At 59.6% G+C, this 57,671-nt stretch carries 45 protein-coding genes and 3 pseudogenes (1 of these 48 running past the window's edge); 25 read left to right on the forward strand and 23 right to left on the reverse strand.

Features of this window, described 5'->3' with window-relative positions; translation table 11 throughout:
• The first annotated feature begins 193 nt into the window (after window positions 1–193).
• Window positions 194–1,237, forward strand: a complete 1,044-nt coding sequence (gene recA / locus JKL45_RS16435) for a recombinase RecA (RefSeq protein ID WP_201862668.1) — start codon at window positions 194–196, stop codon at window positions 1,235–1,237.
• 40 nt (window positions 1,238–1,277) lie between these two features.
• Here the strand turns inward: recA and JKL45_RS16440 are convergent, their stop codons facing one another.
• The 4 genes from JKL45_RS16440 to JKL45_RS16455 all read right to left on the reverse strand — a co-directional run bounded on the left by JKL45_RS16440 (window position 1,278) and on the right by JKL45_RS16455 (window position 5,306).
• Window positions 1,278–2,510 (reverse strand): GGDEF domain-containing protein, encoded by a 1,233-nt coding sequence (locus JKL45_RS16440; protein ID WP_201862669.1) that lies wholly within the window; start codon window positions 2,508–2,510, stop codon window positions 1,278–1,280.
• Window positions 2,507–3,898 carry a putative bifunctional diguanylate cyclase/phosphodiesterase gene (locus JKL45_RS16445; protein ID WP_246498584.1) on the reverse strand — a complete coding sequence of 464 codons (1,392 nt, stop codon included), beginning with the start codon at window positions 3,896–3,898 and terminating at the stop codon, window positions 2,507–2,509. The genes JKL45_RS16440 and JKL45_RS16445 overlap by 4 nt, the downstream gene beginning before the upstream one ends.
• A gap of 602 nt (window positions 3,899–4,500) precedes the next feature.
• On the reverse strand, window positions 4,501–4,764 hold the full coding sequence (locus tag JKL45_RS16450; protein ID WP_201862671.1) for a hypothetical protein: 264 nt from the start codon (window positions 4,762–4,764) through the stop codon (window positions 4,501–4,503).
• Window positions 4,765–4,937: 173 nt separating this feature from the next.
• Window positions 4,938–5,306 carry a metallophosphoesterase family protein gene (locus JKL45_RS16455; protein ID WP_201862672.1) on the reverse strand — a complete coding sequence of 123 codons (369 nt, stop codon included), beginning with the start codon at window positions 5,304–5,306 and terminating at the stop codon, window positions 4,938–4,940.
• Between the two features lie 899 nt (window positions 5,307–6,205).
• Here JKL45_RS16455 and JKL45_RS16460 point away from each other — a divergent pair.
• Entirely contained in the window at window positions 6,206–6,517 is a 312-nt protein-coding gene (locus JKL45_RS16460; protein ID WP_201862673.1) for a hypothetical protein, read from the forward strand.
• An 87-nt stretch (window positions 6,518–6,604) separates the two neighbouring features.
• Window positions 6,605–7,569, forward strand: a pseudogene (locus tag JKL45_RS16465) (IS5 family transposase).
• Between the two features lie 276 nt (window positions 7,570–7,845).
• On the opposite strand, the gene JKL45_RS16470 reads toward JKL45_RS16465, so the two are convergent.
• Window positions 7,846–10,506 (reverse strand): cadherin-like domain-containing protein, encoded by a 2,661-nt coding sequence (locus JKL45_RS16470; protein ID WP_201862674.1) that lies wholly within the window; start codon window positions 10,504–10,506, stop codon window positions 7,846–7,848.
• Window positions 10,507–11,397: 891 nt separating this feature from the next.
• Between JKL45_RS16470 and JKL45_RS30820 the strand changes: the two are divergent.
• Window positions 11,398–11,520 (forward strand): annotated as a pseudogene (locus tag JKL45_RS30820) (DUF1236 domain-containing protein); the annotation flags it as partial.
• A gap of 237 nt (window positions 11,521–11,757) precedes the next feature.
• Here the strand turns inward: JKL45_RS30820 and JKL45_RS16480 are convergent.
• Window positions 11,758–11,976, reverse strand: coding sequence for a hypothetical protein (locus tag JKL45_RS16480; protein WP_201862676.1), 219 nt, complete (start codon window positions 11,974–11,976; stop codon window positions 11,758–11,760).
• Between the two features lie 314 nt (window positions 11,977–12,290).
• Here JKL45_RS16480 and JKL45_RS16485 point away from each other — a divergent pair, with 314 nt between their 5' ends.
• From JKL45_RS16485 to JKL45_RS16495, 3 genes are all read left to right on the forward strand, one after another.
• A complete protein-coding gene (locus tag JKL45_RS16485; RefSeq protein WP_201862677.1) occupies window positions 12,291–12,815 on the forward strand; it encodes a hypothetical protein in 525 nt (174 codons plus the stop codon).
• A gap of 820 nt (window positions 12,816–13,635) precedes the next feature.
• Entirely contained in the window at window positions 13,636–14,976 is a 1,341-nt protein-coding gene (gene repC / locus JKL45_RS16490) for a plasmid replication protein RepC (protein WP_201862678.1), read from the forward strand.
• Between the two features lie 33 nt (window positions 14,977–15,009).
• Entirely contained in the window at window positions 15,010–16,047 is a 1,038-nt protein-coding gene (locus JKL45_RS16495; RefSeq protein ID WP_201862679.1) for an LLM class flavin-dependent oxidoreductase, read from the forward strand.
• Between the two features lie 88 nt (window positions 16,048–16,135).
• On the opposite strand, the gene htpG (JKL45_RS16500) is transcribed toward JKL45_RS16495, so the two are convergent.
• Complete coding sequence (gene htpG / locus JKL45_RS16500) at window positions 16,136–18,028, reverse strand: molecular chaperone HtpG (RefSeq protein ID WP_201862680.1); 1,893 nt, start codon at window positions 18,026–18,028, stop codon at window positions 16,136–16,138.
• Between the two features lie 557 nt (window positions 18,029–18,585).
• Window positions 18,586–19,554: a LysR substrate-binding domain-containing protein gene (locus JKL45_RS16505; RefSeq protein WP_201862681.1), complete on the reverse strand. Its 969-nt coding sequence runs from the start codon at window positions 19,552–19,554 to the stop codon at window positions 18,586–18,588.
• 228 nt (window positions 19,555–19,782) lie between these two features.
• On the opposite strand from JKL45_RS16505, the gene JKL45_RS30675 reads away from it, so the two are divergent.
• The 9 genes and pseudogenes from JKL45_RS30675 to groEL all read left to right on the forward strand — a co-directional run.
• Window positions 19,783–21,291: a sugar ABC transporter ATP-binding protein gene (locus JKL45_RS30675; protein ID WP_201862682.1), complete on the forward strand. Its 1,509-nt coding sequence runs from the start codon at window positions 19,783–19,785 to the stop codon at window positions 21,289–21,291.
• 29 nt (window positions 21,292–21,320) lie between these two features.
• The gene (locus JKL45_RS16515) at window positions 21,321–22,286 is read left to right on the forward strand and encodes an ABC transporter permease (RefSeq protein WP_201862683.1); all 966 of its coding nucleotides are present in this window, start codon (window positions 21,321–21,323) and stop codon (window positions 22,284–22,286) included.
• Window positions 22,283–23,254 (forward strand): ABC transporter permease, encoded by a 972-nt coding sequence (locus JKL45_RS16520; RefSeq protein ID WP_201862684.1) that lies wholly within the window; start codon window positions 22,283–22,285, stop codon window positions 23,252–23,254. The genes JKL45_RS16515 and JKL45_RS16520 overlap by 4 nt, the downstream gene beginning before the upstream one ends.
• Window positions 23,251–24,219 carry a TMAO reductase system protein TorT gene (locus JKL45_RS16525; protein ID WP_201862685.1) on the forward strand — a complete coding sequence of 323 codons (969 nt, stop codon included), beginning with the start codon at window positions 23,251–23,253 and terminating at the stop codon, window positions 24,217–24,219. Before JKL45_RS16520 ends, JKL45_RS16525 begins: the two co-directional genes overlap by 4 nt.
• Window positions 24,220–24,236: 17 nt before the next feature.
• Window positions 24,237–25,127, forward strand: a complete 891-nt coding sequence (locus JKL45_RS16530) for a polysaccharide deacetylase family protein (protein ID WP_201862686.1) — start codon at window positions 24,237–24,239, stop codon at window positions 25,125–25,127.
• 12 nt (window positions 25,128–25,139) lie between these two features.
• Window positions 25,140–25,973, forward strand: a complete 834-nt coding sequence (locus tag JKL45_RS16535; protein WP_201862687.1) for an aspartate dehydrogenase — start codon at window positions 25,140–25,142, stop codon at window positions 25,971–25,973.
• Window positions 25,974–26,065: 92 nt separating this feature from the next.
• On the forward strand, window positions 26,066–26,764 hold the full coding sequence (locus tag JKL45_RS16540; protein ID WP_246498588.1) for an RraA family protein: 699 nt from the start codon (window positions 26,066–26,068) through the stop codon (window positions 26,762–26,764).
• A 25-nt stretch (window positions 26,765–26,789) separates the two neighbouring features.
• On the forward strand, window positions 26,790–28,340 hold the full coding sequence (locus tag JKL45_RS16545; RefSeq protein WP_201862688.1) for an amidase: 1,551 nt from the start codon (window positions 26,790–26,792) through the stop codon (window positions 28,338–28,340).
• Window positions 28,341–28,875: 535 nt separating this feature from the next.
• Window positions 28,876–29,043 (forward strand): annotated as a pseudogene (gene groEL, locus JKL45_RS16550) (chaperonin GroEL); the annotation flags it as partial.
• 192 nt (window positions 29,044–29,235) lie between these two features.
• Here the strand turns inward: groEL and hydA are convergent.
• The 6 genes from hydA to JKL45_RS16580 form a co-directional block, all read right to left on the reverse strand.
• Complete coding sequence (hydA, locus tag JKL45_RS16555; RefSeq protein WP_201862689.1) at window positions 29,236–30,717, reverse strand: dihydropyrimidinase; 1,482 nt, start codon at window positions 30,715–30,717, stop codon at window positions 29,236–29,238.
• A gap of 28 nt (window positions 30,718–30,745) precedes the next feature.
• Entirely contained in the window at window positions 30,746–31,420 is a 675-nt protein-coding gene (locus JKL45_RS16560) for an amino acid ABC transporter permease (protein ID WP_201862690.1), read from the reverse strand.
• Entirely contained in the window at window positions 31,420–32,094 is a 675-nt protein-coding gene (locus JKL45_RS16565) for an amino acid ABC transporter permease (protein WP_201862691.1), read from the reverse strand. The genes JKL45_RS16560 and JKL45_RS16565 overlap by 1 nt, the downstream gene beginning before the upstream one ends.
• Before the next feature lie 9 nt (window positions 32,095–32,103).
• A complete protein-coding gene (locus tag JKL45_RS16570) occupies window positions 32,104–32,871 on the reverse strand; it encodes an amino acid ABC transporter ATP-binding protein (RefSeq protein ID WP_210345803.1) in 768 nt (255 codons plus the stop codon).
• A complete protein-coding gene (locus JKL45_RS16575) occupies window positions 32,871–33,731 on the reverse strand; it encodes a substrate-binding periplasmic protein (RefSeq protein WP_246498592.1) in 861 nt (286 codons plus the stop codon). The genes JKL45_RS16570 and JKL45_RS16575 overlap by 1 nt, the downstream gene beginning before the upstream one ends.
• Window positions 33,732–33,857: 126 nt before the next feature.
• Window positions 33,858–34,784: a LysR family transcriptional regulator gene (locus tag JKL45_RS16580; protein WP_201862692.1), complete on the reverse strand. Its 927-nt coding sequence runs from the start codon at window positions 34,782–34,784 to the stop codon at window positions 33,858–33,860.
• Window positions 34,785–34,902: 118 nt separating this feature from the next.
• Between JKL45_RS16580 and ertC the strand changes: the two genes are divergently transcribed.
• The 8 genes from ertC to JKL45_RS16620 all read left to right on the forward strand — a co-directional run bounded on the left by ertC (window position 34,903) and on the right by JKL45_RS16620 (window position 43,238).
• The gene (gene ertC / locus JKL45_RS16585; RefSeq protein ID WP_201862693.1) at window positions 34,903–36,024 is read left to right on the forward strand and encodes a thiohydantoin desulfurase; all 1,122 of its coding nucleotides are present in this window, start codon (window positions 34,903–34,905) and stop codon (window positions 36,022–36,024) included.
• Window positions 36,025–36,136: 112 nt separating this feature from the next.
• Entirely contained in the window at window positions 36,137–37,486 is a 1,350-nt protein-coding gene (gene ertD, locus JKL45_RS16590) for a hydantoin-5-propionate amidohydrolase (RefSeq protein ID WP_201862694.1), read from the forward strand.
• Window positions 37,487–37,491: 5 nt separating this feature from the next.
• Window positions 37,492–38,730 (forward strand): N-carbamyl-l-glutamate amidohydrolase ErtE, encoded by a 1,239-nt coding sequence (gene ertE, locus JKL45_RS16595; RefSeq protein WP_201862695.1) that lies wholly within the window; start codon window positions 37,492–37,494, stop codon window positions 38,728–38,730.
• A 4-nt stretch (window positions 38,731–38,734) separates the two neighbouring features.
• Window positions 38,735–39,406, forward strand: a complete 672-nt coding sequence (locus JKL45_RS16600) for a flavin reductase family protein (protein WP_201862696.1) — start codon at window positions 38,735–38,737, stop codon at window positions 39,404–39,406.
• The gene (locus tag JKL45_RS16605; RefSeq protein ID WP_201862697.1) at window positions 39,403–40,092 is read left to right on the forward strand and encodes an aspartate/glutamate racemase family protein; all 690 of its coding nucleotides are present in this window, start codon (window positions 39,403–39,405) and stop codon (window positions 40,090–40,092) included. Before JKL45_RS16600 ends, JKL45_RS16605 begins: the two co-directional genes overlap by 4 nt.
• Window positions 40,089–41,513, forward strand: coding sequence for an FAD-binding oxidoreductase (locus tag JKL45_RS16610; RefSeq protein WP_201862698.1), 1,425 nt, complete (start codon window positions 40,089–40,091; stop codon window positions 41,511–41,513). Before JKL45_RS16605 ends, JKL45_RS16610 begins: the two co-directional genes overlap by 4 nt.
• 13 nt (window positions 41,514–41,526) lie before the next feature.
• The gene (locus tag JKL45_RS16615) at window positions 41,527–42,453 is read left to right on the forward strand and encodes a dihydrodipicolinate synthase family protein (RefSeq protein WP_201862699.1); all 927 of its coding nucleotides are present in this window, start codon (window positions 41,527–41,529) and stop codon (window positions 42,451–42,453) included.
• A complete protein-coding gene (locus JKL45_RS16620) occupies window positions 42,453–43,238 on the forward strand; it encodes an SDR family oxidoreductase (protein ID WP_201862700.1) in 786 nt (261 codons plus the stop codon). The genes JKL45_RS16615 and JKL45_RS16620 overlap by 1 nt, the downstream gene beginning before the upstream one ends.
• A gap of 406 nt (window positions 43,239–43,644) precedes the next feature.
• Here the strand turns inward: JKL45_RS16620 and htpG (JKL45_RS16625) are convergent, their stop codons facing one another.
• Both htpG (JKL45_RS16625) and JKL45_RS16630 read right to left on the reverse strand, forming a co-directional pair.
• Complete coding sequence (htpG, locus tag JKL45_RS16625; protein WP_201862701.1) at window positions 43,645–45,543, reverse strand: molecular chaperone HtpG; 1,899 nt, start codon at window positions 45,541–45,543, stop codon at window positions 43,645–43,647.
• A 115-nt stretch (window positions 45,544–45,658) separates the two neighbouring features.
• Window positions 45,659–46,660 carry a 3'-5' exonuclease gene (locus JKL45_RS16630; RefSeq protein WP_201862702.1) on the reverse strand — a complete coding sequence of 334 codons (1,002 nt, stop codon included), beginning with the start codon at window positions 46,658–46,660 and terminating at the stop codon, window positions 45,659–45,661.
• A gap of 271 nt (window positions 46,661–46,931) precedes the next feature.
• On the opposite strand from JKL45_RS16630, the gene JKL45_RS16635 reads away from it, so the two are divergent.
• Window positions 46,932–48,410 carry a protein adenylyltransferase SelO gene (locus JKL45_RS16635; RefSeq protein WP_201862703.1) on the forward strand — a complete coding sequence of 493 codons (1,479 nt, stop codon included), beginning with the start codon at window positions 46,932–46,934 and terminating at the stop codon, window positions 48,408–48,410.
• Between the two features lie 186 nt (window positions 48,411–48,596).
• Here the strand turns inward: JKL45_RS16635 and JKL45_RS16640 are convergent, their stop codons facing one another.
• The 7 genes from JKL45_RS16640 to JKL45_RS16675 form a co-directional block, all read right to left on the reverse strand.
• A complete protein-coding gene (locus tag JKL45_RS16640) occupies window positions 48,597–49,289 on the reverse strand; it encodes a glutathione S-transferase family protein (protein WP_201862704.1) in 693 nt (230 codons plus the stop codon).
• 106 nt (window positions 49,290–49,395) lie between these two features.
• The gene (locus JKL45_RS16645; RefSeq protein ID WP_201862705.1) at window positions 49,396–49,704 is read right to left on the reverse strand and encodes a putative quinol monooxygenase; all 309 of its coding nucleotides are present in this window, start codon (window positions 49,702–49,704) and stop codon (window positions 49,396–49,398) included.
• A 1,321-nt stretch (window positions 49,705–51,025) separates the two neighbouring features.
• Entirely contained in the window at window positions 51,026–53,224 is a 2,199-nt protein-coding gene (gene recD2, locus JKL45_RS16650; protein ID WP_201862706.1) for an SF1B family DNA helicase RecD2, read from the reverse strand.
• A 449-nt stretch (window positions 53,225–53,673) separates the two neighbouring features.
• A complete protein-coding gene (locus JKL45_RS16660) occupies window positions 53,674–54,771 on the reverse strand; it encodes a synaptic vesicle VAT-1 family membrane protein (RefSeq protein ID WP_246498594.1) in 1,098 nt (365 codons plus the stop codon).
• 72 nt (window positions 54,772–54,843) lie between these two features.
• A complete protein-coding gene (locus tag JKL45_RS16665) occupies window positions 54,844–55,632 on the reverse strand; it encodes a phosphodiester glycosidase family protein (RefSeq protein ID WP_201862708.1) in 789 nt (262 codons plus the stop codon).
• A 17-nt stretch (window positions 55,633–55,649) separates the two neighbouring features.
• Window positions 55,650–57,143, reverse strand: a complete 1,494-nt coding sequence (locus JKL45_RS16670) for a carboxypeptidase M32 (protein WP_201862709.1) — start codon at window positions 57,141–57,143, stop codon at window positions 55,650–55,652.
• A gap of 129 nt (window positions 57,144–57,272) precedes the next feature.
• Window positions 57,273–57,671, reverse strand: the 3' portion of a protein-coding gene (locus JKL45_RS16675) for a cupin domain-containing protein (protein WP_201862710.1). Its footprint extends 99 nt past the window's final position; the window shows 399 of its 498 coding nt (coding positions 100–498); the start codon falls outside the window, past its right edge; its stop codon occupies window positions 57,273–57,275.

Here is a 57,671-nt window from a genome sequence, read left to right on the forward strand (position 1 = left end):
CGTGAACGCTTCATTGTCCGTCCTTGTGAGGGGCCGGACTCTAACTCAACCTGGAGGAAAATTTCAGTGGCAGGTCACGATGGCTCAGCTTGCCGTCTCAACGCAAAGGCGCGACAACATGTTCGCCATTTGTTCTTTGTTTCGCCACATAAATCCTTAAGATCCGGTTCTTCTGTTAAGCACTGGATTTGGGATGACTACGGATAAGACAAAAGCGATCGAGACTGCCGTCAGTCAGATTGAGCGAGCCTTTGGAAAAGGCGCCATCATGCGCCTTGGTGGCGATCAGGTTGTCGAAGTAGAGACGGTTTCCACGGGGTCACTCGGACTCGACATCGCGCTCGGCGTCGGCGGTTTGCCACGCGGCCGGATCATTGAGGTCTACGGACCGGAATCGTCCGGCAAGACAACGCTTGCGCTCCAGACCATCGCTGAGGCTCAGAAGAAGGGTGGCGTCTGCGGCTTCATCGATGCCGAACATGCCCTGGATCCGGTCTATGCTCGTAAGCTCGGGGTGCATCTGGACGATCTCCTCGTGTCTCAGCCGGACAATGGCGAGCAGGCGCTTGAGATTGCCGACACGCTGGTGCGGTCAGGCTCCGTGGATATTCTCGTCATCGACTCGGTTGCGGCTCTCACGCCAAAGGCCGAGATTGAGGGCGAGATGGGGGAGAGCCGTCCTGGTCTGCAGGCGCGCCTAATGAGTCAAGCGCTGCGCAAGCTTACCGGTTCGATCAGCCGCACCAAGACGATGGTGATCTTCATCAACCAGATCCGCATGAAGATCGGTGTCATGTACGGAAGCCCTGAGACGACGACAGGTGGCAATGCACTGAAGTTCTATGCCTCCGTGCGCCTCGACATCCGCCGGACGTCAACCCTGAAGGATCGCGATGAGCCGATTGGCAATCAGGTACGTGTGAAGGTGGTCAAGAACAAAGTTGCTCCGCCTTTCAAGCAGGTCGAGTTTGACATCATGTTCGGTGAAGGCATCTCTAAGATGGGTGAGCTGATCGACCTTGGTGCGAAGGCTGGCGTAGTCGAAAAGTCTGGCGCCTGGTTCTCCTATGACAGTCAGCGGCTGGGGCAGGGGCGTGAGAATTCCAAGACCTTCTTGAAGGAGAACCCGGAGATCGCTGGCCAGATCGAGGCCAAGATCCGCCAGAACGCAGGCCTGCTCATCAATGACCTGCAGGCGAACGACACTGGCGATCAAGGTGTAGACGACGCGGCGTAAACAGGCGACAAGGCCGGTCATGATGACCGGCCTTTCCCTTTCAGGCGACCTTTTGCTCAGGCTGAGGGACGGTATCGAACAAACGGTAGCGTCCTCTGCCTTCAGACTTCGCCTGATACAGGGCTTTGTCTGCTCCCCGCATGATCTGGTCGCGGGTTAACGTGTGATCCCTGGCCATGAAGATCCCGATACTTGTCCCAATCGTGATCTCCTGACGCTCCAATCCGATCGGGGCACTGACGGCTGCAATGATCCGCTGTGAGATCGTCTCAACAATCTCGACCGAAATAGGGTCTCGGAGCAGAACAGCGAATTCATCACCACCCAGACGGGCAGCGACATCGCCGGATCGGAGTGAATTCTGAAGACGCTTCGCGATGATTCGCAAAAGTTCATCGCCTGCGGCATGTCCAAGCCTGTCATTGACCTGCTTGAAGGCGTCCAGATCGAGATACAAGACCGTCAACGGCTGCCCCTTGGTGCGCAGCGCGTCGAGGTCATTGTCCACGCACTGGCGGAAGAGAATGCGATTAGCTAACCCCGTTAAGGCATCGTGATGGGCAAGGTGGGACAGGTTCGTAGCAAGGTCCTGAACCTCGCCATGGGCGCTCTCCAGAAGATCGTTCTGTCGCTTCATAAAGGCAATCAGGCCGAAGCCGCATGCGATCATTCCGATCATCAAGAGCGTGAAAGTTCGATGCAAGCTTGACAGGGATGCATGATCCTCGGTGATCAAACCGGCAACGTACTGGTTTGCCATGCCGACGAGGGTTGGCAGAATAGATTCAATCGGCTCAAGCAGTGCCGCTGCCTGCTCAGCTGCCCCGGGTTCCTCAAGGCGATCTATAAATGGCTCCACGGCTTTGCGGATCTCAATCAAGCGGTCCGCTGTCGTCTGGATTTCATTTGTACTTCGCGCGAAGATGCCAGAGTCGCCCTCCGTTAGCATTTTGAAGCGGCTGTGAATGATGTCGAATCTTAAAACAACGTCATCAGCCGTTACGCCTCCGATCCCTGTGCGATAGGCAAGAAGGACCTGTTGAAGGCGAAAGAACTCGGACTCCGCCTTGTTTGCCACCCATGCAATATCTAAGCGTGAGACCCGTTCAAGGCGTGCCTGACGTTCAGCAATGAGCCAGGACAAATAGGCAGCCGAGACGATAAAGCAGGCTGCAAGAGGAACGAGAATGATCTTGAACCGACTGAGGGAGCGAGTTCGTCTCGATGCGGTGGGGCTCATCGATTTGGCTGATCTTAGGAGGGTACGGATCATTGAGCGGCCACCTCGCTGAGGACCCGAACGCGCGTGTTTGGCAGCGGGATGACATTGTCATACGCGAAGGCGGCGATCTTACTGACGGGAACGGGAGGTCCTAGAAGATACCCCTGAGCATCGGTGAACCCTTCCTTTATCAGGAAGTTAAGTTCGTCGGCTGTTTCTACACCTTCAGCAATCACCGGCAAGCCGAGGCCATGGCACAGGAGACGGATGGCGCGAACGATTGATGCGGTCTGCTTATTGGCATGAACCGACTTAATGAATGATCGGTCGATTTTGATTTTATCGAGTGGAAACTCCCTCACGTTCGATAATGAGGAATAACCGGTTCCAAAATCGTCCATCGCTATGGTGACGCCGAGGGACTTGAGCTTGTTGAGAGTTTGCAACGCTCGATTCGGATCACTGATGAGCGCCGTCTCAGTCACTTCAATCTCAAGGCGGCTGGGTGGGAGATTACTCTCCGCTAAGACATTCCGAACTAGGTCGGCCAAACCCGTGTCTATTAGCTGCCGGGCGGAAACATTCACGGCGACGGTGAGAGGCCGCTTCCAGGTTGCGGCCTCTTGGCACGCATTGCGTAACACCCATTCACCCAAGGTGAGGATGAAGCTGCTTTCCTCGGCAATTGGGATGAACAGCCCGGGGGAGACATCTCCGCGGGTAGGGTGCGTCCAGCGCAACAAAGCCTCGAAGCCGGTGATCTCGCCTGTGCGGATCTTGGCCTGAGGCTGATAGACGAGATGAAACTGGCCATCATGAATAGCTTTAGCCAGATCCTCTTCGATGGCCCTTCGGTCGCGCAGTTGTTGGCCCATGACGGGGTCGAAAAAGCGGCAGGATCCGCTCTCCTCATCCTTGGCTCGATGAAGAGCCGTGTCGGCGTACGTAAGCAATTCGGCGCGATCAGAAGCGTCGGATGGATACAAGGCGATGCCGACGCTAACGGAATTAGATCCAGGGAGGCCAATCTCGCTGGTGCCGGCTGACACGTTTCTTTGGAGCCTCTCAACCAGGAGCCTGACTTCCGTCGGGCTTTCAATGTTGGGCATCAGGATTGCGAACTCATCTCCTCCGAGCCGTGCGAGAGTCTGCCCGCGGCTGAGCGTTGCAGAGAGCTTCCCAGCAACCTCTCGAAGGGCGTGATCGCCGGTCGTATGCCCATAAAGATCGTTGATGTTCTTGAACCCATCGATGTCGTGGCAGAGGATTGCTAGCTTCTGGCTCCTGGCCTGATGCCCTGTGATCTCACGATCAACCCTGTCGATAAAGTTCGCTCGGTTCTCAAGGCCTGTGACGAGATCCCGCGTTCGGCTCCAGCGATCCCGGATTCCCATACCGGCGCCGATGCCCGTGAGAACGACCCCTGCAACGTAGGTCAACAGGGTCGGATTGATTCCGAAGCCGTCCGGAGGAGGAGGCGAGAGTACCCTGCTCGAGACCCAGTAGGTGGACCAGATGGCGAACAGGCCCGATGAAACGGATATCCCTTTCAGAACGATACGCATGATGCCGCGGGCCTTGCGAGCCTCGGTCCATTGATGGGCGCTCGTGAGACAGGCAATGACGAGAGTTGCAACCCCCACTGCGGTCAGGAGAGCGGATCGCTCTGTGAAAACAAATTCCTGAATGGTCAGCATTTGATGCCCGCATCAACCTCCGAGCGTCAGCGGCCATTTGGTGCTTGAACTCGAAATAGCTTCAACAGTTCCGATATACCGGGTTTGCACCGGTATGGCGGGGCGGCATCATGCCTTTGGATCGGGCTCAAATCAGCGAGCTTCCAATCCGCCATATGAAACGCAAATCATAAAGTTTTGCTTAGCCGACGTCTAATACCGATTGCGCGGCACCACAATCAATCCGTAGCAACTTGAGCGCCATGGTTAATCCTGATCGTAGTGAACGGAATCTCTTGTTCAGAATTGAAGTCTCTTTAGCTCCAGGGTAAAGCAGGCCTGCCATTACAGACCTGCGCATCTGGTTAGCTGACGTACACTAGCTTGCTGGGATCGAGCTCAGTCTCGCCATCCCACTGGTAGGCCGTGAGATGGCCGCCCTTGGCCACAGAGTAGTCGAGAGACAGCCGGCGCCGGTCAGTGACGATAGGCTCACCTTGAATCCAGTAGTGCCCAAAGAGAACCGGGGCGGCGTGGTAGTAGGCGAGAATATCATCTGGGCCGAGTTCGATATCGGGGAGGAGAGCCGTCGTTTCCGGATCGACAAGAGCCGCAGTCTTGTAGGTCATGGCCGCATCATCCCACCAACGAATGCGGGTGTTGGTCCGCTCGTGCCCATCCTTGTCAAAGAAGGAGACACCTTTCGGCAGGGCGATCTCGAGCCCCTTAAGTAGGATCTCGACGGCATTGTGTGCCGGATGGGCTTTCTTAACAAAGTGTAGATCCCGTCCTCTGCCAGGAATCAATGCTCATCGACATAGGGAGGGACGATCGCGATCTCGCGGGGGTACCAGCAGGCGTGAATCACCCGCAGCTTAGGGTTTTCGTACCAGAGGGGCAGTGTCATAAACCAAGAGACGAGCTCATGATGGAGGGGCGAGCCTTCATCGACTGCCGTGAGAAACGCCTCATGCTGTTTGCGCTTCTTGGCGCTGTAGGGCCGCAGAGGCTTTGCGGAATCAGCCGGATCGGTCAGTGACCACCCAATTGCATTGTGTTCATGATTGCCTATTGTCACATGGGCGAAGCCCCCATCGTGCATTCGGCGGAGGATCTCCACGGTCTCTAACTGCTCCGGCTCATGGTCGATGAGATCGCCGACGCTGATCAAAGTGCGCTCCTGGTGCTGCCAAGTGCCATTCTTTCCAGCTCTACCGGTCAAGCAATCTGATAGGGCATTTTCTTCTGCCGCCCGAACCCTCTTCCGTCGTACCCCCGTTCGGCCGATGCTTCCACATGGATAACGGCATAGGTCATAGGGATGCCGATGCTGTTGCGGCCTGGGCTTATCGCTAGGATTGCATCTCATTCACGCCGTCGTGATGGCCCTAATGCGCTTAGCTAATCCGTTCCCGATCGGGGATTGTTCACCACGGCTGAGGAACGCAATCCTAGGCGAGTTTCAAGGGCGCTGCCCAACACTTCAGGAAGTGTTCAGCATTCCTGCCAAACAGTGGCTGAAGGTTCCGGGCGTGGGGCAGACCCTGCTCACGGAGTTGGAGGCTATCATGCAGAACCGATTAGAGCAGACGAAAGGCCAAGTCTCGGCGCAAATGACTGATGCTGAGCTGATCGCTCGGCTGGAGCTATTACTGCATGACCTGAAACGTCTTAGCCATGAGGTTCAGACACGCTTGGACAACGTTTCTAAGAGTCGACCTAGAACCGGCGGATCAAATCACTGAGTGACTACCATGCTTGCTGCTACAGCCAGTGGCTAACACATGGTGAGTTGCAAGCCACTCTGAACCCAATCCAAGGCATCACCTGACGAGCAGAAGCCGGTTGCATGAGATACGAAAACCACGCTGCATAAATAAACTTACCAGTATTGCATAGTTTCCTAATAGAGGAAGAGCAGCCGTAATTATCTACTAAACTGCATCTTTCCTGAAAGACAAGATTGTGCAATTTTCATGGCGGAACTTCTTTTCGCCACAAAGCGTTGGGGAGCCGGTACAACTAACCCGCCAAATCATCTCGAACGAACGAAAGCTTGCAGACGACAACATGAGCGATGATCTCATCCCTGAAGCCTGTCTCGGATTCGCTGGACCTGAGGATCAGGTTGTTTCGCTTAACGTTCCGCTCGCGATGGAGGAGGGGCAGAACTGCTCGTATCACTCTTTCGACATTGAGTACGACTCGGACCAATCCGAGACGCTGACAATTCGTCTGTTGGAGTTGGATCAGTATGGGTTCATCAGGACGGCACTACAAAGTGCCTCGTTTCCTGTTGCCCTGGTGGCTGATCTGGTGAGCAAGCGGAAAGCCACCGACGAGGAAGTCGCTGAATGGAAAAGTATGGCTGATGAGGATTGACGGCGCCATGTTACATGAATGAGCAAATTGGTAACCGGGACTGGGTAACGTAGAGGCTGGTTCTTCTTCTGACCTAATATTTCCACCATGCCCTTCAAGGCCAATGCTGCTCGCCGTCACTACACTCCTAAGCAGCGATACCGGGTGACGAATTGGGCCGGGTACGACGCCAGTCTACGTCAGCGCTGAAGCCTCACGGTCTGGTTCTCACAGGAGGCGATTGCCGCCTAGCGGGCTGAGCCGCGCACCACACCAGGTGGTCAAGCCCACTACTCGGCTTTGGCGATCAGCACGGCATTGACGCTCCAGGCGGTGTTTCAGTTGGCGCTGCGTCAGACGGAGGGCCCGATCGCCTCGATCCTACAACTCCTGAGCCTGGATCTGGCGGTGCCGGATCATTCGACCCTCAGCCGTCGCGCCGAGGCCCTCGAGGTGCCAAGATCAATCTCACGCACCGGGCCGATCCATCTGTTGGTCGGCAGCACAGGGGTGCGGCTGCGTGGGTCCAGCGAGTGGCTGATCGAGAAGCATGGCACCCGCAGACGCCAATCCTGGCGCAAGCTGCACATCGGGCTGGATGCAAGCACTGGGCGGACTCTCGCCTCAGAGCTGACGCCCCATGATGTCGAAGACGGCTCGCAGGTCACGCCCCTGCTCGGGCAGATCTCCGGTCCACTCGCCTCACTCACCGGCGATGGAGCGTACGATCAGGAGAGCATCTACGCTACCGTCGCCCAACGTCATCCTGATGCTGACGTGATCATTCCGCCCCGATCAACGGCAGTGCCGCGCAAGACGGTAGAGAACGCTCCGACCCAGCGCAACTGGCATCTCCAAAGTATCGCCGAGCATGGACGCATGGGCTGGCAGAAGCGGTCCGGGTACACGCGTCAGGCTCTGGTGGAGACTGCGATCAGCCGGCTGAAACGAGTGATCGGAGACGCCTTGCGTTCACGGACCAACCGACGTCGTGGTACTGAGATCGCGATCGGAGGTCAGACCTTGAACCGGATGCTTGAATTCGGAAGCCGAAGTCCGTCCGCATCGCTTAAGTGAAGGCTTGGCGCGGGCTCAATGTGGTTCCCTGCACGATCCGTGCAACACAGCTGCAGAGGCTCCGGCACGGGCCTTACCTTTTGGACGCAGGAGCCGGTGGAAGCGGACGCTGTCCGGCAAGATTGTGCCACGCGAGGAATGAAAGGACAAACCTGTATGCAGCGACAGCGGTTGGCCCAACATGGCGTCTGCTGTGACCGAGGGGAGGCTCGTCGACGACAAGCGGCCAGCTGGTGCTGCACGCCTGAGGGTGTGGGCGTGCAGCTCAGGCATCAGGCGATCATTTGCCAGTCGCTAATTGAGACGTGGTCAATCCGCACCAGTTCGGCATCCTTGCGAGTGCCATAGATCTCAAAGATGGATCCTTGGGTCAGATGAAGCTGAGCCTCGTAGAAAGTGAGGGTCTTGGCATCAGATCCTGTCGAGCCGAGTTGCTTGTCAGCGATCCACGAAGCTGCTGCCGCACCGTTGATGCGAATACCCATGGGAGACGCGCCATCGTTCTCGTCATAGTAGGCGACCTTGACCTTGTAGGTGCCACTCTGACCCGTGAATGTCCCCTTGGCGGTCGCCTCGACGTCCTTGTTCCGGTTCTCAACCGCTTGACCACCTTGAGCCGAGCTGAGGCTAATCAGGGTGAACTTGTTGAGCGCAAGCGTCTCGAGCTGGGTTGTGCCGACGCTGATCGCCGGAAACTGTGTTGTGGGCGGCGGAGGATTGGTCTCTGGGACATCCTGCACGTTCAGCGTCACGGCACCGGTGGCTCTATCACCATCCGCATCAAACGCCGTGTAGCTGAAGCTGTCAGAGCCAAAGAAGTCGACCTTCGGCGTATAGGTGAACGACCCATCGTTGTTGAGCGCCACGGTGCCGCCTTGAGCAGTGGTGATCTGACCTGCAACGGCTGCCTTGCCGCCGTCCAGAGCCGTGTCGTTGGCCAGAACACCCTGTGCGGCACTGACAGTCAGGACGGTGTCTTCGGTCGCGCTGTAGGTGTCGTTCGCTGCAACCACGGGATTGTCGGCAGGAGGCGTTGGGGTGCTGGCAGGCTCGACCGTAAGCGCATCAATCCGGACCAACTCAGCATCCTTGCGGGTGCCATAGATCTCGATGGTGGCACCCTTTGTCAGCTGAAGTTGCACCTCATAAGAGGTTAGCGTCTTGGCGTCAGATCCTGTGGAGCCGAGTTGCTTGTCAGCGATCCATGACGCTGCTGTTGCGCCGTTGACGCGAATGCCCATGGGAGACGCGCCATCGCTCTCGTCGTAGTAGACGACCTTGATCTTGTAGGTGCCGCTCTCCCCCGTAAACGTCCCCTTGGCCGTGGCCTCAAGATCCTTGTTCCGGTTCTCCACCGCCTGACCGCCTTGTGCCGAGCCGAGGCTGACAAGAGTGAACCTGTTCAGGGCCAGCATTTCCATCTGGGTGGTGCCGACGGCAATCGCCGGAAACGGTGTTGTGGGTGGCGGTGGATTGGTCTCCGGAACATCCTGGACGTTCAGCGTCACAGTGCCGGTGTCCTGATCACCGTCCCCATCGACAGCGGTGTAGACAAAACTGTCGGAGCCGAAGAAGTTGGCTTTTGGCGCGTAAGAGAACGAGCCATCTTTATTGAGCGCCACGGTGCCGCCTTGAGCCGTTGTGATCTGCCCCGCAACCGCCGCTTTGCCGCCATCGGAGGCCGTGTCGTTGGCCAGAACTCCCTGAGCCGCTCCAACCGTGAGGACCGCGTCTTCGGTGGCGCTGTAGGTGTCGTCCCCTGCGACCACCGGATTATCGGCTGTGCTGGGCACAGAGGTTGTGCCTGAGGCCATACCGGTGATGGTGTTGCCGGAGACCAGAGTGCCCGTCACCCCGGCATCGTCGTTTGTCGGCTCCTCCCGAACACCATAGCGGGCGTCAATCGTGCCGTCGGAATAGATCTTGTTGTTCAGGATCTGCGCGTTGGTTGAATAGTATGTTCGCCCAGTCGTGCTGTCCGCCCGTTGAATGATCTGAACTTCATCGTAGGTGTTATGGCCTGCCTGCGAGTTGTTGTAGATGGTGCTGTTCTGAACGGTCGTATCGGTTGATCCCTCGATCCGCACCCCCTGCCGCTGGTTGCCGTAAACTGTCGCTCCGTCAACGCTGACATCGTCAGCCATCCTGGTCAGGATGCCTTCGCGGGCATTGTCGTGGTACTTGCCCCCGACAATCTGGATGTCGCTCGGCCATGCGATGTTTTCGGAGCCGCGCTGCACGACGACGCCGGCTGAGCCGTTGCCGTAAGCTTCGTTGTTGGAGAGCAGAAGGTTCGTTGCCGTCGTCGTGATGTTGAAGCCGTGGCGATCGTTGTCGTAAGCGATGTTGTTGCGGTAGACCCCATCAATGATGTAGTCGGCGACGAAGCCATCCAGGCCGTTTCCATGCGAGACGCAGTTCTCGATTGTCAGGCGTATGGTCTGCTCGTGCGGGTCAAAGCCGTAACCGGAACAATCCAGAATCTCCACGCCGGACACGCGGATATCGGCATCCTTCTGGGTGCTGCCGGGACGGACGCCGGTGTAGAACCCGTCAATCTTGCCGGTCGTCTGGTCACGGTTGCCGTCAATGGTCAGGTTCAACAGGCCCGCATCGCTGGTGACCTCGTTGTACGGCGTTCGCACGACCCCGGTGATGTCGCCTGACCAGCCGTCGGCTACCTTGAGGATTGTCTGGCCCAGGCCTGCGCCCTGAAGGATGGTGCCGGTGAGCAGTTTAATCGCGCCATCGCTTTTGTCGCCTGTGCCTGAGACGATATAGGTGCCGGTCGGGAGAGTAACGGTGACGGGCCCAGCGGATGGGTTCTTGAGGTACTGGGCATTCGCCGCCCTGATCGCGGCGTTGATGGCGGCGGAATCGTTTGTGGTGTTATTGGGGGTGGCGCCATAATCCAAGGCAGAGATCGTCGGCATCCGTGGGTTTCCATTTCAGAGTCAGAGCAGGTGGGACCGCAACATGGCGAGTGAAGCTTTCGGACAAAGCTCCTGACACTGAATTCCAAAGCGAGGCGACACGGTGGCACGTGATTGGCGCATAGGGATTATTACTCATAGGGGTCAAGTGTCGTGGTGCCAATGAAAAGCCAAGCTTTGACAGCCAAGCAAGAACTCGCAGCCCACATCGTTTGCCTCGGTGTCTTCACCGGGCTCTGACGGTATTCGTATGCGGCATGGAGTGGCCCGTCACCGGTTGGGAGCATCCGGTGCGGAGCCTTCGACGAGCGACGCCCGCGGCCGTGCCAGCATCAAGGAGTTTTGTTCATTTGGAAGGGGAGTTGGGGCGCGTTCAGAAGACGGGGAACGCATCCAGGAACTTTAACGCCTTACTGGCACGATGTGGACGGCACGACCATCGCGTTTATCACCGGCAGTAAGTCTGTCGATCAATCCCCTGAGATGCTGGTCATCGTATACCCCGCCCCATTGTGCGGTTCAGTTCGTTGCTGGGGCTGTTACAAACCGCACAGCTAACGCCTACAACGCTATGCCGGTTTTCTCTGGGTTCTGTCGCAAACTTGAAGTATAGGCAATTTTCAGCGCCATTTCCGGTCCTGGCAGCGGCGCTAAGCCGTTGACTTTACAACAGCCGGTCAGCGCGAACTCGCCACTATCGACAAGTAAAGACCGAATTTGCGACAGAACCGGTCTGACGACGGGTGCTGTCGACGGTGCAATCGTTGGTGGTCCATTTGGAGTGGCTCTCTGTGGGGCGATTGGCGCGATTGTTGGTGGGACGCTTTCAGCACCCAGTCTGCTCAGGTTCAGCAGTATGCCGTAACCTAAGGCACGCCGTCTGCGTATGTTCAGGACCAGGTTATTGTGGGAGCGCCTCTGCCACGGACGGTGAACTCTTACCCAGTTCCTGCGGGTACGGGCGTGAACACGCAGTATCAGTACTCGGTTCTGACAGCGCGCCGTGCTGGTTGATCCGCGGACCCACCGGGTCATCGGGTTGATCGAGTAATCCATACCAACGCGGGAGGAGGGGCGGTTCAAGGCGCAGCCCTTTTTTGCGGTTGCCTGCGCAAACTGAGCAACCGACAGACCCGTCCGAGGATTGTCTTGGGAGTCTGCCGGAATGGGCCTCGATGGACATCCACAGCTTACCCGCTGAGCAGAAAAGCTCCGCCTGTCAGGCAGGGAAGGGGAGCTTTGCTGATTTTATCAGGTCGGGATCATGATCCACCTCAGAGCAGGCGACCGCTCAATCAGCAGGATCTCGCTTGCATCGAGACAGTAGCAGGTCCGGGTCAATACGGTCGTGCAACGCGAGCGGTTGATGCGCATCTGGCCTGACGATTCCAGGAGCCAGAGGGTCTTTGGCGTGACCCGGTACACCACGCACCAGTGGTCGGTTGTGCCTGTGATGCCGATCAGCGCCACGCGCCGTAATCCCAATTCCCTGATACACGGCAGCCCACAGGTTGGGCAGGGTGCGAGTCTCGCACTTCAAGTTTCGACTCTGAATGCGACCCTGACCCGCAAACACCATGAGCCGCTTCAGTTGGGCGAAGTACACCCAATGGGGAGGGGGCTGGTGGAGGTGTTCACAGTCCTCTCCTGGTCCATTCTGAAAAACTGCAGATCGAATGCTTGGGCTTCCTGAGACCCGCCGGCCGTGTCGTACCCGGCAATTGACAGCTGACGTGGCGCAGGATCACCATTCGACGGTGGGGGGCGCCACAAGGATGGCTGCCATGGACACTTTCGACCACATCCTGAACTGGAAGCTGAAGCAGGGCTCGCACACCTTTCCCGGCCAGGACGGCGGAACCTGCATTAACGAAGCGGCTATCGTCGCGGCAGGCTTTCCATACCGGCCCGTCCGCTCCGTGCAGGACATGCCGGACTGCTTCTCGCGCCCGATCTGTGCGCTCGTGATGCAACTGAACGATGAAGCTACCGATGAGGAGCGCCAGCACCTGCTGCCCTTCGTCACCCGCCTGGCCTGCGCTGACACGCCAGAGATTGAGCGGGAGCGGGAGGTCTACATCGCTTCCCGCCTGAGGCACCATGTTCCGTTCCGGGGACGGCTCGAAATCCTCAGGGGTGCGCTCACCATCGGACGGCAGGCTGACCTGCTGGCGCCCGAGGAGGTGAGGACACGCATGGCTGTCGTTAAGCAGAACGCTGCAACACCTACCTCCGTGGCTGACCATCCCATGTTCGCCAAAATCAAGAGCTGGTTCGGCTCGGCCAAGAACACAGAGCCTGTGAGCTGACTGGTCGATCCCTCCCAGAGGCGCGGGAGAAGAGACTGGGATGTGGGATTGCCCCGCATCCTGAGTCAGAAGGTTCTAAAATAGAGTGCCTTAGTTCATGCGCCAGGAGCAGGCCTCTTGGGTCATGGGGCTTTGGAGATATACGACGAAGTTTGAAAGTAGTCTGTTGTCGTTGAGCTGCATAGCACGAAGAATATTTAGCAATACAGAGTCTATTTGAATCTCTCTCTGTCAGAGCTAGAATCTAGCTTGAGTATTAAATGGCGGAAATGCGGTAAGTCCACTGCAACGTGACTGGATCCATCCAAGCGCTCGACTCATTCTGACTCAGCTTTTCAGTGGAAATCGTAACCAGGATTAATCGATTCTTACAGAGCGACTCCACACGTAACACCGAATCGGTTCATCTCTCATGTGTTGGGAGAGAGTGGGGTAAACAACGTCCGATAGCTTAAGGCAGCAAGATCATCAGCGCTTCCGAGAGGTCCCTCGCCAGACGGGCTTCCGGGAGATTGTTGTGTTGGTGCTTGAAGAAGCCGGTGGCGAGATCAGTGCCCGCACAAGAGAGGGCATCGGTCTCATCGGACTGCGATTAATCCCCGACCTCGCGACACTCTTCGAACGGGAGAAGACAACCGTGAACTAAGGCTAGGCAAAGCAAAAGGCCCACGAAGCTGGAAACTTCGAGGGCCTTTGGAGTCACCGAGGGATCGGCGACAGGAATGGTGTAGCAACCTCCTTATGCCATCCCGACAAGCTGTGTGTCAAGAACATCGGTTTCGGTGAACGCTCCCGCTTTGCCCTCACAATGGAGGGCACGATGCAACCCGCATCGTCTGGAGGCCGGCGGCTGAGACACGCTGCTTTGGCTGCGAGGAAGTTTGCGCTCGAATCCGGGCGCACTGTTACACGAAAGGAGCTTTCAGCCTCTGCTCGTGATGCTGAAAGGGCGCTCCGTCTGAGCGCGCCGCAACGACTGGTCTTGAGCCAGCTTGTCGTCTGTTGGGGCGAACAGCACATCAACAGGCTGCTCGTCTGGCCGTCCAACCAGCGGCTGACGGCGGCCACCGGACTGTCGGAGCGGTCAGTCCGCAATGCCATCCGGGCGCTGATTGAGTTTCAAGTGCTCATCCCGAAGGACTCCCCGAATGGCAAGCGCTACGCCGTTCGGGACGAAAAGGGGAATGTTGTCGATGCCTTCGGCTTCGATCTAACGCCGCTCTATGCACGCCGAGGCGAGTGGGCCGCCGCCACCGCTGAGCAACAGCAGCGAAAGGAACTTCTAAAGCGCTCCTTTGACGAGATCACGGTCTGCCGTCGTGCCACCGAAGCGGCTTTGAGTGCACTGGCCCAGTACTACCCCGCTGTTGATCGTGCTGCTCTTGAGAACCACCTCAGTACACTGAAAGCTCGCACCCCAAAACGCTCCGGGGCGACACTCCCGGCTGGGCTCGTCGAGGTCTGGAACGAGATCAGACAGCTCGCTGAAGAAGCCTTCTATCAGGCAAGCTGTGACGGCACGACATGCCGACACATAGAGGCAGAGAATGAATCCTTGAGTAAGACTTGTCACAATGGCCGCCAGGATGACATGGAGCCTGCTGCTCAGACCGCTTTACCCACTGAGCTGTCGCTACCAACCTTGATCGTCGAAGCATGCCCCGTGATCTCCGATTGTGCTCACCCGATCCGAGACGCTGCCGACCTTGTTTCGGCCGGGCGCTTTCTTCGAGCCTCCTTGGGGGCTCACCCAAGCGCCTGGACTGAGGCCGTCGAGGCCATCGGAGCCATCCATGCTGCAACAGCTGTGATCTACGTCCTGCAACTCTATGACGACGATGTCTCGAGTGGCAAACACAGCATCCGAAACCCTGGTGGGTACTTCCGGTCTATTATTCGCCTCGTTAAGGGCGGCGAAATCGACCTTCAGACTGAGCTGCTTGCCTTGCGGAGACACAAGCTTGCGCAAGTGGACAAAGTCGGCCGGCCGGGGAGTGAAGTATGTTGTGGCCCGAGTCGAAAGACTTGGGTGCATGAGGTACCCTCCCAAGGAAGCGTGCAGCAGCCAGCCATAACTCGTGTCTGGCGCACGGGTCATCGGAAGGGCACTGCGGGGTTGCCATTTGAAGGGCAGCTGATGGCTGTGACGTCGGGACTATGACTGGGGCAAAGGCCCTATGGGAGGACGATTCTTATGGAACTTGGACTCTACACCTTCGGCGACGTGGGCGCCGATCCGGTGACGGGACGCCGGGTTGGCCCGGCGGAGCGCCTTCGCAACCTGGTGGAAGAGATTGTCCTGGCCGACCAGGCGGGACTGGATGTGTTTGGTCTCGGCGAGCATCACCGGCCCGACTATGCCGTTTCAGCGCCTGCTGTAGCGCTGGCAGCCGCAGCGACCCAGACAAAGCGCATTCGTCTGACAAGTGCGGTGACGGTGCTTAGCTCCGATGACCCTATCCGCGTGTTTCAGCAGTTTGCCACCCTCGACAATCTGAGCCAGGGGAGAGCCGAGATCATGGCCGGCCGCGGCTCCTTCATCGAGTCTTTTCCGCTCTTCGGCTACGACCTTGATGATTACGACACGCTCTTTGCCGAGAAGCTGCAACTCCTGATGCAACTCAACGAAAGCGAGCAGGTCAGCTGGCCGGGCGGGAAACATACTCCCCCGATCACAGACCGTGGTGTCTATCCGCGGCCCTATCAGGAGAAACTGCCGATCTGGATCGCGGTCGGTGGGACACCGCAGTCCCTCGCTCGTGCCGGGGTGCTCGGTCTGCCACTGGCTCTCGCCATCATCGGGGGAGAGCCAGCGCGCTTTGCACCCCTGTTCGACCTCTACCGGCAGGCGGCCCAGCGCGCAGGCCACGATCTGACAGCCCTAAAGACATCGATCAACGTGCACGGCTTTGTCGCCACGACTACGCAAGAGGCTGCCGACACCTTCTATGCCCCGCAGGCGGAGGTGATGAACCGGATTGGGCGGGAGCGCGGTTGGCCGCCGACCAGCCGCCAGCAGTTCGACGTGGCACGGGGACCCCGCGGGGCGCTCTTCGTCGGAAGCCCTGCAGAGGTGACAGACAAGATCCTGGCCGCGCATGAGATCTTCCGGTTCGACCGCTTCCTGATTCAGATGGCCATTGGCGTGATGGACCACGTCAAGCTGATGAAGGCGATTGAAATCTTCGGAACGAGGGTGGCGCCGGAGGTGCGAAAGGCGCTCCGATCGTAATGGTAGGCGGTATGAACGAATTTCTGAGGAATGGCAGGAGGCAGTCGTTGGCGACCGCACTCCCGCAAAGATCATTTGCGATTGCCTCTTACGGCACGCACCGCCGGATTACCCTAGCGAGCCGCTGTGAGAATGCCTTTGCATCAGCCGGGAGTTCACCGTCCAGGATCCGAGCCTCGTCCAACAGGAGATGAGCCGCGTCTTCACGAAGCGTCTGCTCACTCTCGCCAAGGTTGGCGAGAGCCATCACGAGGTCATGGTGCGGGTTGATCTCGAGAACGGGTTTGGCTGCAGATGTCAGCTGACCCGCGCGGGCGAGAAGCCGCTCGAGCTGGCGGTCCATGCCGGTCTCAGACGCCACAAGGCAGACGGCGCTTTCCGTCAGCCGCTCGGAGGCGCGCACATCGGCGACGGCCTCGCCCAGGGTGGCCTTCACGGATTGGATGAACTGCGTCACCGCTTCTGGCACCGGCGCGCCCGTATTCTCCTTGGCCTCGGTCAGCGGGATCTGCGCCAAGTCGGCACCGCCCTGGGTGACCGACTTGAACGGCTTGCCCTCGTAATCGACGCCAGCCGTGACCCAGAAGCTGTCAACCGCATCCGGCAGCAGCAGCACCTCGATGCCGCGGGCCCGGAATCCTTCGAGCTGTGGCGAGGCCTCGAGCCGGGCGAGATCCGTTCCCGTCACGTAGTAGATCGCGGTTTGGTTCTCCTTAAAGGAACCGACATAATCCTTGAGCGAGCGCCACCCGCCACTTGACGCGGTGGTCTTGAACCGGGCCAGTCCCAGCAGGTTCTGGCGCCGCTCGAAATCCTCGTAGAGCCCTTCCTTCAGCACCGGCCCGAAGGTCTCCCACACCTTGGTGTAGGCCTCCGCATCGTTCTGGGCGAGCTTCTCAAGCTCGCTCAGGATCCGGCTGGTCACGCCCTTCTTGATGGCAGCGAGAAGTGGGCTTTCCTGGATCATCTCGCGCGAGACGTTGAGCGGCAGGTCGGCCGAGTCGACCAGTCCGCGCACGAAGCGCAGGTACCGCGGCAGGAGCTCGGCCTCGTCGGTGATGAAGACCCGCTTCACATAGAGCTTCATCCGTCCGTGACGGTCGGGATCAAACAGGTCGAACGGCGTGGAGCCCGGCACGAAGGCCAGGGCGGTATATTCGTGGCGGCCCTCGGCCCGGAAATGCACCGTCAGGGCCGGCTCATCGAACTGGCCGGCCACGCTGCGGTAGAAGTCGGTGTAGTCCTCAGGCGTGATCTCGGAGCGTGGCTTCACCCAGAGAGCAGCGCCGTCGGCGACCTCCTGCGGCTCCGCTCCGGGCTTCTCGACAAGGGAGATGGGCACGGGGACGTGGCCCGACTGCTCCTTGACGATGCGCTCGAGCCGGTAACGATCTGTGTAGGATGTTGCGTCTTCCATCACGTGGAGGATCACCCGCGTACCGCGGGCCGGGGCTTCATCGAGTGCCGCGGGCGCGACCGTATAGGAGCCCTTGCCGTCGGACGACCAGATCGTAGCCTCCTCACTGCCGGCCCGGCGTGAGACGACATCGACCCGGTCGGCAACCATGAAGGCCGAATAGAAGCCAACACCGAACTGGCCGATTAGCTGGGCTCCTTCGCCGCCTTGAGCCGCCTGGATCCGGTCCATAAACGCCTTGGTGCCCGAGCGGGCGATGGTGCCGAGCGCCTCGATCATCTCGTCCCGGCTCATACCGACGCCGTTATCCTCGATCGTCAGGCGGCGGTTGTCGGCATCGATCAGCAGCGTGATCCGGGACTTGGGATCATCGCCGAGCAGGACAGGGTGGGAGATCGCCTCGTAGCGCAGCTTCTCGCAGGCATCGGCCGCGTTCGAGATCAGCTCGCGCAGGAAGACGTCCTTGTCGGAATATACCGAGTGCACCATCAGGTGCAGCAGCTTGGCGACATCGGCCTCGAAGGAGTGGCTCTCAGGGGCGGGGGTGCTGTCAGCAGTCGTCATGGCGTGAGATGAACCTTGTTGCTCCGGCGGGCGATGAGATGGCTGCCGACGGTCAAGATTTCAAGTCTCGCGTATGCCTCAAACAAGCGCGTACCTTGGAGGAATGCTTGACGCAGGCTAGCGCGCCGACCGGAACCTCCCGAAGGCGGTGATCCTCTGGGTGCAAGGCTCGACCTCGCGCCGGTAGACCTCGCGCCGGAAAAAAGTGCGCCCTGCCTGATGGAGCAGTTGCGCAACAAGCCACAGGCGGGGCATTGCCTCGCACGAGACTGGACGGAGAGCCCCATGATAGAGTTCGACGGTAGTCCACAAGAGTGATACACACGGCGCCATTGAGGGCGACGTAAGTGGTTGATTCTGCTGTATTCTCAGGGGCGGATGTACAATCCTCACCTGGGTGCAGACCAAGAATTCAGAGAGCTTTCCTAGTCTGCCAGTTCCGGGATTTTTGCGCGACGGAGGGGCCTCGCCTTACGTGCAGGTTCATGATCCCCACCAAGAAATTAAGCTATTTTCTTTTAGGAATTGGGCAGCAGTTCACAATAGCGCCGTCGATGTTACTTGACGTAGAGGTCCGCCTCACGCTCGGCTGACGCTTCCTCGGCCAGCCATTGTCTGAACAGTGTTAGGTGCCGATCCGTCGCACGGCTCCCATGGAAGAGCAGGTGATAGTTTCCGGCGCTGCGTATTCCGGGCTTGAACGGACAGATCAGGTCGCGGGCTGCTTCGTAATGTCTGAGAAGCACAGTTGGTACAATCGCGACCCCCTTACCAGAACGCGCCGCTTCCATGGCCATAAAGAAGTGTCCGAAATAAAGCGCATCCCGGTCGGGAACTAGCGAGGATCCATTCGCCCTGAGCCAGTCATGCCAGGCATATCGGCGCGTCGTGACATGAATAAGCCGGTAACGCGCGAGGTCGTCAATCGACATAAGTGGACCATTTACATCGATCAGTTGCTGAGCGCAGACAGGGGCAAGTACATCGGGGAACAGCAAGTCCGAATGGATGCCACGCCAATCCGTGACCATGTCCATTTCTATTCTCGGGTTGTCGGAACCGAATTCCTCTCCCGGGATACGACCGACACGGATCGCCAGATCCGCGCCTTTTGCCTGAAGGTCTACCGGCTCAATTGAGTTGATGATGCGCACCTCGGCTTTGCCTTGTGCTTCCGAGAATGCAGCTAGACGGGGCATGAGCCAGAACGACGAGATCGTTGGGAGAACGCTGATCGTTATGACCTCCCGGCGTCCCTCGCATCGCAGGCGTCCGGTTGCACTCTCAACTTCGTCGAGGGCCCTTCCTATCGAAATAAAATACTGTTCGCCCTCAGGTGTGAGCTCAACCTTGCGGATCGACCTCGTGAACAGCGCCACGCCCAGATGCTCCTCCAGAAGCCGAATCTGGCGACTGACGGCACCCTGAGTGACCAGCAATTCCTCTGCAGCCTTAGTAAACGACAAAGTTCGTGCAGCAGCCTCGAAAGCTCGCAGAGCGGATAATGGAGGAAGCTTGCGTCGCATGGTCCTGGATCCCGAGGCCATCTTATCGCAAGCCTACCTCATATTGTTCGAAGATCCAGCCCCGCCCCCTTGCTCATGCATGAGCTATTGTCATCCATGGCGCACAATTAATCATTTGTTGGTGCATCGAGAAGTCCTCTAGCTTTGATCCTATTCCAGGGATGCTCTGGCTGAGGAGAGCCGCAAGGCATCTGCAGCCAGAGCCAGACCCGACAAAGGGGACGGCTTGTGACAACATACGTTGCGCCTGTCTTCGAGGTCCAGGGAGTTGCAAAGCACTACGGTGCAACCTGCGCTCTTCGCGATGCGTCCCTACGCCTGTTTCCCGGACGGGTTCACGCTCTTCTTGGAGAGAACGGGGCCGGCAAGAGTACGATGGTGAAGATCATTGTCGGGGCCATTCAGCACGAACAAGGCGCAACCACGATTGATGGCTCTGCTGTACGCTTCCGCTCAGTCCAGGAGGCTATCGCAGCCGGAATCATTCCGATCTACCAGCACCTGAGCCTATTTCCCCATCTCAGCATCATCGAAAATCTTTCGGCCTTCTCGTATGGCAGCACGAGAAGCCTTTCGGCGAAGTCCGCCACCATCAGCCGCCAAGAAGCAGAGACCTGGCTCAAAGCCGTCGGGCTCGATCTGGATCCCGAGACGCCTGTTGAAGCTCTCTCACTCGGCGAACGGCAGCTTGTGGAGATTGCCCGCGGCCTTGGGCAGAAGTGCAAGGTCCTGGTGCTTGATGAGCCGACCGCTGCACTGACCCAAGAGGAGGCTGAGCGCCTCTTTGGCGTCGTCCGCACTCTGTGCTCCCAACAAACTGCCGTTCTGTTCATTAGCCACAAATTCGATGAGATCGATGCTCTCGCCGACGATGTTACAGTGCTGCGGGACGGTCGGACGGTCATCGATGGGGAGCCACGCGCAAATCTGACCCGCACAGATCTCGTTCGCGCGATGCTCGGAGAGGCCGTCGATATCGCGATCCGAGATCTGCCGCCCCCTGGAGACGTCACGGTCCGCGCGAGCAGGCTTCAACTTCACGCGAACTCATCGCCATTTGACGTTGCAGTTCGCGCCGGTGAAATCGTTGGACTTGCCGGCCTGGTTGGCTCGGGGGTGCTTGAACTAGCATCGGCTCTGGCTGGGGCTCGCTCTGCAGTCTCAGGCACGTTGAAGGTCGGCGAGCGGGCCATCCCTCTGGGTGATCGTGGAAGAGCCGTTGCTGCTGGCATTGGCTATGTTCCCAGCGACCGCCATGCGGAAGGACTGTTTCCGATGTTGACGGCGCTGCAAAACGCCTCTGCATCCATAATCAAAAGCTTCTCAACTCACGGCATTCTTCACCGAGAGGTAGAGAGTGAAAGCATCTTGCCATGGCTGCAACGCCTTAAGCTGCATCCCTTTCAACCAGATCTGCAGGCTGGAAATTTCAGTGGTGGCAACCAGCAAAAGCTCCTCATATCGCGCAGCCTATCTTTGCCGCAGCTCCGTGCTTTAATCGTTCTTGAGCCAACCCGCGGCGTTGATATTGCGGCCCGAGAGACGATTCATGAAGCGATCATTGAAGCCGCTCGAAATGGAGCTGCTGTTGTGCTGGCTTCAAGCGACCTCGATGAAGTGATGGCTCTCTCTCATCGTATCCTGGTCGTGCGCCATGGAAACGTTGAATGTGAACTTCCTTGGGGAGCCGGCCGAGCTGCTCTCATGCAATCCCTGGCAGGGAGGGCGGCTGCTTGACGGCTCTTACGGTTCCCATGAAGCAAAGCATGAAAAACCGGTTTATTCCTCCGACATCTGCTTGGCTCACGCTTGCCGTCTTCGTGCTCTTTGCACTTGCTGTCCCCCGTTTTGCAACCTTCGGCAATATAGAGAACGTCTTACGCATCGCCTCTATTCTCTGCATCGTGGCATGTGGCCAAGCGATTGTGCTCATCCTTGGTGGGATCGAATTTTCCTTCGGATCGTCCGTCGCACTTGCGAGCATCATGACGGTCCTGATGCTACCCGACCTCGGAGTTGCTGGAGGTTTTGCCGCGGGAGCGGGCGTCATTTTGCTCGTTGGTGCTTTGAATGGAGCGCTCATTGCACGTTTTGATCTCCCACCCTTTCTAGTCACACTGGGTATGCTTATGGCCGTGGCCGGCTTTGCTGCAACGTTAGCCGGCGGGCTTCCGATTGACGCTCCCCTCACCGACGCCTTCACCTGGCCCGCGCGTGGTCGCGTTGGCGGTGTGCCTGTGCCGATCATCGCCGCGGTCCTGAGCCTCATTGCTCTCTATGGACTTCTTACCCACACCCACATAGGTCGCCTCTGGTATCTCGTAGGAGCGAATTCCGAAGCTGCGAGATTGTCAGGGATCAGGGTCAGGCTTACCATTTTCGCGGGCTACATCGTTGCCTCAGGGTTCTGTGCGTTAGCATCCGTTATCCTGACAAGCCGTGTTGGATCAGGCCAGCCGGGCCTTGCTCCCAATCTGCCCTTCGAAACCATCGCGGCCTGCGCCATCGGAGGTATCCCGCTCTCGGGAGGGCAGGGGCGCGCCTCACAGGTCCTCTGCGGCGTGCTGATCATCGCCATGATGAACAATGCAGTCGTTCTGCTGAACCTCCCTGTCGCCTACCAGCAGCTCATGATGGCAGCTGTCATTCTTGGAACAGTTGTTTTGCAAAGAGCGTCCGCTCCAATCCAAGTGATGTGGCATCTCCTCGCCAGAAGAGGCGGGTCACAATGAGAGTTCATGCCCCGGTCCTTCGCTCCGGCGGACGTTTCCTTGTGGCACCCTTATGTCTTGGGATTGGGGTCGTCGCATTTGCGACCACCGCACCCGAGTTTCTCAGCACAGGCAATCTTCAGAGCATTGTCGCCCAGATGTGGATTCTGGGGCTCTTGGCCGTCGGTCAGATGTTCGCCATCGCGTCCCGCGGCTTTGATATTTCAGTGGGTGCGACGGTTGCACTATCGAGCACCATCGCTGCGCTTGGCGCCAATTTCTTCGGCTTACCAGGTCTCTTCCTCGGTCCCTTAGCCGGTCTTGGCGTTGGAACGTTGAACGGGGTTCTCATTGGGTTCGTCGGCGTCCAGCCGATTGTTGCCACCCTGGGAATGTTGGTCGGGGTTCGCGGCCTCTCGCTGCTGCTCACGGACGACGGGCAGGTTGTGCCGCTCAATGACACAGCCACAGCCGCTCGGCTGGCATTCGATCCGGTTCTTGGATTGCCGCCGGCCTATTGGGGAGCTGTTGCCTTCGTCGGGCTCGCTGCCTGGATTCTGAACCGCCTCGCAGTGGGACGGCGCATCCTCATGCTGGGCTCGAACCCTGACGCGGTTCATTTGGTCGGCATCAGCTATGCCCGCACGCAGATCCGAGCCTACCAACTCTGCGGTTTTTATGCCGGCCTTGCCGGTGTGCTGCTGACCGTTCGGGCGGGAACCGGTCTCCCAACCGAGGGAACGGGCATGGAGTTACAATCCATTGCGGCAGCTGTAATTGGCGGAACCGCGCTGTCAGGCGGAGTCGCCCGCGTGTCCTCCGTCGTGCTCGGAGCAGCTTTTGTTCAGGTTCTCCTCACCGGCCTGAACCTTCAGGGCGTCTCGCCCTTCGTTGCCCAGATCGCGGTTGGCCTGGTGATCATTGGCTCAGGCCTCCTCGAATATGCCGTCCGGTACTTCGCCCCAGTCAACTCAAGGAGTCGAACATGAGAAAGACGACGATAACGCTTCTCGGAGGCCTCAGCCTTCTTGCCTCGATCGCGACGATGGCAAGCACAGCCGTGGCTCAAGAAAAGACGATTGGTGTAGCTGTTCCCAATCTTGCCTCGTCCTTCTGGATTTCTGCCGTGTATGGAATCGAGGACGAAGCAAAGAAATCTGGGACCAAGGTGCTCAAGCTGAACGCCGGTGGCGACGCCAATTCGAGTCAGCAGATCGCCCAGATTCAGGACCTGATGCAGCGCAAGGCCGACGCAATCATCGTCGGGGCGACGAACGGAGACGCGGTGAAAGCAGTTGTCGAGCAGGCGATTGAGCGAGGAATTTCCGTCGTTGGAATTTCGTCCCCGCCAAACACACCAAAGCTCGCCTCGACCGTCAGTGCAGATCACTACGACATGGGCAAGCTCCAGGCTCAGTGCCTTTCAAAGGCGCTCGGGAACAAAGGCAATGTCGCGATGATGGCTGGCCCGACTGGACAGGCCTGGTCAGATCAACGCGCAAAAGGATTCAAAGATACCCTGTCCAAGGAGGCGCCGGACATGAAAATAGTGGCCGAGTCTCGTCTTGCGGACAATCGCAATGCAGCACTCACAACTGCAGAAGACTGGACGCAGCGGTTTCCTGATCTGAACGGCGTTTATGCCGCAACGGATGACATGGCGGCTGGCGTGGTCTCCGCGCTGAAGTCGGCTGGAAAGCTGAAGGGCGTCAGGGTCTCAGCTTCCAACCTGAGCCCGACGGCGCAACAACTCCTCAAGGACAGTGAGCTGGTCTGTACGTCGATCCAGCAAGTCGTGGCGCAGGGCCGCGCCGCGTTGAAGCAGGCCGTGGCCGCAGCCAACAAGCAGCCTGTCGAAAAGGAAGTGGTGCTACCGGCGCTCCTGGTCACTTCGGACAACCTGTCCTCCGTCGACTTGAGCAACGTCGTTGCGCCGAGCGATTACCGTCCCTAATCTATAGCGAGGCAACAATGCTTCCTTCGCACGGTCGTTTCCCATACTCAGGAATCGTCAACCGCCCGGCCTTCACATGGCCGGGTGACAAGAGGCTGGCCGTCTATTTCGCGCTCTGTGTGGAGCACTTCTCTTATGGGACTGGGCTCGGCCTGCCATATTCACCAGGCTTAAGCCACCCCAACACCTACAACTGGGCGTGGCGCGAGTACGGTAATCGCGTCGGGGGCTGGCGACTCATTGAGCTTTTCGAAGAGTACCAGCTGCCGATCACCGTTCTCCTGAACACCGAATGCTATGACCATTGTCCGGAACTTGTCGCCGCACATCGCAAGCGCGGCGACGAGATCGTCGCTCATGGCCGCACGAACTCAGAACACCAGAATGGAATGTCTCCTGAGGCGGAGGCGGGCCTCATTCAAGAGGCGACAGATGCGATCAGGAAGCACGAAGAGAAGCCGCCACGCGGTTGGATGAGTCCTGGTGCCCATCCCAGCGCCAACACCGAGGATCTCCTCGCTGAGGCCGGCTACGCTTATACGCTTGATTGGCCGATGGATGATCAGCCTGTCTGGATGCAGACCCGTGGAGGACCGCTTCTGAGCGTCCCCTACCCACATGAGGTGAATGACGTCCCGATGATCGTCATGCACGATGGTACTGCCCCAGCATTCGCTGACATGGCGATCGATAACTTCGACGAGTTGCTGGCACAATCAAAGCACCAGTCCCTCGTCTACGGCATCACCATTCACACGTTCATCATCGGACAGCCGTTCCGAATCAAACAGTTCCGCCGTGTCCTCGAGCACTTGGCACAACACAAGGACGAGGTCTGGTTCACAACGTCGGGGCAGATCGCCGATCACTACGCATCGCGGTTTCCACCACCCGGCAGCGATCACTAGAGGGCTTAGATCATGAGCACAGTTTCGAACGCAGCGGCACGTCCGTCGCTGCGGGTGGCAGTCGCCGGCCTAGGTGCAGTGGGCCAAAAGATTGCACAGGTTCTCGACGAAGGCTTGCCAGGTTGCAAGCTCGCGGCGGTCTCGGCCAATGATCGCAAGAGAGCCGAGGAGCGGTTGTCCCAACTCAAGCAGCGGGTGCCGGTGGTTGCCATCGAGGAGCTCGAGCCCCTCGCCGACGTCGTTGTCGAGTGTGCACCTGCGCAGCTCTTGCCCACTATAGCGGAGCCGTTTCTGAAGGCAGGCAAGACTGTGATCGTGCTAAGTGCTGGTGCGATCCTGTCTCACGAAGCCTTAGTTGAGGTGGCGCGGGAGCACGGGGGGCAGATCATCGTACCAACGGGTGCCCTAATCGGACTCGATGCTGTTACGGCTGCGGCTGAGGGCACCATTCACTCAGTCCGGATGATCACACGCAAGCCCGTGAAAGGACTGGTTGGAGCACCCTATCTCGTTCAGAACAATATCGAGATTGAACATATCAGAGAGCCGGTCCGGGTATTCAATGGCACTCCGCGAGAAGCCGCTATTGGTTTTCCGGCCAATTTGAACGTGGCTGTCGCACTGTCGCTCGCGGGGATCGGCCCTGATCGGACGACGCTGGAGATCTGGGCAGATCCGTCGCTTAAGCGCAATACGCACCGCATCGAGGTGGACTCGGACTCAGCGAGTTTTTCGATGTCGATTGAGAATATACCATCAGATAACCCGAAGACAGGGCGGATTACAGCCCTCTCCGTTATCGCATGCCTCCGGAAGATGAGGGCCCCTCTGCGAGTAGGCTCATAGTCAGCGCCTGAAACCCTTTCACCAGTACCGACGGCTCAACCCCGGGTTGTCGATCTACTGCGACATCCAGAGCTATTCAAAGAGGAAATGCCATGATGGATTCGATCGCCCCGACAATCGATCATCAGAAGAAAGAGGAGATTCGCCTCCGCTTTCTCAAGGTCGACACCTCTAATGTCGCCGATGTTCTCGACAATTTGGGCTATCCAAATCAAGGACTGGCAGCAGAGTTCTCACCTTTCCCAGCGACCAGCGGTCGCCTGGCGGGCTGGGCATATACAATTCGGGGTCAGATGACGCCGTTTCCGCTCGGCGGAGATCCAGAAAAGATGAAGGCTTGCCAGGGCATCTCGCCTGGCGAGGTTACTGTCTGGAGCGGTGACGGGGAGGGTATCTGCTATTTCGGAGAACTCATCGCCATCGGGATGAAGGAACGTGGCTGCGTGGGATCTCTCGTCGACGGAGGTATTCGGGATGTCCGCTGGATCGGCCAGCATGAATTTCCCGTCTTTGCGAGATACAGAACACCGATTCAGTCCATTGGACGTTGGAAGGTCAATGCGTGGCAGACTCCCGTGTTTTTACGGGGCGCAACGACCAGCCTTGTGAAGATTGAGCCAGGTGATTTCATCCTCGGCGATGAGGATGGCGTCCTTACCATCCCGGCTGCGATTGTCGAACATGTCCTTGAAGAGGCAGAGAGGCTAACCAGTACAGAGGTCTCGATTCGGGCAGAGCTATCCGCGGGGATGACGCTCGCAGAGGCACTCAAGAAGTTTGGTCATGTCTGATCGTGCGACGGGAGAACTCTTAAGCATGTCACAGGATCAAGTTTCGGCGCGGCTCACTGAGCGTGGACTGTCGGTGACGAACGACGAGGTGAAAGCGGTTACCACTGACCTTGGCCGCATATCTGCTATGATGGAGCGTCTTGAGCCGACACTTAAGGCAAGCGACGATACGAACGCTTTCGGTCGGATGCTCGAGACGTTCTCTAGGCCTCAAGTCTCAAGCTCCTCCGCGTGGATGGAGTGGGAAGCCAATCGAGATGGACCGGTTCCTGCAACGGATCGTGCCCTAGAAAGAGCCGCTGATACTGCCCATCAGCTCAACTGCTTCATCGAGATTTTCCCGAGAAAAGCAGAACAGCTCGCAAGGCGTCTTCACGAGGAGAACCACAGCACGCAATACCCACTTTATGGCATCCCATTCGCTTATAAGGATGTGCTTTCTACGGCGGACCGGCATCCAACAGCGGGAGTCGGGCAGGGCTACCAGTGGGAAAGCCAATCGCACAGTGTGGCGCTGATGCGGCTTGTAGACGCTGGCGCGATTCCGATTGGGGCGCTTAATCTCGACCCACATTGTTACACAGCTACTGGCTTCAACTCATATCATGGTCGAGTTCTAAATCCGCACGGCCCTGCCTACGCTGTCGGCGGATCGTCGAGCGGTGCCGCTGCCGCAGTTGCCGCAGGGATCGTGCCTTTCGCTCTTGGAACTGACACTGGTGGCTCAGTCCGAATTCCAGCCTCTCTGTGCGGTGTTTATGGACTGAAGCCAACGCACGGCCTCATCCAAGATCCCGGGGTCGTGCCGCTCTCTGCGTCTCACGATACGATCGGAATCCTTGCCGAAAGTCCTGCTCGCATAGGGCGAGTTCTGGGCGTTATCTCCGATTGGCCGCGAGACGCCACCGCGAAGGTGGAGGATAAGGGGCAATCCCATCCGCGACATAGCCTTGGAGTGACGCTGGAAGGTGTTAAGATTGGAACGAACACCGCCGAGCTGCTCGCCGGCATGGACGATGCTGTTACAGGAGCGTTTCGTAGAACGTGCGATGCATTGGTGAGCTTGGGCGCGGAGTTGGTGGAAATACCATTCCCATCGATTGACGACCTCAATGCCTGCGCCTCAATCATAACATCCTATGAGGCGGATGCCGTTCACGGCGACGCCCTCGCCCGCCACCCTGAATACTATCCTCCTTCTGTTCGACGGCGCTTGTTGACAGCAGCCTGCGTCAGGAGGGAGGATTATCAGAGCGTGCTTCGGCTGAGAGGTAAGTATCTGGCCGAGGTTCTTGCCCAAGCGCTCAGCGATGCAGACATCCTTGTCTGTCCCACAATCCGCATCAGCGCTCCTAGGGTCGATCACATTCCTGACGATGCCGAAGCAGGAGGGGCTTTGAGCCTAGAGTTCCTGAGGATGAATCGCCCTTTCAGCTTCTTGGGTCTGCCATCGCTTTCAATCCCCGTGGGCGTTGATGCAAACAATATCCCAATAGGCTTACAGGTCATCGGCCGTCCATTTTCCGATTACGATCTGCTGGCGCTGGCAGAAACTATGCGTCAGAGCCTCGACTAGGACCTGGCAGTCTCAATCTGTTCTGACGTAACCGGGATCCCGGACTAAGCGCAGTAAGTGCCTCATGCATGTTTACAGATGTGGGTCGCTGCTGTGCGCTGGCCTCCAGCGTCATGAGTGCAGGCGGCCCTCAGCCCAGCCTTTGAGACCTAAAGGTCAACTGGTTGGCCGACACCGTGGGAAATAGCAGGAGGCAGTCGTTGGCGACTGCACTCCCGCAAAGATCATTTGTAGATGCGTCTTACGGCAGGCTCCGGCGCATGACCCTAGCGAGCCGCTGCGAAAATGCTCTCGCGTCGGCTGGCAGCTCACCATCCAAGATTGGTGCCTCGTCCAGCAGGAGATGGGCCGCGTCTTCTCGCAGGGTTTGTTCGACATCTCCTAGATCTGCCAGGGCGACAATGAGGTCATGGCGCGGGTTGATCTCAAGGATTGGTCTTGCTGCCGATCCTAACTATCCTGCTCGAGCCAGGAGCCGCTCCAGTTACCGGTCCATGCCAGTCTCGGGTGCCACCAGGCGGACAGCGCTTTCTGTATCGTCGATCCTGCCAAGGTCGTGCGCACGGCTCTGCAGAATGCAGCGTCCTTGGCTGGCCTGCTGGTCACCACCGAGGCCATGGTTGCCGAGGCTCCGAAGAAGGAATCCGGACCGGCCATGCCAGGTGGTGGTATGGGCAGCGGCATGGGTGGCATGGCCTTCTAAGTCCTGCTCCTATCATCCCACTGGAAAGCCATCGGATCACTCCGGGGCCTTTTTCACTGGTGCAGAAGCGAACGTACGAGCACCGAGATCTTGACGAGCGAGTTCCCGCGCGATCACAAGTCCGACGACATCTGTGCCGAGGACGATCACATCGAGGTGGTCCATAGAGTTCGATCCGTCGTGTTGAACGATCTATGATGCCGGCGCGTCACAAATGAATTGGCCGCTCACTACATCAAATCCAGTGGCCGGCGGCGTGTTGATGGCGCAGGCCTCCGGCCGGGCTCGCGCGAGGAGGCGGCCGTGCCCACCTGCAGCGAGTCGCTCACCCTCGCGACAAACAACTGTGCCGCGCGCCATCGTCATCACAGGCATGCCTGTCACATGGCGTCCCTCATAGGGTGTCCAGCCAAGGCCGTCGTGCAAGGCCTCGGGAGTGATCCTAATCTGCTTCTTGGGGTCCCAGATGACAAGATCGGCGTCAGCGCCTGGGGCGATGACACCCTTGCGGCCCGCGAGGCCATAAAGGCGCGCGGGCTCGGTGGCCGTCACCTCGACGAACCGCTCGATTGATAGACGTCCAGTCCCGACGCCCTCCGAGAAAATGAGGGGAAGCCGAAGCTCCAAGCCGGGCATGCCGTATTGGACTCGGTTGAAGGCGGTGTCAGGACCATCTCTCAGCTTGCCGTCCGGACCCTCCATCACGAAGGCAGAGTGATCCGAGGACAGGATCGACAGTGTGCCATCATTTAGGGCCGACCACAGCGCGTCCTGACTCGCCCTGTCGCGCAGTGGAGGGCTGCAGCAGAACTTGGCAGCTTCGAAGGACGGCCGGTCGAGGGCCTCGCGTGTCAAGACCAGATACTGAGGGCAGGTTTCAGCATAGATGGGGAAGCCGCGCCTCCTGGCCCAGCGGACCTGTTCAACCGCTTCCGCGCTGGACATATGAACGAGCACGATTGGAATGTTGACAAGCTCTGCTAAGGAGACGGCATGGTGCACCGCGTCGCGCTCCGCCAGCCTGGGTCGCGCATCGGCCAGATGGCGGATCTGGTCGTAACCCGATGCCAGGAGCTTTTCGGTGAACCACGCAATCATGTCGTGGCTCTCTGCATGGATGAGCGGCATCGCCCCCTCGCGTCGGACTGCTGTCAGAACGTCGAGCGCCGCCCGGTCGTCGAGACGAAGGGCATCGTAGGTGAGATAGATCTTCACCGACGTGAAGCCCTCATTCACGAGCGCAGGTAGATCAACGTCCAGCGTCTGCTGCGAGGCATCCGTCACTATCAGGTGGAAGCCATAGTCGAGCACCGACTTGCCTTGTGCACGGGTCTTGTACTCCTCGACCACGTGACGGAGGCTCTGGCCCCTGTGCTGGGCTGCGAAGGAGATCAGCGTCGTGGTTCCACCAAAGGCTGCCGCGACACTCGCCCCCTCGAAATCATCCGCGGTACGGGCCCCGCTTGAGACCATTTGGTCGATGTGGCAGTGGGCATCCACACCACCAGGGAGAACGAGAAGACCGCTCGCATCGATTACCTCGGCCGTAGCCGAGAGCCCTGAGCCTAGCACCGCGATCTGCCCGTCGCGGATGCCAATATCCGTTTCCGCAGTACCCCTTGGAGTCACGACTCGCCCGCCGCGGATCACTTTGTCGAAGGATTGCGTGCTCATAAGGATCTCGGCCTCCGCCGCTAAAAGGTCAGGCTGAATGCATAACGGTCTTGTTCTGCATCCGGGATACCAGGCGCACGAACGGCCAGAACATGAGGAAGTACACGATGGCCGCCGCCACGAGCGGGGTCGGGTTGTAGAGGAGACCTTGCGCGATTTGTGCCGAGCGCAGCAACTCCTGCAGCGCCACCGCAGACGCAATAGAAGTCTGCTTGACGAGCTCTACCGTGTTGCTGACCAGATCCGGCAGCACGTTGCGTGTCCCCTGCGGTGCGACAACATATGTAATGCTTTGGAGCCAGCTGAGACCTGTCGATCGGGCGGCTTCCCGCTGGCCCTTCGGTACGGATTCAAGACCCGCTCGGAAAATTTCGGCGAAATAGCTTGAGCCGTTTAGCGTCAGAGCGAGAACGGCTGCCGAGAATTCCCCAAGGTTAAGTCCGAGGAACGGAAGGCCGAAGAAAATAAAAATCAGTAGGACGAGAGGCGGGATTGCCCGCAGCGTGTCGACATAGGCAACGAGCACCATGCGTAGTGGGGTGCTGCGCAGATCTTGCGCCACTGCGATGACAAGACCGATGACAATGGACAGCGGCACCGCAACTGCCGCCAAGGCAAGGGTCAGCCACAGTCCCTCGACGAGAAGGGGCCAGACTTCCCGGAGAACGTCGAGATTGAAGAAGGTGGTGACGAGCTCGCTCATTATGACCTCGGATGGGCGTAGGCCTGCTCAAGCCAGCGTGTGAAGCGCACGAAGGGCAAGAACAGAGCGAGAAAGAGAAGCGCGCCAACCGTCAAGGCAGTCGGATTTGCAACGTTAGACTGGATGCTCGATGTGACACTAAGCAGTTCTGGAACAGCAATGACTGAGCCGAGCGTGGTGCCCTTGCTAATGCCGATGGCGCGGTTGGTGAGGGGCGGAATGGATATCCGCACTACTTGAGGCAAGATGATATAGGCAAGCGTCTGGGTGAATCCTAAGCCTGTCGAGCGACCTGCCTCCCATTGCCCTTTATGGACTGCGTTGATGCCGGCCCAGAAGATCTCTTCCGCGAATGCCGACAGAACGATCGCAAGAGCGACCACAGTGGCGGTGAACGGGTCTAGGATGAGTCCCAGATGGGGCAGCGCGAAATAGGCGAGCACGATCAGCACAAGCTGCGGAATCGAACGAAAGAAGTCGATATAGAAGATGATCAGCGCGTTCAGTGGTTTGATGCCGTAGAGCCGGATGATAGCGATCAGGAGCCCGAGCGGAATCCCGATCACGACCGTCAGCACTGACATCTCGACCGTGATGAGAAACCCCTTGAGAATATCCGGCCAGTAATCCGCCATCAGCGGAAAGTCGAAGAAGTATCGAACGATTTGATCCATCGGCTGCCGTCAGGACTTTGTACGAGTGACGAATTCGCGAATGCGGGGGTTCTGCGGCGAAACCAGGATCTCCTCCGGCGTGCCTTGCGCCAGCACCGACCCGTGATCCATGAAGACCACCCGATCTGCCACGTCCCGAGCAAACTGCATCTCATGCGTGACCACGATCATGGTCATACCCAACTCTTTCGTGCGCACCATTACGTTGAGCACTTCGCCGACCAGCTCTGGATCCAGAGCAGAGGTTGGCTCGTCGAAGAGCATCACCTGCGGTTCGAGCGCCATGGCACGGGCGATACCCACGCGTTGCTGTTGGCCGCCCGAGAGCTGAGCTGGGTAGGAGTCCGCCTTATGTGCGAGGCCTACGAGCTCAAGGTGCTTGAGGGCCTTCGCATCCGCCTCGGCCTTGGAAAGACCAATGACCTTGCGCAGAGCTAGCGTCACGTTACCAAGTGCCGTCTTGTGCGGGTAGAGATTGATGCTCTGGAACACCATGCCGATACGCCGTCGCAGAGCGTTAAGGTCCACGTTCTTGCCCGTAGCCTCGTGCCCACCGACAACGATGCGTCCACTGGTTGGCTCCTCGAGGCGATTGATGCATCGCAGGCAGGTGCTCTTGCCCGAGCCGGACGAGCCGACGATAACGACGGCGTCGCCCTTCTTGACTTTGAGGTCGATGCCGCGAAGAACTTCCACGGCACCATACGATTTACGGAGCCCATCGATGACGACGATGTCGCCGTCACCGTTGGGGCCGATGCTGTCTTGTGCAATCATCACTGGCAGGACGTCTTGCGCTCGGTAGCATCGTAGCCCTCGAAGTCGGGCGCTCCCGTGCCGGGATAGACCTTCACGGTGGAGGACCCTTCCTCCGGCGCCACACCGAACCATTTCTCATGGATTTTGGCGAGGGTACCGTCCGTCTTCAGGCACTCGACAGCTTCTTCGACCTTGGCACGGAAAGCCGTATCTTCCTTACGAAAGGCGATGCCGAAGTTCCGGCCGCTGTCGAGAACGAAAGGAACCTCGGTATTGGGAACCTGAGTCGAGACGTAGCGCGAGACGGGAGCATCTGCGACATTCGCGAACGCGCGGCCGATCATAACTGCCTGCACGGCATCCGCATTCTTGTTGTAGCGCTGGATTGAATAGCCGTATTTTGCCTCATTGTCCGTGAGCCACTTGTCCGAGACGCTGCCGTTATTGACAGTGAGTTCCTTACCCTTCAAATCTTCAAGGTTGGCGACCTTGGCGCCTTTCTTGGTCAGGAAGCCCATCCCGGTCGGCATGTAGGGTTCGCTGAACAACATCTGGGCCGCACGTTCGGCGGTGATGTTTGTCGGCGCCGGGATCATCTCGTAACGCTTTGAGAACAGGCCTGCAAAGATTGCCGAAAAGTTGCTATCGGTTACATCGATGCCTGGACGACCGAGCTTCTTCGCGATGGCATCCGCGAAATCATAAGTGAAGCCGGTGATCTCGCCTGAGGCCTTCTTGAAGCAGAACGGAGCGAAACCGAGGTCACATGCGATCTTCAGCTTTTCGTTCTGCGGGTGATCGGCATCCTGTGCTAGGGCGGGAGTTGTGAGCAGAGCGGCGAGAGCCAGGCCTTGGGCTGCAGCGCGCATTCCCTTCATCGACGAAATCCACATATCCTCTGTTCCCTTATAATTTTTGATGGAAAAAGCCCATCCATAGATCAGCGTATCAGCAGTGACCCATTCCTTGCCCATGCTATATTATGGCCAGGGCATAACGTTATGTTAAGTAACAATGTTCAAGTCACCATTGGATTTCGATGCACGTTCGCCTGCGAGGCCGTACAAGATTTTCGCGAATGCCTGAGCGACGCGCGACAGAGGTTCCAAGCGCGATTTCAGAAGGTGAATGTGCATCCGTGTGTGCGGCAGGAACGGCCGCGTCTCGATCTTGGGCCACGTACCGCCGCGGATCACGAATTCATCCACGATACCGACACCGGCTCCGGCCTGGACCAGGGAGCAGGCCACGGGCGTGAACCGCACGACAGTGTCAAACCGAAGCGATGCGCCACTTGCCGCAAGGGCGTTCTCGACATGGAGGCCATAGGGAGTTTGCGGGCCATAGCCGATTAGAGAATAAGGCGCGAGATCAGCAGGGGTAATCACGGATATCTGAGCAAGCTCATGGCCACGCGGGACGATGACCCTGAGGCTTCCCTCAAGGATGGTTGTATCCACAATGGTTGGCTCATCGACCGGTAGGACTGAAAGGGCTAAATCCACCCGGTTTGCGCTGACACGGGCTACAAGCTCCGGCAGGGTTAGAATCTCGAACTCGACCCGCACATCAGGAAAGTGGTGCCGGAAGAGGCAGATAGCCTCAGGCACGAAAGCCTGGCCGACGCTTGGGCTCGCGACAACATGCATGCCGCCTGTACCACGCTCACGCAACTCCTGCGCCAGGTTGTTGACCCGAAGCACGCCCTGGTGGACTTGATCCACTTCCGCAAAAAGGCGCTTGGCCTCGGGGGTTGGCTGGACGCGGCCTTTTACGCGCTCAAAGAGCTTCAGGCCGAGACGATCTTCCGTATATGCGAGCAACCGGCTGATCGCGGGTTGCGATACCGCCAAAAGGCGAGCCGCACCGCTAATCGAGCCTGTCACCATAACAGCGCGGAACACCTCGATCTGACGTAGATTGAAGCGCATAGAGATAACATCCGGTTATGACCTGACGCAGAAATAGCATGTTCCTGATGGGATAACACCCACTATGGTCTCTTATGGACCGGTACGTCGCGGCATGTCGCGTCGGCGAGGGGGGGACATGAGACGAATTCTGACCATGGGCGATGTTGAGGCGGCGATCGCCGGGGGATCGATCTTTGCGGCAGGGGGAGGCGGCTGGCCGGATCATGGCCGCATGCTGGGCCAGGCCGCGGTCATGACAGGCCAGCCTGAGCTCGTCACCCTGGACGAGGTTCCCGACGACGCCATCATCGCAACAGCGGCTGCCATTGGAGCCCCGGCAGGAACAACCGATTGGCAGATGCTCGGGATCGACTACGTGCGTGCCGTCGAGCTGCTGCAGGACGCGCTCGGCAAGCCGGTCTACGGGCTGATGATTGGTCAAAACGGTATGTCGAGCACGCTGAATGCTTGGCTGCCCGGTGCGGTTCTAGGCACAAAGGTCATTGATGCAGTGGGCGATATCCGGGCGCATCCTACAGGCGACATGGGATCGATCGGGCTTGCCAGCAGCCCTGAAGCGACGATCCAGACGGCGGCGGGCGGGAACCGGTCCCAGAACGCTTACATCGAGCTTGTGGTCCGCGGCACGACTGCGAAGGTCTCGCCGATCCTGCGCACAGCCTCCGACATGTCTGGAGGCTTCATTGCTTCCTGCCGCAACCCCGTTCCTGCCTCCTACGTGCGACAGCACGCGGCCCTGGGTGGTATCTCGATGGCGTTGGCGCTGGGCGAGCGTATCTTGGCTGCAAGGCCGAAAGGCGGCCGCGCCGTCATCGATGCGATCTGCGACCAGACGTCGGGCGTGGTGGTCGGCCAAGGCAAAGTCATCCGGAAATCCATCGAATATACCCGGCAGGCCTTCGATGTCGGTACCATTCAGATCGGTGAGGGGAAGAGTGCCCGTATTCTGCACGTGATGAATGAATATATGGCTGTGACCGACCTCGAAGGGCAGCGTGTCGCAACCTATCCGGACGTCATCACCACGCTCAACCACGACGGCACGCCGATCAGCGTCGGCCATGTACGGGAAAGCATGGAACTCGCCATCCTGCGCATTGTGAAAAGTCATATCCCGCTCAGCGCCAGCGTGTCGGATCCCAGCGTGTACCCCGTCGTCGAGGAGGCTTTGGGTCTCGACTTGACGAGCTATGCTCTGGGCCGGAACCGCACCGAGTTGTCCCACGGCAAGGAATAACACGCTGTTATGAAGCATGCCAGAATAAGCATGATCGGTTTTGAACGGCTGTCGATATGCTTGCCGCATGAAACGTCGGCTTTGTCCGCCACTCTCGAACAAGTAGGTTCTCATGAGCGATTTTGATCTTGTCCTTCGCGGCAACGTAGTTCTGTCAGACCGGATCATCGAAGACGGCTATGTCGCCGTTTCGGGTGGAAAAGTGGCAGCCGTCGGCACAGGCACGCCGCCCTCGGCTCGCGAGTCTCAGGATTTCCGTGGTCAATGGATCATTCCCGGCGTTATCGACGGGCAGGTTCATTCCGGCAGCCAAGCCAACCACGAAGGCATTGGCATGTGCTCGCGCGCCGCGGCAGCAGGCGGTGTGACGGTCATGGTCGACATGCCCTACGACGAGCCGGAGCCGGTTACGAGCTCAACCCTGTTCAACGAAAAGGTCGCCACGGTCCAACGTGACGCCCACGTCGATGTGGCGCTCTATGCCACGATTACGGTTGAGAATGGCCTTGATGCGATCCCGGGTCTCGTTGATGCGGGCGCATGCGCGTTCAAGTTCTCGACATTCGAGGCTAATCCGACCCGTTTCCCGCGAATTGGCGACGACACGATCCACGAGGCCTTCAGGCGCCTTGCCCCGACGGGCCTGCTCTGCGGTGTCCATAACCAGGATCAGGAGATGACGAGGCGCAACATCGCCCGGCTCGTCGAGGCCGGCGACACTGGGCCCGATGCCTTTGGCCGCGCGCACACGCCGCTGATCGAGAACCTCGCCACCGCCCGCATCTACGAGATCGGCGCGGAGACAGGCGCGCGCGCCCACGCAGTCCATGTTTCGACCTCGCGTGGCTTCGAAATCGCCAACATGTACAAGCGCGCCGGCTACAAGGCCTCTATCGAGAGCTGCGTGCAATATCTGATGCTGAACGAAGAGGAGCATGTCCGGCGCTTTGGCGCGAAGGTGAAGCATTACCCGCCGATCCGCCCAAAGGCCGAAACGGAGCTCCTCTGGAGCCATATCGCTGCGGGACATTGCGACTTCGTCTCCTCCGACCACGTCTCATGGGGACTCGAGAAGAAGGGAGATCCGAACATCTTCAAGAACACCTCGGGCGGCCCGGGCATCGAAACCCTGCTGCCGGCCTTCTGGACGGGCTGTGAGGAACACGGCATCTCACCGACCATGGCGGTCAAGCAACTCTGCGAGGGACCGGCGAAGGCTTTCCTCCTGGCCGACAAGGGGCGCCTCGAAGCCGGAGCCGATGCGGATATCGTCGTGCTGGAGCCCGGCCGCTTCCCGTTCGATCCATCGAAGAGCCTCTCCGCCGTCAAGTGGAGCTCCTTCGAGGGCCGTGAGTTCACCGTCCGCGTAGCGGCGACTTATGTGCGCGGCGCACTCGCCTGGGACGGATCGGCGATCCGCAACAACGCCGGGGACGGCCGCTTCCTCCGTCCGGCAGCGTGACGGCCGTGGCCATCGACGCCAATCGCCTCTGGGAACGCATCGAGGCCCTGTCGCGGATCACCGATCCCGACCGCCCGTGGACGCGCCGCTCCTTCTCGCCACTCTTCCTAAAGGGGCGGGAATGGCTCGTCAGCGAGTTCCGTGCTGGCGGGCTCGAGACGACGGTCGATGCCGCTGGAAACCTCGTCGGCCGGCTCGACGGATCCGATCCGCACCTGAAGCCGATCGTCATCGGTTCCCACTCCGACACGGTGCCCTCGGGCGGCCGTTACGACGGCATCCTCGGTGTGCTCGCCGGTCTCGAAGTTGCACAGAGCCTCGTCGAACGTGGCGAGCGTCTGCGCCATCCGCTGGAGATCTACGATTTCCTGGCCGAGGAGCCGAGCGAGTTCGGTCTGTCTTGTATCGGCAGCAGGGCTTTGGCCGGGATGCTGTCTGCCAGCATGCTGGATCTCAGGCGGCCTGACGGCATGTCATTGAGAGAGGGCTTGGCCTATGTCGGCGGAGATCCCGAAAGCCTCGCTTCCGTCAAGCGTTCCCCCGACGGCACGGCCGCCTATGTGGAAGTGCATATCGAACAGGGGCGTGTGCTTGAGCAGGAGGGCACCGCCATCGGGATCGTCACGGATATCGTTGGCATTCACCGGGAGCGCATCACGGTCAAGGGGCGTGCCGATCATGCGGGCGCAACGCCGATGCCTCTGCGGGCAGATGCATTGGTCGGTGCCGCTCACATCGTAGGGACTGTATATGCCCGCGCGCTGGCGGACAGCAACAAGCCCCTCGTCGCTACCATCGGAAAGCTGGATGTTCTTCCGAACGCGGCCAACGCGGTGCCGGGCGAAGTCGAAATGGTTCTTGAAGTGCGGTGCGGCGACGAAGCCGCGACCCGCACCTTCGGCAAGACATTGATCGAGGAGGTTCGCCCTTCGCTGGAGGCACTGAGGCTTGAAGTTCAGGCAGAGCCTGTGAGCCATGCTTCGCCGACCCCCTGCGCTCCCGTCGTGCGGGATGCAATCAGGGCCGCTGCATCGTCTCTTGGATTGTCATCCCGGGACCTGCCGAGCGGCGCAGGGCACGACGGCGTCTTTGTCGCGCTGACCGGGCCGATTGGTATGATCTTCGTGCCTTGCCGCGACGGCCGCAGCCACGCGCCAGAGGAGTCGATCGAACCGCATCAGGCTGCCGACGGCGCCCGCGTCCTCTTCGAGACTGTGCGTCGGCTCGACGCAACCCTCGGGTGATGCCATGGATTGGGCCACAAGCGACCTCACCGACCGTAACCTGTACAAGCTTCTGGTGAACACTGTCCTCCCGCGGCCAATCGCGCTCGTAACCACCGTCGACGGGAACGGAAACGTAAACGCCGCGCCGTTCAGCTTCTTCAATATTTTCAGCCATGCTCCGCCGCTCGTAGTCCTGGGCATCGAGGGTCGTGAGCCGGCAGAGGCGCCGCTGAAGGACACCATGCGCAACATTCGCACGACGGGGGGCTTCGTCGTCAATCTGGTGGACCGCGCTCTCGTGGAGGCGATGACGATCTGCGCCATCGATCTGCCGTCCGAGATCGACGAGCTTGCCGCCGCCGGCTTGACCTCGGCCCCGAGCCGACAGGTCGCCGCGCCGCGGATCGCCGCGTCTCCAGTGCAGCTTGAGTGCCGCGAGACCGTGTCCCTGTCACTCGGCACGCGCCACCGTAATCTCGTCGTGGGCGAAATCGTCCATCTGCACATCCGCGATGGTCTCGTGGACAGCAATTTCCATGTCGATATCGACGCGCTGGATCTCGTCGGCCGCCTGCACGGAGCAGACTGGTATGTCACGACGCGGGACCGGTTTCAGGTTCCGCGGCAGAGCTACGACGCATGGCGCGCGCAACAACAGAGGGTGCGGGCTGACAACGATGAAGGTGAACTATGAGCGGAACGATCTACGTCATCAATCCCAATTCCAACGAAAGCGTAACGGCGGGCATCGACGCTGCTGTTGAGCCGCTCCGTTCCACCGATGGTCCCGCCATTGCCTGCGTGACCCTGCATGAAGGCCCTCCGGGTATTCAGTCCCAGCGCGATGTGGACGGCATCGTCGGACCGCTCCTGAAGCAAGCGGCATCGCTCGAGAGCGAGGCAGCGGCCTTCGTTGTAGCCTGCTTCTCCGATCCGGGCATGCATGCCCTGCGCGAGCAGAGTGCGCAACCTGTCCTGGGTATTGCGGAGTGCGGTGTCCTGACGGCCCTGACGCTCGGCCAGCGGTTCGGTGTCATTGCGATCCTGCCAACCTCGATCCCGCGTCATCTTCGCTATTTCGGCGCGATGGGCGTGCTCGATCGGTTCGCCGCCGATCTCTCCATCGGCCTGGGCGTCTCTGAACTGTCGGACGAGCAACGCACGCTCGGACGCATGATCGATGTCGGCCGGACGCTCCGGGACACGCACGGAGCTGACGTTCTGGTCATGGGATGCGCCGGCATGGCCCGCTTCCGTGAGACGCTGGAGCGGGAGCTCGGGATCCCTGTTGTGGAGCCAACGCAGGCGGCCGTAACCATGGCGGTTGGCCGGGTGCGTCTGGGCTGGGGCGGCCGTTCATCCGTCGGGTCAGCCCGATGACCGGGCTCCTCAGCAGGCTTGCAGCCATCATCGGCGAGAGGAACGTTCTCACCGACGGTGCATCGATGACACCGTACGTCAATGATTGGCTCGGAAAATACCACGGCGCAGCCCAAGCGGTGGTCCGGCCCGGCTCTGCAGCGGAGGTGGCGGCCATTCTCGCCGTTTGCCGCGAGACGGGAACTCCGATCGTTCCGCAGGGTGGCAACACGAGCATGTCGGGCGGCGCAACTCCTGATGCATCGGGGAGCGCAGTCGTCCTGTCGTTGACGCGAATGAACGGGATCCGCGAGATTGATCCCATTGGAAACACGATCACCGTCGATGCCGGCGTCGTGCTGTCTCACGTTCATTCGGCCGCAAAAGAGGTCGGTCGCCACTTCCCCTTGAGCCTCGGAGCCGAAGGAAGCTGCACGATCGGGGGTAATCTCGCGACGAATGCGGGCGGGGTTGCCGTGCTGCGATACGGCACGATGCGGGAACTGACCCTCGGCCTCGAAGTGGCCCTGCCGGACGGTCGCATATGGGATGGTCTCACAGCCCTGCGCAAGGACAACACCGGTTATGCCCTGCGCGATCTCTTCATCGGCTCCGAAGGCACGCTCGGAATCATCACCGGCGCGGTTCTGAAGCTGTTCCCGGAACCCAAGGCTCGGGCGACTGCTCTCGTCGCAGTGCGGGATGCGGAAACGGCACTCTCGTTGCTGGCCGTCGTACGCGACAAATGCGGCGATCGCCTGACGGCCTTCGAATTCATGACCGATGCTTGCATAAACCTCGTGCTTCGCCACGTCGCGGATGCTCGCATCCCCTTTGGGGCCATCCCTCCCGCACTAGTGCTGGTGGAGCTGTCGGACACGGATGATGACGCAGCCCTGAATGCCCGGCTTGAGGATGCGCTCGTCACAGCGTCCGAAGCAGAGCTTGCTCTCGACGCGACAATCGCCCAGGACATCGCCCAGGCGAGAGTCTTCTGGCGCCTGCGTGAGGGGATATCCGAGGCCTTGGTGCGCGAGGGAAAAGCCGCCAAGCACGACATCTCGGTTCCCGTCGCTCGCATGGCACAATTCATCGCGGCTGCGGACAGGGCCGTCGCGGCCATCTCTCCCGGCGTCCGGCATGTGGTGTTCGGCCATCTCGGCGACGGCAACCTGCATTATAACCTGTTGCGGGCCACCGACATGAGCGAGGCCGATTTCACCGTTTTAGCGCCGAGGCTCACTCGGGTCGTACATGACGAGGCCAAGGCCTGTCGGGGCTCCATCAGTGCCGAACACGGAATCGGACAGCTGCGCGTCGGCGACATGCCGCGCTACAAGGCTCCCATCGAACTGGAACTTATGGCGGCATTGAAGGGACTGTTCGATCCCGCCGAGCTCCTCAACCCGGGCAAACTTCTGCCTCTCTCAGAAAAACAGTAAGGAACGAGATTTCATGGCATTGCTCGATGAAAGCGCCAAGGGCGTTTACGTCATTGCTGTCACCCCCTTCGCCGATGACGGTGCTCTCGATTTGGAGAGCACCGATCGGATGGTCGACTTCTACCTCGGGAAGGGCGCGACCGGTCTGACCGTGCTGGGCATGATGGGCGAGGCCCCCAAGCTGACCGGCGCGGAGTCGAACACCTTTGTGAAGCGCGTCCTGGCCCGAGTTGGTGGCCGCGTTCCGGTGGTTGTGGGCGTGTCGGCTCCCGGCTTTGCACCCATGCGCGAGTTGTCCGAGAGCGTGATGGCCGAAGGCGCTGCCGGCGTCATGGTGGCGCCACCCGGCAGCCTCAGGACCGACGATCAGATTTACCATTATTATGAGGCAGTCGCCGAAACTCTCGGCAATACACCCTTCGTGCTCCAGGATTTTCCCTTGGTGACAAACGTGCAGATCTCGCCGGCGACGATCCTGCGCATCGTGAAGGCTCTGCCGACCTGCGTGATGCTGAAGCATGAGGATTGGCCAGGTCTTTCCAAGATTTCCGCTCTGCGCGCAGCGAGCGAGAACGGCGAGAGGCGCATCTCGATCCTGGTCGGAAACGGCGGCATGTTCCTTCCGGAGGAGCTGGGACGTGGTGCCGACGGGGCTATGACGGGATTTGCCTATCCGGAAATGATGGTAGATGTCGGGAAAGCTTACGCGGCGGGCGACGTGGAGCGTGCTCATGACCTCTTCGACGCCTATCTGCCGCTTGCCCGCTACGAGCAGCAGCCGGGCCTTGGCCTGACGATCCGGAAATATACGCTGGCCAAGCGCGGAGCCATTGCTTCGGGAGCCCTGCGCAAGCCTGGCCCCAAGCTCTCCAGCTCCGATATTGCCGATATCGAGCGTTTGATCGCTCGCCAGACACGTCGCCTTGCGGAGATTGGCTAATGGACCTCGGACTGAATGAAAAACGAGCGCTTGTGATCGGCGCAAGCCGCGGTCTCGGCGCAGCAATAGCAAAGACTCTTGCGGCGGAAGGAGCGACCGTCATAGCCGCAGCCCGCCGTGTGGAGGCGATCGATGGTTGGATCGCCGAACTCCCGGCGGACATCCGCGGTCGCGTGAGCGCCGCGCAGCTCGATCTCTCGGACGTCGCATCCGTCGATGCCCTATGCGACCGGCTGCTTGAGACGGGTGGGGTCGACATTCTCGTCGGGAACTCCGGTGGTCCGCCACCAGCGGAAGCGCGCGAGGCCAAGCGCGAGGACTGGCTCGTCCATTTCGAGGCTATGGCTGCGAACCTCTTTCACCTGACGCAGCGCCTGCTGCCGCCCATGGCTCAACGCGGCTGGGGACGGATCATCACCATTGCCTCCTCCGGCGTCGAACAGCCAATCCCGCGCCTGGCGCTGTCCAACGGAATCAGGTCCGCAGTGATCGGGTGGTCGAAGACCCTTGCGTCCGAAGTGGCGGCACAGGGAATCACCGTCAACGTGGTGCTGCCGGGCCGCATTCACACCGAGCGCGTCGATCAACTCGACAAGGCTGCCGCCGACCGCAGCAACTCGTCCGTCGAGGCTGTGGCGAAGGCCTCAATGGCAAGCATTCCGGTCGGCCGCTACGGCCGCTCGCAAGAATTCGCCGATGTGGTAGCTTTTCTTGCCAGTGAGCGCGCTTCTTACGTGACGGGCTCGAAAATCCGCATCGATGGCGGTGCCACGCGTTCGATCTGATCGGCCGCTCCAGCCTCACGCCTCTTCGCCCTCGACCTCTCCCTGAATTGTGGAAGGCCCGGGCGAGGGGCACGCCTGTGTGCAGCCCTGACGAACAGCCAGACACAGCAATCGCCTTCGGCGGCCCACAGCAGATCCCTACAGTACCGTTCAACGGCTCGACATGAGTACACAATGGTGGTACACACGAGCAGATCGGGTCGGACATAAGTTATTGATTTTGCTAGGGTTAAGCCACTTGTGGTACAATCCTCTCCAGGCAGCCAGATTCGCTCGTAACCCATCGGAAAGAACGGGTTAGGGGGATGTCACTAGCACTGAGCTGCCAGGTGGTACACAGAGGTAGCACTAGGCCCAGCGAGGCACGGCGAGTGCAAACCGCGCTCTCGCGTATAATCGTTTCCGTTTACCCGTTGGGAACGCACCGCTGCATAACCCGTGCGAGCCGTTGGGAAAATGTTCTCGCATCGGCCGGCTGCTCACCATCTAAGATCCGTGCCTTGTCTAGCAGGAGATGGGCGGCGTCTTCACGGAGCGTTTGTTCGGCATCACCGAGATTTGACAGTGCGACAATAAGGTCATGGCGCGGGTTGATCTCAAGGATCGGTTTTGCTGCCGACCCTAGTTGTCCTGCTCGAGCCAGGAGCCGCTCCAGTTGCCGGTCCCTACCAGTCTCGGGTGCCACCAAGCAGACAGCGCTTTCTGTCAGACGCTCCGAGGCGCGGACGTCCGCGACAGCCTCCCCGAGGGTAGCCTTCACGGCTTGAATGAAGCCCATCACCGCCTCCGTCGCCAGCACGCCCGCATTCTCCTGGGCCTCGAGCAGCGGGATCTGCGCCAGATCCACGGCGCCTTGCGTGACCGACTTGAACGGCTTGCCCTCGTAGTCGACGCCGGCCGTCACCCAGAAACTGTCGACCGGATCGGGCAGCAGCAGCACCTCGATCCCACGCGCCCGGAAACCTTCGAGTTGCGGCGAGACCTCGAGCCGGGCGAGATCCGTCCCTGTCACATAGTAGATGGCCGTCTGGTTCTCCTTGAGGGAGCCGACATAGTCCTTAAGTGAGCGCCATACGCGACCGGAGGCAGTGGTCTTGAACCGCGCCAAGCCCAGCAGCGTCGAGCGCTTCTCGAAGTCCTCATAGAGCCCTTCCTTCAGCACCGCGCCGAAGGTCTCCCACACCTTGGAGTAGGCCTCCGCATCGTTCTGGGCGAGCTTCTCGAGTTCGCTGAGCACGCGGCTGGTCACGCCCTTCTTAATCGCGGCCAGAAGAGGGCTCTCCTGGATCATCTCACGCGAGACATTGAGGGGTAGGTCAGCCGAGTCGACCAGTCCGCGCACGAAGCGCAGGTAGCGCGGCAGGATATCGGCTTCATCCGTGATGAAGACTCGCTTCACATACAGCTTCATCCGCCCGTAGCGATCGGGATCGAACAGGTCGAACGGCGTGGAGCCCGGCACGAAAGCCAGCGCCGTGTATTCGTGGCGCCCCTCGGCCCGGAAATGCACAGTCAGGGCCGGCTCGTCGAACTGGCCAGCCACGCTGCGGTAGAAATCGGTGTACTCCTCAGGTGTGATCTCAGAGCGCGGCTTGACCCAAAGCGCTGCTCCATCGGTAACCTCCTGCGGCTCCGCTCCGGGCTTCTCAATAAGGGAGATTGGTACGGGGACGTGACCCGACTGCGACTTGACGATGCGTTCCAGTGTGTAACGCTCGGTGTAGGAGGCAGCGTCCTCCATTAGGTGCAGGATCACCCGGGTGCCGCGGGCCAGCGCCTCGTCCGTTGCAATGGGCGCGACCGTGTATGATCCCTTGCCGTCTGAGGACCAGATCGTCGCCTCATCACTGCCTGCACGTCGTGAGACGACGTCGACCCGGTCGGTCACCATGAAGGCCGAGTAGAAGCCGACGCCGAACTGGCCAATGAGCTGGGCCCCTTTGTCCTCCTGGACCGCCTGGATACGATCCATGAAAGCTTTGGTGCCTGATCGTGCGATCGTACCGAGTGCGTCAATCATCTCATCGCGGCTCATGCCAATCCCATTATCCTGGATCGTCAGGCGGCGGTTCTCGGCATCGATTAGCAGCGTGATCCGGGCCTTGGGATCATCGCCGAGCAGGGCGGGATTGGAGATCGTCTCGTAGCGCAACTTCTCGCAGGCGTCGGCCGCGTTCGAGATCAGCTCGCGCAGGAAGATATCCTTGTCGGAATAGACCGAGTGCACCATCAGCTGCAGCAGCTTAGCGGCATCGGCCTCGAAGGTGTGGCTCTCAGGGGCGGGAGTGGTGTCAGCAGTCGTCATGGCGTGAGATGAACCTTGTTGCTCCGGCGGGCGATGAGATGGCAGCGGACGGCCAAGATTTCAAGCCTGAAAGCCTTAGGCGAGGCCGGCTGTGCAGAAATCTGGCAGGTGCCGCTTAGCGTGCCGACCGGAACCTCTCGAAGGCAGTAATCTTCTGGGTGTAAGGCTCGACCTCACGCCGGTAAACCTCGCGCCGAAGAAATGCGAGCTCCACCTCGCCGGCCTCCTCATCAACCTCCACCCACCACGATTTTGGGCGTCCGTTGGTCCCATCATTCCAGCGGTAGCCTCGCGCCTTCAGCACATCCTTCATGTCGAATGGGCTGCTCTCCGCCCAGATGCGCACGAGCGACTTCCGGGCCGAGGCCAGCAGGTGCTTGAAGGGGAGACCAGCCTCCGATGGCAGGGGGGAAGCCAACACCTCAAGCAGGGCGTGGCAGTCCTCGACAGCCCTATGCCCCCGGTGAAACCAACCACACTGCGTCAGGAGATAGCCCAGCTTCGACCCCTCGAAGCCGAACCCGTTCCAGGAGATCTCGGAATGAGAGCAGGCCCAGGCCTTGACCTGGAAGTCCTTGGACAGGCGCTCACAGAAGGGCCGATCAAAGCGTGCGTTGTGCGCGATGATCAACTCCGCCGGCGCGATGAACTTCTCTACGGCCTCAAGGTCAAGCACTTGGCCAGCGACCATGTCAGGCGTGATCCCGGTCAGGCGAGTGATCTCAGGACTGATCGATACGCTCGGCTCACGTAAGCCATTAAACGTCCCAATCACATCACCGATCCGGCCTTCCTCATCAAAGGTGAAGGCGATCATGCCGAGTTCGATGACCTCGTCTCTCGTGTGATCCAGACCGGTGGTTTCGGTGTCGAGGATGACGGCGATCTTCTTGCCCTGACGAGCAGTGCGGGACACGACGATGGGGCGCGGTGTCAACCGGCGCAGAACCCGATAGTCGCCTGTGGCCTCCAGCACCCGGGCGGCGGTCTCGTAGTCAGGAGCCTTGAAGGCCTCACTGCGATGCTTGGCTTGGATGACAATCTCACCAACGGGACGCGGCTCGATCGGACCCGGCAGTGCGTCATAGTCCAAGAAAAGGTCAGCTTGGCCTCGCATTCCCACACCTTCTGCCCGCCGACAGGACAGCCCCACGAGTGGGGCCCAGCGGGGCAGACTAGAGTGCGAGGGTCGCCAGATCGTTAATGCACAAGGTATGCGGGGAGGGAGTACAAACTGTGGAGTGGTTGGTCTGTCTCGACCGTGGGGCAGATCTGTTATACAAGGTTACAGCGGGAGTGCTTTGAACCCAGCCCGGATTTACAATCTGACTCTTGTTTTCTGATGCGCCTCATACGATTTCACGTGGTCCTAATGGTGAGCCTGGACCATGACAATTCATTTTCCCTTCGATAACACCTACGCGCGCCTGCCTGATCGGTTCTATGCGCGCATAGAACCCGAAGCCGTCATAGCTCCGAGGCTCATCCGGCTGAACCGGGACCTCGCGTTGCACCTCGGACTCGACTCTGATCACCTCTCCAGCCCTGATGGAGTTGAGCTTTTGTCCGGCAACCGCGTTCCGGATGCGGCAGAGCCCATCGCCATGGCCTATGCCGGGCACCAGTTTGGGCAATTCGTGCCGCAGCTCGGCGATGGTCGTGCCATCCTCCTCGGTGAAGTGGTCGACCAAAATGGCATCCGTCGGGACATTCAGCTCAAAGGCTCAGGTCCGACACCCTTCTCGCGCCGCGGCGATGGGCGGGCGGCATTGGGACCTGTCCTGCGTGAGTATCTCCTCAGCGAGGCAATGGCCGCGCTTGGGCTGCCGACAACGCGTGCGCTCGCCGCGGTGTTAACCGGGGAGATCGTTGTCCGGGAGACGCCACTTCCCGGTGCGGTTCTCACCCGGGTGGCGTCGAGCCATATTCGGGTCGGCACGTTCCAGTTCTTTGCAGCCCGGCAGGATACGGAAGGGCTACGCCTCCTTGCCGACTACGCCATCGGCCGACACTACCCGCACGCTGCCGAAAGCGACCATCCCTACCGCGCCTTCCTCGACCAGGTGATCGCCGCCCAGGCCGACCTCATTGCCCGTTGGCTGCACATCGGCTTCATCCATGGAGTCATGAACACCGACAACATGTCCATCGCCGGCGAGACGATCGATTATGGCCCGTGTGCCTTCATGGATGCCTACGATCCGGCGACAGTCTTCAGCTCCATCGACCGGCAGGGCCGCTATGCCTATGGCAACCAGCCGCGCATCGGCCTCTGGAATTTAACACGGCTCGCCGAGACGCTTCTGCCGCTTCTGTCTGAAGACGAGGAGAAGGCCGTGGCTGAAGCGAGCGAGGCGCTCGAAGCTTTCGCGGGCAAGTTCGAGGCGGCCTATCACGCGGGGCTCAGGCGCAAGCTCGGGCTGATGACGGAGCGAGAGGAAGATCTGACACTTGCCGGGGACCTCCTGAAAGCCATGGCCGAGAACCAGGCTGACTTCACCCTGACCTTCCGGCGGCTGAGCGATGCTGCCGCTGGTCTTGAGGGAGACGAGGCCGTCCGAAACCTCTTCATCAATCCACTTGCTTATGATGCTTGGGCCACCCGTTGGCGCGAGCGGTTGAGCCTTGAACCGCAAGGTGGTGTCAGGCGCCAAGCTGCCATGCGCGCGGTTAACCCAGCCTTTATCCCGCGCAATCATCGCGTGGAGGCGATGATACAAGCTGCGGTGGAGCAGGGCGACTTTGCTCCGTTCGAGGAGCTTCTGATGGTCCTCTCGCGTCCCTATGAGGACCAGCCAGGGTTCGCCCACTATTCCGAACCACCGGAACCACACCAGCGCGTCTATCGGACATTCTGCGGGACGTAACGCCAGACGGCCGCCTCAGTTGCTTCGCACCTGGGTTGTTCACCACATCTGGTGCCGCACCTCCAGCGTCCAACGAGGAACTCCCCTGGACATCGAATTCTCTCCGCGGCTTTTGCCTCCGCCCAGTGACCATTCTGGCTATTGGACGGAGGAACGGGACGGAGGAACGGCGGGATGCGTCAGAATTCAGCTGGCCGGGGCAGCCAAGTGCCGGAACATATGTTGGCGGGATTCGTCGTCCATCTCAGCTTTGAAGCTGTGCTTCTCCTTCAGCGCGGCAGTGGCCTGAGCGGCTGGGCGAGCGCTGATCTCATCGAAGAAACGCTTGAGGTTCGGGAAGTCGCCCCAGGCGTTCTCACCGAGGATGAACGGCACCATGCGCGCCCAGCCCCACAGGGCCATGTCAACGATGGTGTAAGTCTCTCCTACCATGTAGCGCTGCCCGGACAGATGCGCATCAATGATGCCGTAATGCCGCTTCGCTTCATACAAGTAGCGATTGACGGCATACTCCTTCGGCTCAGGCGCAAAGTGCTTGAAATGTACGGCCTGGCCTGAGAACGGTCCGACGCCTGTCGCAATGAACATTAGCCAGGAGAGAAGCTCACCACGCGAGACAGGTGTGCTGTCGGGCAGGAACTGTCCGGTTCTCTCCGCAAGATAGAGCAGGATCGCGTTCGAGTCGAAAACCCTTGCGCCCGTATCCTGGTCGATGATCACAGGCACCTTGCCATTCGGATTGATAGCCAGAAAGTCAGGCTGGTGCTGCTCGCCTTTGCGTGTATCTACCGGCTTGAGCTCATACGGAAGGCTCATCTCCTCCAGGCACAGAGCAACCTTCATCGGGTTCGGGGCAAGGTTGTAGTAGAATGTGATCAAAGGAGAACTCCAGCAGCAGGGGACGACATGGGGTAGGTTCTGACGGGAACCGCTGCGGTAAGCCGTGCAATCAAGCACGACTCGTCAGGGGCCGTCAGGCAGGATTCTAGAGAGGTGAGAGGACGTGGATCATGCGGGTCTCGATCATGTCAGCCGTCCTCTCGGCATAAGCTTTCATGTGCGGAGACGCGGCATGGGCGTTGAGTGCTTCAGGGCTCGCCCATTTCTCGACTACGACAAAGGTGTCCGGCCCAAGTTCGGTCTGAAAGGGTCCGAATGTTGGAAGATCGATAACAGGAACGTACTCGATGCAACCCTCTTCGGCATGCACGGCCGGCATGTTCGCCCGGAACTCCCGGAGCACAGCTTCGCGCATACCAGGCTTTGCAGTGATGTAGGCTAGAACGTGCAGCATGCATGATCTCCTGATTGCTGATTGTTAGCCACTGCTCTGCGCCCCCGCAAGCACCTCATCCCGGATGCAGGACCTGTGACTCTCGCTATAAGTCCGACGCTCAAGATCCATCAACCTGTCCTGGGATTTAGGCGCCTCGGCCGCATCTCAAGAGGCTGATGGGAGATCGGACCAATACCGCCGAAGGGAGCCCAGTCGGGCCACCGGGACTCAGGTCCCCAGTGCCACTGAGCATGTGGCGTCATGCCGACGTGGCTTCCTTGCTCCGGAATAGTGATGCCGACCGGCAACTTATAAGTGGCGGTCTGGCCCGCCCAGTCTTCGCGCTGATAGCGAATTTCTCTTTGGCAGTGAGGGCAGCGCGACGCGAGGATTTTTCTGAAGGCCCGTGGGCTTTCTGCCAGGTCGGGAAGAGCCACCTGTGCCTTGGCATAAGCATCTGCATAGCCCTCCATCGCTTGAACCACCTCAATTTCAAGAGGGTCCCCCCGTGACGCTTCGGCCCTGTAGGCCAGGAGAACCCTTTTGCGGCATGTGCGGTGCCAGCATTGGTCCTCGCGGAGAAAGAGTGGGATGATCCCGTGCCGGCCATTTCCGGACCACTGAAGTTGCCCGCTCAGCGCACCGGCGACAAAGTCAGAGATGCTGAGCGACAGGCGATCGACATGCACGTGCGCTCCCGGTCGGCCATCCTGATCCTTCCAAGTCGTGGTTTTGAAGGCCGGGAGATGTTGGTCAGGCCTGAACCAGTAATGATGCAGAGCTGCAGGCTCATGAGCGACCAGCCAGAGGGTGCGAATTCCTGAAGCCATATAGCGCTCTTGCCGCTGGCGGTAGGCTTCCTCGCCTTGGAGTTGAACCTGGGCCTCAAGGGCGACTGTCCAGGGTTTTCCAGGCCGGCGGCACAGGACGTCAGCTCGCCAATCCTGACCATCTGGCGTCGTCCCGGATTGCTCCGGCAGAGCATCCCAACCCGCGGCCCGGGCTCCGATTAGAATCTGTGCTTTGATGTAGAGGTGGAGGTCACTCTCCTTCGCTCCTTCAGGGGCTCGCCCAGGAGGATGGGCGAAGAAGCGTGTTCCGGCGCGCGAGACTTTGGGGATTGCTCGCCCTTTCGCATATGGCATCCACGCATCCCGATTGCGCGCGGATCGTAATCGCTCCCATTCATCATCGGTCATCAGTGGAGCAACGAGGGGCTCTCCTGAGTAGGTGTATGCGAGCAGCGGCATGGTCTAACTTGGCTTACCTCGGGACGAGCGGATGGTGTTGAAACCTCACATCTCGAACGTGCAATGAGAACGGAGGTTTGCGCTGTCGATTAGTGAGCACCTAACCATTCCCGCAATTTCGTCCAGCGCCTCTTCATCTGCCCTCCCCTGACAGCAATCCCGACAGCTTTCTTCTGGCCCACTAGCACCACGAGGCGCTTGCCACGGGTCACGCCAGTGTAAAGCAGGTTGCGAGCCAGCATGGTGAAATGCTGCGTCACGACAGGAATAATCACGGCGGGATACTCCGAGCCCTGCGCCTTGTGAATGGTGGTGGCGTAGGCGGGCACCAGAGTGTCGAGTTCACCGAACGGATAGGACACCTCCCGCCCATCGAATGAGGCAATCAGCGCCCCTTCCTCGTCATCGATTCGGACTACCATGCCAAGGTCGCCGTTGAAGACCTCCCGGTCATAGTCGTTCTGGGTCTCCATGACCCGATCTCCCGGCGAGAAGCGCCAGCCAAACCGTTCCACCTTGGACGGAGGATTGGGATTGAGCACTTCCTGCAGTTGGATGTTGAGATTGCGAGCTCCGAGCACGCCCCGGTTCATCGGGCAGAGCACCTGAATGTCCTTCATCGGATCAAGCCCGAACCTACGCGGCATGCGTTCCTTGATCATTTGGATGATCTTCGGCACCCCCTCCTCGGGATCGGCGATCTCGACGAAGTAGAAGTCAGTCTCCTCGCCAGCCTTTGGCACCTCGGGCATCTGACCCTTGTTGATCCGGTGAGCATTCACCACAATCCGGCTCTCTGCTGCTTGCCGGAAGACCTCGGTCAGACGGGCGACCGGGATGCGCTCCGAGGCGATAACATCCGCCAGTACCTGCCCAGAGCCAACCGAGGGCAGCTGATCCACGTCGCCCACCAGCAACAGGCCCGCCTGAGCAGGGATAGCCTTGGTCAGGGCGTTCATCAGCGGCACATCGACCATGGAGGTCTCGTCCACCACCAGCAGATCGCAATCGAGTGGGTTCTCCTCATTGCGTGAGAAGCCACCGTGTTTTGGATCAATCTCGAGGAGGCGGTGGATGGTCTTGGCTTCCAGACCAGTCTGCTCTGTCATACGCTTGGCCGCTCGCCCCGTGGGAGCCGCCAACGCGACACGAACGCCTTTGGCGACGAGCAGACGCAAGATCGTGTCGAGCAGGGTTGTCTTGCCGACACCAGGACCACCTGTCACTACGGCCATCTTGGAGCCAAGCACCAGCTTCAGAGCCTCGCGCTGCGAGGCCGCCAGGGTCTTACCCGTGCGGCCTTCAACCCACGGGATTGCCTTGTCGAGGTCGATCTCGGGCCAGGGTGATGATCCAGACGCTCGCTCAATCAACCGAGACGCAATGGCTTGCTCGGCCAGATGGAGCCCTTTGAGGAAAAGGCAGGTCTCCTCACCAATGGAGTCAGAGACGACCTCGCCCTTAGACAACTCCTCGACGATGGCGGTGCGAATCAGGGCCTCATCCACTTCGAGGAGCTGCTTGGCCAGCCGGGTGAGAGCATCGACCGGTAATGCGCAATGCCCCTCGTCCGTCGCCGTCTGGAGCGCGAACGAGATACCGGCCCGGATGCGCTGAGGCGCGGTCTTCTCCATCCCAAGTTTGGCCGCGATGGCATCCGCCGTCCTGAAGCCGATGCCGCGTACGTCCTTTGCCAGCCGGTACGGGTCCTCGGTCATGACCTGGACGGACTCATAGCCATAGGTTTTGAAGATACGCACGGCTCGCGCTGTCCCAACCCCATGGGCATGCAGGAAGATCATGATCTCCCGCACCGCCTTCTGCTCGGCCCAACCTGCCACGATGCGGGAGGCGCGCATGGGGCCAATCCCCGGCACCTCGGTCAGGCGCTCAGGGGCGGCCTCGATGATCTCAAAGGTGTCAACGCCAAAGGCCGCAACAATGCGCTTGGCCATGGCTGGCCCAATCCCGCGCATCTGTCCGGAGGCAAGATATTTCTCGATCCCCTCTGCACCGGTCGGTGGTGTTGTCTTGAGGACCTCAGCCTTGAACTGCAGACCATGGGTGCGGTCGCTGATCCAGAGCCCACTGGCGGTGATCCACTCTCCGGCAGAAACCGCAGGCGTATGACCAACAACAGTCACAAGGTCACGCTTGCCTCGCGTGTGGACCTTGAGAACAGCAAATCCGTTCTCCGCATTGTGGAAGGTGACGCGCTCCACAGAACCCGCGAGCGTCTCGAGGACCGGCCTCTGATCAATTTGTGAGGGGCGAATCATCTGGTTCATGGCGCCTGCCAGGAAAGGTCCCTGGACTCTCCGACTGTATCGTTGGATGGCACCGCTGACGAGGATGCTCTCCTTCTGTAGCTACGGATGTTCTGGTTTTGTTTCAGGGCTTTTTTGCGGCGATTCGGATTAACTCGGCTACTCCCGTGGAAATCTGCCGATTTGGGTGTGGTGCTGGCTATGCAAGCGCCAATCCCGAGCATTCACAGAGTTCTGCCCGATTTCCACAGCTGAAAAGAAAGACGGTTAACGATCGGGTAGCGAAGCGGTACTCAGGGGCTGGCTGCTGATTGGGAGGTAGGAGATGGACAACAGGCCTGATGGTGGCAAACGACCTTCACCAGTCTCCGACATCGAACTCCTGCGCCGGATCGGGCAAGATCTCCGCTCAATTTACGCGGACGTGATCAGGCAGCCTCTCCCACAGCGCATTCAATCAACTCTGGCCCTCATTGATCGGGAGCAGAGGCTTGGTGAACAGTTGCCTCGTACGCTGCCGCACTGACGAAGGGTGGTGATGTTCGCAACACTACCTTGCCCGTGGTCTCGCCCGACTCCAAGGCCTGATGAGCTTGAGCCACATCTGCCAGTGCAAAGGATCGGACTTTTGGGGCCTGCAGGATCCCTGCCTCTAACCAAGTGGCAAGGTCGTTGACAGCGGCCTGCAGCAGGTCGGTGCGGGCAAAGAGAAATGACAGATTGAACGCTACCACGCCTTTGTTCTCGCTTGTCATCGACAAAGGATTGAAGCGCGGCATCCTCAGCATTCCGAGGGCCGCCTTGAGGTAATTGATGCGCCCACCCTGTTTGGGCAACAAAGTATGAAAGCCATAGACCAACAGCTTACCCGTGGGCTTCAGATGGGCGTAGCTCTGCGCCAGGGTTTCAGGGCCGTTCGCGTCAAAGACCAAGTCGTAGCCGTCAAGACATAGGCGCTTGGCCTCAACCCAGAGCGACTGAGTGGATTTGTCGATCACGGCGTCTGCGCCCAGCTGGCGTACATACTCGACCTTGTGACTTCTCCCCACCACACCAGTCACGTGCAGATTGTGCAACTTGCATAGTTGGACAAGCGCTGAGCCTACTCCACCGCCTGCAGAATGCACGAGCACTCTCATGCCGGGCCGGATCACCACGTTCTGCAGCAAGCCATGATACGCGGTCAGGTGGACGGCTAAGAAACCAGCGGCGGCCTCAAAGTCCAGAGTCTGAGGCTTAGGCCACACCAGATCTGCCGGAGCACACACGTGCGTGGAGTAGCCGTTGAAGAGAGTGACCCCAAACACCGGATCGCCGGGCTTCACATGCTTGACCTCACAGCCAACCTCTTCCACCCAGCCCGAATATTCGAATCCGGGCGTGATCGGCCAGCCCACGAACCGGCGCGCGGACTCGTACACGCCCCAACGAACACAGATGTCAGCATAGTTCACACCCACCGCCTCGGTGCGGATCAGAACCTGTCTATCGCCGGGTTTGGGCACGGGATGAGGTTCGAGCTTAAGCCGCTCGTAACCACCGGCTTTGTGAATGACTACTTTGTGCATGGACCCTGAAGGCATCGCCTTTCCGCCTGCAGCTTCGACCTGAAACGTTTGCGCTGCCGCTGAAGCCACTTACTATAGGCGCCGGCGCAAAGCCCCGACGATCGGCCCCATGGGCATGATCGTGTCCATCCTCTGCAATGAAGGGGCATAAAGGCTGGAGACACTGCCATCCAGGAACAGAGCATTCGCACAGCCAAGCTCGTCCCGGAACAAGCGAGCGAATGTGCTAAACGTGACTGGGTCTTCGGAAATCGCAAACACGACCACGTCCTGGCCTTTCACACCAACGCCGTTCCGGATCTTCCGTGAGGTGCTTTGCTCTGAAAACTGAGGGTGGATTTGCCCGTTTATGACGAGCATCGGGCCCGATTGCGTTGCGAAATCCGGCCTGATTTTCCGCTTCAGATAGGTTCCTGTCTCGAGCACGCCTGCTTGACGGCCTTTGACAAAAAAGATGCCGTTGGGCTTGAGGTGGAAGTTTCCAGGGCCGTTCCTTGTGTTGGCCGCCTTCAGCTCCTTCCCGTTCTCAACGTAAAGGCCTACTGGCGAGCGATCCTCATGGTACATGCCCGCATTCATCGCAACGGCAAGGCGTGAGCCCTCCGGTGTCTCTTTCAACCGGTCGAACGAGCCAAGGACCTCCCCGTCCGACCCGCGCCAGAACAGCCTCACCTCGTATTGTCGGAGATCCATCGTGCAAACCACGAAGGTGCTATCGGCATATTGGATTGGCCGACACGGACCACTGTCAGGCTGAGCCGCTGCTCGGCTGGTAGGTAGTTCAAGAGAGACGAGGATCGTGAGCAGGATGATGGCTGTCCGGGAGAGCGCGCGGCCCAGAGTGAAGATGATAGGTTTCATGTGCAGCTTAGGTCCCTTCAGCGTCCGAGATATCGTTCCTGCAGGTGGGTGCGGAAGACCTCCGCGGTGAGCGGTCGGCCGGTTGCTGCGACCAGAAGCTGGTCGGTGGTCATCAGGCTGCCCTTTGCATGAACATTGGCGCGCAGCCATTCTCGAAGGGGAGCAAAATCACCCTTCGACAGGCCCGGAAGGATGCCCGCGTCAGCCTGGCATGCCGCTCTGAAGAGTTGGGCCGCCGTCATGGCACCAAGGGTATAGGTCGGGAAGTAGCCCCACGCGCCGCCAGGCCAGTGGATATCCTGCAAGCATCCCAGGCTGTCATTGGGAACTGTGAGACCGAGAAGCTTCTTGACCTCCTCATTGAACGCTGCGGGCAAGTCCTGGATCTGAAGATCGCCGGCAATCAACGCCGTCTCAAGTTTGTAGCGGACCAGAATGTGGGCCGGGTAGGTAATCTCGTCGGCATCCACGCGGATGAAGCCCGGCTCTACCTTGGTCAGGATCCGGTGGAGGTTCTCCGGGCTCCAAGCCGCGCCCTCGCCTTGGAACGTCTCCTGTACAAGAGGGGCGAGATAGGTGACGAACTCCTGGCTTCGGCAAGCCTGCATCTCGATAAGCAGCGATTGGCTCTCGTGCATGCTCATCCCGCGTGCGAGACCGACCGGCTGACGGCGCCACTTCTCCGGGCGGCCCTGCTCATAGAGTGCGTGGCCGGTCTCGTGAAGCACGCCCATGAGCGCGCTCATGAAGTTTGCCTCGCTGTCGCGGGTGGTGATCCGGACGTCGCCCGTGGATCCACCACAGAATGGATGCAGGCTCACATCGAGCCGCCCTTGGTTGAAATCAAATCCAACGGCCTTCATCAACTGCTCGCCGATGCGTCGCTGATCATCGACAGGGAAGGGGCCGTTGAGCGGATGGATGGCAGGAAGGTCCTTCTGGCGTTCCTGCGCCTCCTGGATCAGGGCCGGCAGCTCGGCGCCAAGTTCTGTAAAGAGTGGATCAATTGTCTCCTGGCGCAGGCCGGGATCGTAACTGTCGAGCAATGCATCATAGAGAGATAGCTCCAACGCCTCGCCCTTGGCCTGGCCGATCTGCCGCTGGAAGGAGAGCACCTGCGCCAAGTGCGGGAGGAGGAGGGCGAAGTCCCCGTTTTGTCTCGCCTCCCGCCAGACCAATTCCGACTTGGACACGGCTCTGGAGCTGGCCTCGACGAGGTCCGCCGGAACTGCGGAGGCATGGACGTAAATCCGTCGCATCTCACGCAGGTTGGCGCGTTGCCAATCATCAAGCTGACCGCTGTCTTGATCCGCCTCGGCCAGGAGCTCGCCCATGCCAGGTGCGGTGAGCATTTCATGGGCAATGCCCTTAAGCGTCGCGAGCTGGTCCGAGCGACCATCGGCAGCTCCCTCCGGCATCATGGTCTCAGAGTCCCATTGCAGAATACCTATCGCGTCCTCGATCGAGCTGATGCGTGCGAAACGTTCTTCCAGCGAGCGGTAGACCTGCATTTTGGTGTGAACTCCGTCCTTGGCGCTGATCCCGCCGCCTCTGCGGGGAGCTGAGTGACCCTGCAGTCAGCCTAGGAAAAGCACCGGGGGCTGATACTGATTTCTAGGATTTGTGTTTCTGGAATGCCCTTATTCTGGCTGCTTGTGGATCGGGTCGACCCAGTAAACCTCCTCCGGCTTTTCAACAGGATCCACGTCGGTGATGTTCACAACGACGGCCTCATTATCGCTGCGCACGAGAACGCATTCGAGGGGCTCATCCGGATTGGCGTTGATCTCCTGATGGGGCACGAAGGGCGGTACATAGATGAAGTCCCCAGGTCCGGCCTCCGCGACGAACTCCAACCGCTCGCCCCACCGCATCCGAGCCTTGCCTCGCACCACATAGATCACGCTCTCCAACTCGCCGTGGTGGTGCACACCAGTCTTGGCATTTGGCTGGATCGACACCGTGCCGGCCCAGATCTTCTGCGCTCCAACCCGTGCATGGTTGATCGCGGCCTGCCGAAACATGCCCGGGGTCTGAGC

The organism is Microvirga soli (genome assembly GCF_016734765.1).
Classification (GTDB): Bacteria; Pseudomonadota; Alphaproteobacteria; order Rhizobiales; family Beijerinckiaceae; genus Microvirga; species Microvirga soli.

Excerpts from the sequence above, each read along its gene's own strand:
- JKL45_RS16495 (WP_201862679.1), top strand. The coding sequence starts at position 15,010 with ATGGAACTTGGACTCTACACCTTCGGCGACGTGGGCGCCGATCCGGTG.
- JKL45_RS16450 (WP_201862671.1), bottom strand. The coding sequence starts at position 4,764 with ATGACCTACAAGACTGCGGCTCTTGTCGATCCGGAAACGACGGCTCTC.
- JKL45_RS16610 (WP_201862698.1), top strand. The coding sequence starts at position 40,089 with ATGACCGGGCTCCTCAGCAGGCTTGCAGCCATCATCGGCGAGAGGAAC.
- JKL45_RS16605 (WP_201862697.1), top strand. The coding sequence starts at position 39,403 with ATGAGCGGAACGATCTACGTCATCAATCCCAATTCCAACGAAAGCGTA.
- JKL45_RS16505 (WP_201862681.1), bottom strand. The coding sequence starts at position 19,554 with ATGCGACGCAAGCTTCCTCCATTATCCGCTCTGCGAGCTTTCGAGGCT.
- JKL45_RS16515 (WP_201862683.1), top strand. The coding sequence starts at position 21,321 with ATGAAAAACCGGTTTATTCCTCCGACATCTGCTTGGCTCACGCTTGCC.
- JKL45_RS16535 (WP_201862687.1), top strand. The coding sequence starts at position 25,140 with ATGAGCACAGTTTCGAACGCAGCGGCACGTCCGTCGCTGCGGGTGGCA.
- JKL45_RS16545 (WP_201862688.1), top strand. The coding sequence starts at position 26,790 with ATGTCACAGGATCAAGTTTCGGCGCGGCTCACTGAGCGTGGACTGTCG.
- repC (WP_201862678.1), top strand. The coding sequence starts at position 13,636 with ATGCAACCCGCATCGTCTGGAGGCCGGCGGCTGAGACACGCTGCTTTG.
- JKL45_RS16560 (WP_201862690.1), bottom strand. The coding sequence starts at position 31,420 with ATGAGCGAGCTCGTCACCACCTTCTTCAATCTCGACGTTCTCCGGGAA.
- htpG (WP_201862701.1), bottom strand. The coding sequence starts at position 45,543 with ATGACGACTGCTGACACCACTCCCGCCCCTGAGAGCCACACCTTCGAG.
- JKL45_RS16485 (WP_201862677.1), top strand. The coding sequence starts at position 12,291 with ATGGACACTTTCGACCACATCCTGAACTGGAAGCTGAAGCAGGGCTCG.
- JKL45_RS16470 (WP_201862674.1), bottom strand. The coding sequence starts at position 10,506 with ATGCCGACGATCTCTGCCTTGGATTATGGCGCCACCCCCAATAACACC.
- ertD (WP_201862694.1), top strand. The coding sequence starts at position 36,137 with ATGAGCGATTTTGATCTTGTCCTTCGCGGCAACGTAGTTCTGTCAGAC.
- JKL45_RS16525 (WP_201862685.1), top strand. The coding sequence starts at position 23,251 with ATGAGAAAGACGACGATAACGCTTCTCGGAGGCCTCAGCCTTCTTGCC.
- JKL45_RS16570 (WP_210345803.1), bottom strand. The coding sequence starts at position 32,871 with ATGATTGCACAAGACAGCATCGGCCCCAACGGTGACGGCGACATCGTC.
- JKL45_RS16615 (WP_201862699.1), top strand. The coding sequence starts at position 41,527 with ATGGCATTGCTCGATGAAAGCGCCAAGGGCGTTTACGTCATTGCTGTC.
- JKL45_RS16440 (WP_201862669.1), bottom strand. The coding sequence starts at position 2,510 with ATGATCCGTACCCTCCTAAGATCAGCCAAATCGATGAGCCCCACCGCA.
- recA (WP_201862668.1), top strand. The coding sequence starts at position 194 with ATGACTACGGATAAGACAAAAGCGATCGAGACTGCCGTCAGTCAGATT.
- JKL45_RS16600 (WP_201862696.1), top strand. The coding sequence starts at position 38,735 with ATGGATTGGGCCACAAGCGACCTCACCGACCGTAACCTGTACAAGCTT.
- JKL45_RS16645 (WP_201862705.1), bottom strand. The coding sequence starts at position 49,704 with ATGCTGCACGTTCTAGCCTACATCACTGCAAAGCCTGGTATGCGCGAA.
- JKL45_RS16635 (WP_201862703.1), top strand. The coding sequence starts at position 46,932 with ATGACAATTCATTTTCCCTTCGATAACACCTACGCGCGCCTGCCTGAT.
- JKL45_RS16520 (WP_201862684.1), top strand. The coding sequence starts at position 22,283 with ATGAGAGTTCATGCCCCGGTCCTTCGCTCCGGCGGACGTTTCCTTGTG.
- JKL45_RS16665 (WP_201862708.1), bottom strand. The coding sequence starts at position 55,632 with ATGAAACCTATCATCTTCACTCTGGGCCGCGCGCTCTCCCGGACAGCC.
- JKL45_RS16575 (WP_246498592.1), bottom strand. The coding sequence starts at position 33,731 with ATGAAGGGAATGCGCGCTGCAGCCCAAGGCCTGGCTCTCGCCGCTCTG.
- JKL45_RS16660 (WP_246498594.1), bottom strand. The coding sequence starts at position 54,771 with ATGCACAAAGTAGTCATTCACAAAGCCGGTGGTTACGAGCGGCTTAAG.
- JKL45_RS16540 (WP_246498588.1), top strand. The coding sequence starts at position 26,066 with ATGATGGATTCGATCGCCCCGACAATCGATCATCAGAAGAAAGAGGAG.
- JKL45_RS16530 (WP_201862686.1), top strand. The coding sequence starts at position 24,237 with ATGCTTCCTTCGCACGGTCGTTTCCCATACTCAGGAATCGTCAACCGC.
- ertC (WP_201862693.1), top strand. The coding sequence starts at position 34,903 with ATGAGACGAATTCTGACCATGGGCGATGTTGAGGCGGCGATCGCCGGG.
- JKL45_RS16580 (WP_201862692.1), bottom strand. The coding sequence starts at position 34,784 with ATGCGCTTCAATCTACGTCAGATCGAGGTGTTCCGCGCTGTTATGGTG.
- htpG (WP_201862680.1), bottom strand. The coding sequence starts at position 18,028 with ATGACGACTGCTGACAGCACCCCCGCCCCTGAGAGCCACTCCTTCGAG.
- JKL45_RS16630 (WP_201862702.1), bottom strand. The coding sequence starts at position 46,660 with ATGCGAGGCCAAGCTGACCTTTTCTTGGACTATGACGCACTGCCGGGT.
- JKL45_RS16670 (WP_201862709.1), bottom strand. The coding sequence starts at position 57,143 with ATGCAGGTCTACCGCTCGCTGGAAGAACGTTTCGCACGCATCAGCTCG.
- JKL45_RS16565 (WP_201862691.1), bottom strand. The coding sequence starts at position 32,094 with ATGGATCAAATCGTTCGATACTTCTTCGACTTTCCGCTGATGGCGGAT.
- JKL45_RS16460 (WP_201862673.1), top strand. The coding sequence starts at position 6,206 with ATGAGCGATGATCTCATCCCTGAAGCCTGTCTCGGATTCGCTGGACCT.
- hydA (WP_201862689.1), bottom strand. The coding sequence starts at position 30,717 with ATGAGCACGCAATCCTTCGACAAAGTGATCCGCGGCGGGCGAGTCGTG.
- recD2 (WP_201862706.1), bottom strand. The coding sequence starts at position 53,224 with ATGAACCAGATGATTCGCCCCTCACAAATTGATCAGAGGCCGGTCCTC.
- JKL45_RS16620 (WP_201862700.1), top strand. The coding sequence starts at position 42,453 with ATGGACCTCGGACTGAATGAAAAACGAGCGCTTGTGATCGGCGCAAGC.